This window comes from Limosilactobacillus sp. (assembly GCF_022651205.1).
GTDB lineage: Bacteria > Bacillota > Bacilli > Lactobacillales > Lactobacillaceae > Limosilactobacillus.
In genome coordinates, this window is sequence record NZ_JALCQI010000003.1 from 1 (window position 1) to 57,671 (window position 57,671).

The 57,671-nt window shown below is 41.5% G+C and carries 48 protein-coding genes, 6 tRNA genes and 1 riboswitch (1 of these 55 running past the window's edge); of the genes, 41 read left to right on the forward strand and 13 right to left on the reverse strand.

All coding sequences use genetic code 11. The annotated features are described in order from the left end of the window. Positions 1–186 precede the first annotated feature (186 nt). The gene (locus tag LKJ51_RS01425) at positions 187–981 is read right to left on the reverse strand and encodes a serine hydrolase (protein WP_291979376.1); all 795 of its coding nucleotides are present in this window, start codon (positions 979–981) and stop codon (positions 187–189) included. Positions 982–1,182: 201 nt separating this feature from the next. On the opposite strand from LKJ51_RS01425, the gene LKJ51_RS01430 reads away from it, so the two are divergent. Continuing rightward, the gene (locus tag LKJ51_RS01430; RefSeq protein ID WP_291979375.1) at positions 1,183–2,430 is read left to right on the forward strand and encodes a D-alanyl-D-alanine carboxypeptidase family protein; all 1,248 of its coding nucleotides are present in this window, start codon (positions 1,183–1,185) and stop codon (positions 2,428–2,430) included. Between the two features lie 313 nt (positions 2,431–2,743). On the opposite strand, the gene LKJ51_RS01435 is transcribed toward LKJ51_RS01430, so the two are convergent. Further along, positions 2,744–3,781, reverse strand: a complete 1,038-nt coding sequence (locus LKJ51_RS01435; RefSeq protein ID WP_291979374.1) for an aldose epimerase family protein — start codon at positions 3,779–3,781, stop codon at positions 2,744–2,746. Between the two features lie 88 nt (positions 3,782–3,869). Then, positions 3,870–5,273: a DUF2252 domain-containing protein gene (locus tag LKJ51_RS01440; RefSeq protein ID WP_291979372.1), complete on the reverse strand. Its 1,404-nt coding sequence runs from the start codon at positions 5,271–5,273 to the stop codon at positions 3,870–3,872. 162 nt (positions 5,274–5,435) lie between these two features. On the opposite strand from LKJ51_RS01440, the gene LKJ51_RS01445 reads away from it, so the two are divergent. The 10 genes from LKJ51_RS01445 (at position 5,436) to LKJ51_RS01490 (ending at position 18,806) form a co-directional block, all read left to right on the forward strand. After that, positions 5,436–6,980 (forward strand): plasmid pRiA4b ORF-3 family protein, encoded by a 1,545-nt coding sequence (locus LKJ51_RS01445; protein WP_291979370.1) that lies wholly within the window; start codon positions 5,436–5,438, stop codon positions 6,978–6,980. Positions 6,981–7,056: 76 nt separating this feature from the next. Next, positions 7,057–8,091, forward strand: a complete 1,035-nt coding sequence (locus LKJ51_RS01450; RefSeq protein WP_291979368.1) for a zinc-dependent alcohol dehydrogenase family protein — start codon at positions 7,057–7,059, stop codon at positions 8,089–8,091. 302 nt (positions 8,092–8,393) lie between these two features. Next, positions 8,394–8,987, forward strand: a complete 594-nt coding sequence (locus LKJ51_RS01455) for a peptidylprolyl isomerase (RefSeq protein ID WP_291979366.1) — start codon at positions 8,394–8,396, stop codon at positions 8,985–8,987. Between the two features lie 296 nt (positions 8,988–9,283). After that, entirely contained in the window at positions 9,284–10,672 is a 1,389-nt protein-coding gene (locus LKJ51_RS01460; RefSeq protein ID WP_291979365.1) for a class II fumarate hydratase, read from the forward strand. Between the two features lie 40 nt (positions 10,673–10,712). Further along, positions 10,713–12,101 (forward strand): flavocytochrome c, encoded by a 1,389-nt coding sequence (locus LKJ51_RS01465; protein WP_291979363.1) that lies wholly within the window; start codon positions 10,713–10,715, stop codon positions 12,099–12,101. A 69-nt stretch (positions 12,102–12,170) separates the two neighbouring features. Continuing rightward, positions 12,171–13,592 carry an anion permease gene (locus tag LKJ51_RS01470; protein ID WP_291979361.1) on the forward strand — a complete coding sequence of 474 codons (1,422 nt, stop codon included), beginning with the start codon at positions 12,171–12,173 and terminating at the stop codon, positions 13,590–13,592. Positions 13,593–14,048: 456 nt separating this feature from the next. After that, positions 14,049–14,936, forward strand: coding sequence for a LysR family transcriptional regulator (locus LKJ51_RS01475; protein WP_291979359.1), 888 nt, complete (start codon positions 14,049–14,051; stop codon positions 14,934–14,936). Between the two features lie 107 nt (positions 14,937–15,043). After that, a complete protein-coding gene (locus LKJ51_RS01480; RefSeq protein WP_291979382.1) occupies positions 15,044–16,384 on the forward strand; it encodes a threonine/serine ThrE exporter family protein in 1,341 nt (446 codons plus the stop codon). Positions 16,385–16,395: 11 nt separating this feature from the next. After that, positions 16,396–17,046, forward strand: coding sequence for a uracil-DNA glycosylase (locus LKJ51_RS01485; RefSeq protein WP_291979357.1), 651 nt, complete (start codon positions 16,396–16,398; stop codon positions 17,044–17,046). 281 nt (positions 17,047–17,327) lie between these two features. Continuing rightward, a complete protein-coding gene (locus tag LKJ51_RS01490) occupies positions 17,328–18,806 on the forward strand; it encodes an MFS transporter (protein ID WP_291980047.1) in 1,479 nt (492 codons plus the stop codon). 71 nt (positions 18,807–18,877) lie between these two features. Here LKJ51_RS01490 and LKJ51_RS01495 read toward each other — a convergent pair whose 3' ends face one another. Then, positions 18,878–20,203: a replication-associated recombination protein A gene (locus tag LKJ51_RS01495; RefSeq protein WP_291979824.1), complete on the reverse strand. Its 1,326-nt coding sequence runs from the start codon at positions 20,201–20,203 to the stop codon at positions 18,878–18,880. Positions 20,204–20,349: 146 nt separating this feature from the next. Here LKJ51_RS01495 and LKJ51_RS01500 point away from each other — a divergent pair, with 146 nt between their 5' ends. The 3 genes from LKJ51_RS01500 (at position 20,350) to LKJ51_RS01510 (ending at position 23,345) form a co-directional block, all read left to right on the forward strand. Continuing rightward, positions 20,350–21,336 (forward strand): alpha/beta hydrolase, encoded by a 987-nt coding sequence (locus tag LKJ51_RS01500; protein WP_291979822.1) that lies wholly within the window; start codon positions 20,350–20,352, stop codon positions 21,334–21,336. Positions 21,337–21,356: 20 nt separating this feature from the next. After that, the gene (locus tag LKJ51_RS01505) at positions 21,357–21,929 is read left to right on the forward strand and encodes a DJ-1 family glyoxalase III (RefSeq protein WP_291979821.1); all 573 of its coding nucleotides are present in this window, start codon (positions 21,357–21,359) and stop codon (positions 21,927–21,929) included. A gap of 105 nt (positions 21,930–22,034) precedes the next feature. After that, positions 22,035–23,345: an NCS2 family permease gene (locus tag LKJ51_RS01510; protein ID WP_291979820.1), complete on the forward strand. Its 1,311-nt coding sequence runs from the start codon at positions 22,035–22,037 to the stop codon at positions 23,343–23,345. A gap of 70 nt (positions 23,346–23,415) precedes the next feature. Here the strand turns inward: LKJ51_RS01510 and LKJ51_RS01515 are convergent, their stop codons facing one another. Both LKJ51_RS01515 and mprF read right to left on the reverse strand, forming a co-directional pair. Then, positions 23,416–24,378: a 2-hydroxyacid dehydrogenase family protein gene (locus LKJ51_RS01515; RefSeq protein ID WP_291979819.1), complete on the reverse strand. Its 963-nt coding sequence runs from the start codon at positions 24,376–24,378 to the stop codon at positions 23,416–23,418. A gap of 82 nt (positions 24,379–24,460) precedes the next feature. After that, complete coding sequence (gene mprF, locus LKJ51_RS01520) at positions 24,461–27,046, reverse strand: bifunctional lysylphosphatidylglycerol flippase/synthetase MprF (RefSeq protein ID WP_291979818.1); 2,586 nt, start codon at positions 27,044–27,046, stop codon at positions 24,461–24,463. A 129-nt stretch (positions 27,047–27,175) separates the two neighbouring features. On the opposite strand from mprF, the gene LKJ51_RS01525 reads away from it, so the two are divergent. Together LKJ51_RS01525 and LKJ51_RS01530 are read left to right on the forward strand one after the other, a co-directional pair. After that, a tRNA-Asp gene (locus tag LKJ51_RS01525) sits at positions 27,176–27,250 on the forward strand. Positions 27,251–27,321: 71 nt separating this feature from the next. Beyond that, entirely contained in the window at positions 27,322–28,188 is an 867-nt protein-coding gene (locus tag LKJ51_RS01530) for an RluA family pseudouridine synthase (RefSeq protein ID WP_291979817.1), read from the forward strand. A 55-nt stretch (positions 28,189–28,243) separates the two neighbouring features. Here the strand turns inward: LKJ51_RS01530 and LKJ51_RS01535 are convergent, their stop codons facing one another. Next, positions 28,244–28,939, reverse strand: a complete 696-nt coding sequence (locus LKJ51_RS01535) for a DUF4811 domain-containing protein (RefSeq protein WP_291979816.1) — start codon at positions 28,937–28,939, stop codon at positions 28,244–28,246. Continuing rightward, entirely contained in the window at positions 28,936–30,378 is a 1,443-nt protein-coding gene (locus tag LKJ51_RS01540) for an MDR family MFS transporter (RefSeq protein WP_434737667.1), read from the reverse strand. Before LKJ51_RS01540 ends, LKJ51_RS01535 begins: the two co-directional genes overlap by 4 nt. Before the next feature lie 187 nt (positions 30,379–30,565). Between LKJ51_RS01540 and LKJ51_RS01545 the strand changes: the two genes are divergently transcribed. The 4 genes from LKJ51_RS01545 to LKJ51_RS01560 all read left to right on the forward strand — a co-directional run bounded on the left by LKJ51_RS01545 (position 30,566) and on the right by LKJ51_RS01560 (position 34,900). After that, positions 30,566–31,006, forward strand: a complete 441-nt coding sequence (locus LKJ51_RS01545; RefSeq protein WP_291979407.1) for a MerR family transcriptional regulator — start codon at positions 30,566–30,568, stop codon at positions 31,004–31,006. 86 nt (positions 31,007–31,092) lie between these two features. Further along, positions 31,093–31,443 carry a DUF3368 domain-containing protein gene (locus LKJ51_RS01550; protein ID WP_291979406.1) on the forward strand — a complete coding sequence of 117 codons (351 nt, stop codon included), beginning with the start codon at positions 31,093–31,095 and terminating at the stop codon, positions 31,441–31,443. 277 nt (positions 31,444–31,720) lie between these two features. Continuing rightward, positions 31,721–33,589: a ribonuclease J1 gene (rnjA, locus tag LKJ51_RS01555; protein ID WP_291979405.1), complete on the forward strand. Its 1,869-nt coding sequence runs from the start codon at positions 31,721–31,723 to the stop codon at positions 33,587–33,589. A gap of 123 nt (positions 33,590–33,712) precedes the next feature. Continuing rightward, positions 33,713–34,900, forward strand: a complete 1,188-nt coding sequence (locus LKJ51_RS01560) for a CPBP family intramembrane glutamic endopeptidase (protein WP_291979404.1) — start codon at positions 33,713–33,715, stop codon at positions 34,898–34,900. Positions 34,901–34,981: 81 nt separating this feature from the next. Here LKJ51_RS01560 and LKJ51_RS01565 read toward each other — a convergent pair whose 3' ends face one another. The 4 genes from LKJ51_RS01565 to LKJ51_RS01580 are packed head-to-tail and all read right to left on the reverse strand — an operon-like array spanning position 34,982 to position 37,870. Further along, a complete protein-coding gene (locus tag LKJ51_RS01565) occupies positions 34,982–35,635 on the reverse strand; it encodes an amino acid ABC transporter permease (RefSeq protein WP_291979403.1) in 654 nt (217 codons plus the stop codon). A gap of 13 nt (positions 35,636–35,648) precedes the next feature. After that, positions 35,649–36,287, reverse strand: a complete 639-nt coding sequence (locus tag LKJ51_RS01570) for an amino acid ABC transporter permease (RefSeq protein ID WP_291979402.1) — start codon at positions 36,285–36,287, stop codon at positions 35,649–35,651. Beyond that, the gene (locus LKJ51_RS01575; RefSeq protein WP_291979401.1) at positions 36,287–37,114 is read right to left on the reverse strand and encodes a transporter substrate-binding domain-containing protein; all 828 of its coding nucleotides are present in this window, start codon (positions 37,112–37,114) and stop codon (positions 36,287–36,289) included. Before LKJ51_RS01575 ends, LKJ51_RS01570 begins: the two co-directional genes overlap by 1 nt. Positions 37,115–37,129: 15 nt before the next feature. Continuing rightward, complete coding sequence (locus tag LKJ51_RS01580; RefSeq protein WP_291979400.1) at positions 37,130–37,870, reverse strand: amino acid ABC transporter ATP-binding protein; 741 nt, start codon at positions 37,868–37,870, stop codon at positions 37,130–37,132. A 261-nt stretch (positions 37,871–38,131) separates the two neighbouring features. Here LKJ51_RS01580 and LKJ51_RS01585 point away from each other — a divergent pair, with 261 nt between their 5' ends. From LKJ51_RS01585 to LKJ51_RS01595, 3 genes are all read left to right on the forward strand, one after another. Beyond that, on the forward strand, positions 38,132–38,608 hold the full coding sequence (locus tag LKJ51_RS01585) for a universal stress protein (protein ID WP_291979399.1): 477 nt from the start codon (positions 38,132–38,134) through the stop codon (positions 38,606–38,608). A gap of 194 nt (positions 38,609–38,802) precedes the next feature. Continuing rightward, positions 38,803–39,486, forward strand: a complete 684-nt coding sequence (locus LKJ51_RS01590) for a VIT1/CCC1 transporter family protein (protein ID WP_291979398.1) — start codon at positions 38,803–38,805, stop codon at positions 39,484–39,486. A 16-nt stretch (positions 39,487–39,502) separates the two neighbouring features. Next, positions 39,503–40,192, forward strand: coding sequence for a VIT1/CCC1 transporter family protein (locus LKJ51_RS01595; protein ID WP_291979397.1), 690 nt, complete (start codon positions 39,503–39,505; stop codon positions 40,190–40,192). Between the two features lie 61 nt (positions 40,193–40,253). Here LKJ51_RS01595 and LKJ51_RS01600 read toward each other — a convergent pair whose 3' ends face one another. Continuing rightward, positions 40,254–41,156 carry a cation diffusion facilitator family transporter gene (locus LKJ51_RS01600; protein ID WP_291979396.1) on the reverse strand — a complete coding sequence of 301 codons (903 nt, stop codon included), beginning with the start codon at positions 41,154–41,156 and terminating at the stop codon, positions 40,254–40,256. A gap of 184 nt (positions 41,157–41,340) precedes the next feature. Between LKJ51_RS01600 and LKJ51_RS01605 the strand changes: the two genes are divergently transcribed. From LKJ51_RS01605 to rpoB, 18 genes are all read left to right on the forward strand, one after another. Next, complete coding sequence (locus LKJ51_RS01605; RefSeq protein ID WP_291979395.1) at positions 41,341–42,003, forward strand: metal-dependent transcriptional regulator; 663 nt, start codon at positions 41,341–41,343, stop codon at positions 42,001–42,003. A gap of 73 nt (positions 42,004–42,076) precedes the next feature. Further along, positions 42,077–42,832, forward strand: coding sequence for a threonine/serine exporter family protein (locus tag LKJ51_RS01610; protein ID WP_291979394.1), 756 nt, complete (start codon positions 42,077–42,079; stop codon positions 42,830–42,832). 9 nt (positions 42,833–42,841) lie between these two features. Then, on the forward strand, positions 42,842–43,315 hold the full coding sequence (locus LKJ51_RS01615) for a threonine/serine exporter family protein (protein ID WP_291979393.1): 474 nt from the start codon (positions 42,842–42,844) through the stop codon (positions 43,313–43,315). A gap of 51 nt (positions 43,316–43,366) precedes the next feature. Next, positions 43,367–44,041 (forward strand): phosphatase PAP2 family protein, encoded by a 675-nt coding sequence (locus tag LKJ51_RS01620; RefSeq protein WP_291979392.1) that lies wholly within the window; start codon positions 43,367–43,369, stop codon positions 44,039–44,041. A 78-nt stretch (positions 44,042–44,119) separates the two neighbouring features. Further along, positions 44,120–44,593, forward strand: a complete 474-nt coding sequence (locus LKJ51_RS01625; RefSeq protein WP_291979391.1) for a GNAT family N-acetyltransferase — start codon at positions 44,120–44,122, stop codon at positions 44,591–44,593. A 48-nt stretch (positions 44,594–44,641) separates the two neighbouring features. Beyond that, positions 44,642–44,815, forward strand: a riboswitch (Lysine riboswitch). An 88-nt stretch (positions 44,816–44,903) separates the two neighbouring features. After that, positions 44,904–46,382 (forward strand): amino acid permease, encoded by a 1,479-nt coding sequence (locus LKJ51_RS01630; RefSeq protein WP_291979390.1) that lies wholly within the window; start codon positions 44,904–44,906, stop codon positions 46,380–46,382. A 246-nt stretch (positions 46,383–46,628) separates the two neighbouring features. Beyond that, positions 46,629–47,270, forward strand: coding sequence for a deoxynucleoside kinase (locus LKJ51_RS01635; protein ID WP_291979389.1), 642 nt, complete (start codon positions 46,629–46,631; stop codon positions 47,268–47,270). A 64-nt stretch (positions 47,271–47,334) separates the two neighbouring features. Next, positions 47,335–47,407, forward strand: a tRNA-Val gene (locus LKJ51_RS01640). A gap of 3 nt (positions 47,408–47,410) precedes the next feature. Then, a tRNA-Leu gene (locus LKJ51_RS01645) sits at positions 47,411–47,493 on the forward strand. An 85-nt stretch (positions 47,494–47,578) separates the two neighbouring features. After that, positions 47,579–47,650 (forward strand) — tRNA-Gly (locus tag LKJ51_RS01650). A 6-nt stretch (positions 47,651–47,656) separates the two neighbouring features. Further along, positions 47,657–47,730, forward strand: a tRNA-Arg gene (locus tag LKJ51_RS01655). Between the two features lie 49 nt (positions 47,731–47,779). Continuing rightward, positions 47,780–47,853: transfer RNA gene (locus tag LKJ51_RS01660), tRNA-Pro, on the forward strand. A gap of 112 nt (positions 47,854–47,965) precedes the next feature. Next, positions 47,966–49,006 (forward strand): serine hydrolase domain-containing protein, encoded by a 1,041-nt coding sequence (locus LKJ51_RS01665; RefSeq protein ID WP_291979388.1) that lies wholly within the window; start codon positions 47,966–47,968, stop codon positions 49,004–49,006. Between the two features lie 197 nt (positions 49,007–49,203). Continuing rightward, positions 49,204–50,226 carry an alcohol dehydrogenase AdhP gene (gene adhP / locus LKJ51_RS01670; RefSeq protein WP_291980050.1) on the forward strand — a complete coding sequence of 341 codons (1,023 nt, stop codon included), beginning with the start codon at positions 49,204–49,206 and terminating at the stop codon, positions 50,224–50,226. Positions 50,227–50,409: 183 nt separating this feature from the next. After that, positions 50,410–50,877, forward strand: a complete 468-nt coding sequence (locus LKJ51_RS01675; protein WP_291979386.1) for a CtsR family transcriptional regulator — start codon at positions 50,410–50,412, stop codon at positions 50,875–50,877. A 13-nt stretch (positions 50,878–50,890) separates the two neighbouring features. Further along, complete coding sequence (locus LKJ51_RS01680; protein WP_291979384.1) at positions 50,891–53,368, forward strand: ATP-dependent Clp protease ATP-binding subunit; 2,478 nt, start codon at positions 50,891–50,893, stop codon at positions 53,366–53,368. A gap of 277 nt (positions 53,369–53,645) precedes the next feature. Continuing rightward, on the forward strand, positions 53,646–54,239 hold the full coding sequence (locus LKJ51_RS01685) for a TetR/AcrR family transcriptional regulator (protein WP_291979383.1): 594 nt from the start codon (positions 53,646–53,648) through the stop codon (positions 54,237–54,239). 223 nt (positions 54,240–54,462) lie between these two features. Next, positions 54,463–57,671, forward strand: partial view of a DNA-directed RNA polymerase subunit beta gene (gene rpoB, locus LKJ51_RS01690; RefSeq protein WP_291980051.1) — the 5' portion only. It continues 415 nt past the right edge of the window; the window shows 3,209 of its 3,624 coding nt (coding positions 1–3,209); the start codon lies at positions 54,463–54,465; the stop codon falls past the right edge of the window.

Sequence of the window (57,671 nt, forward strand, 5' to 3'; positions counted from 1 at the left end):
TAGCTTGCCTAGTTCGTTGTCCCACCTCCGCAAGGATGGCTACGACGCGAAGCTAGCCTACTAGGGGTTGGTCAAATGCTGATTTATCAGCGTTTGAACTGCCAGCCAGCTACTGCGTTATTGCATTATCATCTTTAAAATAGTAAAGAGACTGAGTTAATTTCCAGCCTCTTTTAGACTTGATTTTTAATTCAATATTGGCTTGGTAACACGGGCGAGTTGGTTGAGAACCTCTTCACCAGTTTGCATTGATTGGTTTTTATCACTGTACATTGCAATTGTGTAAGAAGTACCATTCTCGTTCTTAACGTAACCGATGCTGTTAATGATCCATTTTTCTTTACCATTTTCAAGCCAGCCGTTCTTTAACGCAAAGTTGTTGCTTGAGGCTGAAACACCCCAAATTTGGTCACTTTCAACATTGCTCATGAGGTTGCTAATATATTGCTGTGAATTTGTGGAAAGAAGATTAGACTTGTAAAAAATATTATTCAGCAGTTTGATTTGATCCTTGGGGGTGGTGGTACTTAACCCCCAGGAGGTGTCAGCTGTTGAATTGTTCATTCCAAACCGGTTAAAGGTTGATTGGAGCCCTGATTGACCGCCTAAATCATTGTATAACTCACTAGTTGAGTTATTGTCACTGGCTTCAATCATTTGCTTGGCTAATGAGCGTTGGTGAGTAGAGAGGGTGCCGTCTTGTTTAATCAAAAGGCCAGCGAGAATACTAACCTTGACAGTACTTGCCATATGAAATTTATGGTTGGGAACATTGGAAGAAGCATAGGTTCGGTGAGTCTTCGGTGAATAGACGGCAATAGCGACATTATTATTCGACGTAAAAATAATCTTATTCCAAGCAGATTTAAGTCGAGGACTAGTGGCGGTAAAGTGGTGAATCCCCCAGAAAGCGGCCAAAATTATAAAGATAAATAATAAAATTTTGCGACGATTAAATCGTGGACGACGCGATTCACGCATAATGAAAACTCTCCTTTAATTTGATAACATTAAATAATCATACCAGTAATTTTAGAAAAAAGAATGTTGCTGGGACTAATTATTAAGATAATTTAAACAATTGGGGGATGTTTCAAAAATGTTATTAAAAAGTTACCCCCTTAACATCTGAATACGCTATGATTGAGACTGATAATTTAGAGAGAGGGAAACGATAGTGTGATGAAAAAATTCAAAAAAATAATAATTATGTTTCTGATAGCTATTTTGACCGTAAATGTAGTTAGTATTGGGGAAATTAACTCGGTCAAAGCGGACGCAACGAAGTTAAATTTAAACGCGCGAGCTGCATATGCTATTGATGCTGAAACAGGACAGGTATTATACCAAAAGAATGCCAATAAGACTTATCCGGTAGCCTCTTTAACTAAGGTCCTTACGTTAGCAGTAATTGAACAAGACGTTAAGAACCATCATTTGCGCTGGCAACAAAAGGTTAAGATCACACCAGCAGTTGCTAAGGTCGCAAATGATTGGCACTTTTCTAATGTTCCGTTAAACGCGGGAGAAAGCTACACAATTCGCCAATTGGCTGAATCAATGATGATCGTTTCTGCGGATGGGAGCGCAGAGGCGTTGGCATTAGCAGATGCGGGAAGCACTGAAGCATTTAACAAGAAGATGCAGGCAGTTGCAAAAAAGGCCGGAGTTACCGACGCCAAGATCTACAACATGATCGGCCTCGCTAATGGTGATTTAGGAAAAAATAGGGTGAAGGCCGCTAAGAAGACCGCCGAAAACCAGTTTTCTGCTAAGGATATGGCCCTTATTTCAAAATACTTGATTGAAACTTATCCCGACTCGTTAAAGATTACCAAGACAAAATTTGCCAACTTTCGGGTTAGTGCCAATCAAGAGTACCGGATGATTAATATTAATTCCCTATTACCAGAAAATGGCTTTGCACCGAAAAATGGTACTATTGATGGTTTAAAGACTGGTAATACCGATACTGCCGGAAAATGTATTATTTCAACCGGGACATTTGCAGGACGCCGAATAATCGTCGTGGCTCTTCATACAAAAGGTGACTGGAATGCCCAATCAAAGGATGCCCAGCAGTTCTATGAAAAACTAACAGATGTTTATCAACCAACCCAAGTTAATTCCATTAAGCAACTCTCTCGGGGAGTTCAGGATGCTCATGTTGTTCACGCAAAAGATAAGCACAGTACTGGCTTAAAATTGGAGAAAACAACGACAATTTGGCTTCCTAAAGGTACAACCACAAATAGCGTGAAAGCCAATCTAAATATCTTACGAGCCGACCGCTCAATTACTCATCAACTAAAAGCTCCCGTTAAACGTGGCCAACACGTTGGTTACATCACCCTCAAACCAACCGGAATGTCCCCATTCACCATCCCCGTCAAAGCCACCGATAATGTGCAAAAAAATGGATGGTTCTAATAAGAGTGTCTTCGCCCCAAAGAGTTTCCGGAAGGCTAGCAATTTCTCCTGACGAAGGCGACTTGCGCCTAAAGAGTGAACCAGAAAACTTGTTTTCGTCTGTGAACCTTCACAAGGATAACTAGAGTTCTGGCTACCAACTAGTTGGTGACAGAACTCAGTTAGCTACTGGGGAAGGAGGTCGCTAGCTCGAGGAAACTTAGGCTGAACCGCTCTCAGCTACCGCGTTATCCTTAACCATATTATAACCACATACCCAAAAAGGTCGTGAAGACAATTTCTTCACGACCTTTTCTATTCTCAATATAAGTTTCTAGTATTCCACGTGCCACTTGATAGTGCAGTTCTTTTCTTCGTTTGGATGAAGAACAATGTCACCAAATTCAGGATGGTGGATAGCATCGGAAAGTGTCTGAGCTTCCATTGCAATTCCTAGGTGAGGATGAACTTCACCGTGGTTATAAACAGCCGGATCATCAGAGTTCATGGTGTACATAATTAGTGCGTTCCGGTCTGAATAAAGAGTCATCTTACGACCGCTTTCTGGATCTTCAAGGGTGGCAACTGGTTCAGTAAGACTTGGTTCAACTTCCCAAATGTCGTCAAAACCATTTTCCTTAGTAGAAGCCATTTCCTTCAGAGCATCACCTAACTTAGTTGGTGTACTAAAGTCGAAAGGTGTTCCTTCATTAGCAAGCTTTTCTCCGGTAGGGATCTTACCGTCGTCAACAGCCAAGTGGTTCTTGGAGTTAACATAGAGCTTCAGTTGATCAACCGTCTTTGCACTTGCCTTGGCCATGTTCCAATACGTGTGGTTAGTTGGGTTAAATAGGGTATCGGCATCAGAGTTAGCGCTAAACTTCAAAGTGAGGTTGTCGTCATTATCTAAAGTATAAGTTGCAGTAACGTGAATTGTTCCTGGGAACGTATCCATCTTTTCGGTTAGGGTTAGACTCAAAGTAATGGTAACTTCATTTGCTGTTTCCTTAGTTGAGTCAACATTCCAAATGTGACTATAGAATCCATTTGTTCCACCGTGAAGGGTATTCTTTCCTTCATTTTGTTCAAGATGGTATTCCTTACCGTTAATTTCAAATTGACCATCAGCTATCCGACCAGCGACACGTCCGATCAGCCTGTTGGTGCAGAAACCGTTGTTAGTAAATTCATCGAGATTTTCTGAGGTTAAGATCATATCAGCCTTCCCACCATCTTTTGTTGGGACCTTAAATGATTGTAACAGGCCAGCAAAGTCCAAAATTCCTGCTTGGACACCGTGATCGTTCGTCAAAACATACTTAGTAACTGGCTTTTCTTGATAAGTTCCAAATGGCACTTTAGTAATATTCATAATTATATTTGCCTCCTCATAGAAGTAAGCGCTTCAATACTTACAAAAACTATTTTACCACACTTAATTAATGGGTTAATACTTGATGTTAATTTGACAGTTTCTTGTTTGTCTGTAGACTAGTGCGGAAAGCCTCGTAATCATTAGCAACTTGTTGTGCATAGGAATTCGTCCATTCGACAAAACCTTCATCTAGTTTCTTTTGTCCCTTTAGGTAACCACGGATCATCGGCGCAGTAGGGCTTTGAAAATGAGCCATCGCTAGTAGTGAACTGCAGATTTGACAGTAAAGATTAAAACTTTCGTAGTCAAGCTTCTCCATCTTGATTGATTCTTTCATATCACGGAATTGGCGAATGTAATAACTTCGTCCACCAAAAGCAGTACTGCCGAGGAAAGGATCGGATGATGATTGGAGAGTTCTTTGAGCGGTAACAATTCTCCGTCCGGCCATAGTTCCGTTCTTGATTGCCTCAGCGATTGGCAAACGGAGGAGGTTATAGCGGAGTGGCATTGCTTCCTTGACCTGAAGAACTAAATGGCTACCCTCATTACCGATGAGGAGGATCAGGTAGCAACGGGTACCAAAGCTGCCGATACCGACGCTGTAACGAATAATGTCGGAAATACTGAAGTTGCCAAGAAAAATCCGAATATCTTGACGAACATTGTCCCGGTAATGAGAAAATCCTTCGAGAATTTCAGCGTATTTTTGTGCAGAAACATGCTTTGCTCGTGGGGCATTTTCGATGAACCTTAGATTACCGTTTTCGTCAGTTTCGGTCATCTTTTTGACAATTTGTTCTGAGTTGCTCCGGGCACTCTTCTTGGTGATTTTATGAAAAATTTCGTTCATTTGATTGGCACTACTCTTCATCGTGTCAATTGCTGCCATTAGATCGTGGATTTCGTACGAAGAGTATAAACGATCGAAGAGACTCAATTTACTATTGCGCTTAACGCTATGGCGATAGGTTTTAGTAATTAAGTAGAGGACATCATCTATTTGAGCGCTACTAAAGCCGTTTTCCTCACCAGCTAGTCTGGCACTAACCAGGAGCCGTTTGAGGTCACTTTCCCAGTTACCAATTCGTGATTCATCGAAGTCGTTTAAACCAAAGATTAATTGTCGTTCTGGTGAGGCGTAGAATCCATAGTTATTAACGTGAGAATCCCCACAGATAACTAACGGAATGTGACTTTGATATTGATTCTTAAGATCCTGCTCCATTAACTCTGCCGTTCCCCGGAAGAAGGCAAACTTGCTTGCAAGCATTCGTTCATGGCGGAGGGGAAGGAGTTCCTGGATCATTTTAGATTCTGTCTTTTGAATTGCCGCTACTGGATCCCGATGGACCGGAATAAAAGCCGCTAATTGAGCACTGCTAACTTTAGATTGACTTTCTTTTCCTGCATCTTCCAATTCTTTAGCAGTTCGGTTGATTTTAATTTTTTTCAGATCAAAAATGTCTAATTTACCTGAATCGATCATTTTTCGTTACTCCTTTATTATTTCGTGTTTTGTATTTATTTTAAGTTTTTCATGCTTAATGTCTAGAATATTTGTTTTCGGTTAATTACTCTGTCACAATAGAAAGGGGAAAAGATCCACAAAGCGTGAGTTTTAAGTTAAATACGTTTTAAAGAGGGAGTGATGATGGTGTTAATTGCTGTTGAAAACAATGTTGCCCAGCATTTACATGCCAATACAAGGCTAGTTGATGAGCAGCAACTGATGAGTACCGGTGCATGGTCCATCAGGGTAACGGGTGACTTTATGATCGTGATGAATAACCTTCTTTCATTACCAGTAATTGTTCGTCATCCCCAACAGTTCAGTGATCCGCGTTCATTTACAGCGGCATTCAAAAGAGAACTGATTAGGCTGCTAGAAGTTTTACCGGTTCCACGGGTCAAGATTCGAATGATTCGTGATGAGCAATTAAAACAGGTGAGTTTTGTTCGTCCCGTTACTCCAGCCCTTCAGCAGCGGCTGCAAATCTTTCAAAACTTATTGACACGTCCTGATATTATTCAATGGGACGATGATCCTAGCAACCCGGCAATTTCCTTAGCTTTAATGAAGAACCTTAAGTTGCAGAATATTGAAACAAATGAAATTCAAACAGCTACCGAATTATTTGAAAGCTACGTTATCAACAATTTTGCTTTAGCTGCGCACCCCAATCTTAACGAGCATAACCGGCGCTACCTTTATCATTCCAAGTCACTAAATGACGTTATGAACGAATCTGAAGTTAGTGAGGAGATTATTAAGGACTACCAATTATCACTGGAACAGCTGGGGAAGAGTGACCAAATTATTGATCGTGATACTGATTATGCAACCGACTACTTATCGTATCTTGCAGAACTCGGGAATACGATCCTCGATGATGTTTCAGCAATTTACTACTATGTTTTTAATTATGGCAAACGAAATAATGAACGTTTGACGACTTCAAAGTATCGGGGGATGGGAGCATCTTTCCGGGAATTTGGTCGTTTCCTTAAGCGTCAGCACCTATTTGCGAATGCTGACTTTGACCAGTTTAGTCAGGCTTTGAACCAGGCAATTGATGATGCTACTCCTGCTAAGGCCGGTTACCGGTTAGAAAGGATGCTCCACAGTGCTGAATCTGAACTAGCACGCCGTCGTTCTTCGTTAAGACATGCTTATAACTATCGAAAGCTTCAGTACCAGGTAAAGGTATCACTAGCCGATTACCAGCCAAGTATGTGGCGCCGATTTCGGTTTAATGGCGAAACTCGTCTTGATGACTTCTGTTACTTTATCATGGCTAGTTTTGGTGCAACTGGTTCACACCTGTATGACTTGCGCTTAAATAAGAAGAATTATCAGTTACCTTACCTTGATGGTGGTGAAAACATTACTCTTCATTGGTTAGGAGAAATCAAAGAGGGAGATCGGTTAACGCTTGAATATGATTTTGGCGATTCGTGGCAATTTAATATTCTTGTAGAAAAGGTTAGCTCAAGCAGCCGTTATCGCTTAATATCAACGGATCCTAAGGTATTATCTGGTAGTGGTAAAGGAATCGTTGATGATATTGGTGGAACCGCGGGATTAGAACTGGCGGCGCAGGATGATCCAACTATCAACGAAGGCTTTAACGTTAACCAATTACAAAAGAAGTGGGTTGAGCTAACAACAAGAATTGCCAAACGCTACCAGTAAAATTGTTTAATAATTCACAATTAGTAGAAAAGGATTACAATAAAGGATAGAAAGTTAATTAAAAGAGGTCCTAAAAATGAGTAATCAAGTTGAGATTCCAGAAACGATGCTTGCGTGGGAAGTAACGACTCCCGGACCAATTGACGGTGAAAAATCACCACTGAAACTAGTGACTAAACCGGTTCCTAAGCCTAAACGTGGTGAAGTCCTTGTCAAAGTCCTCACGTGTGGGGTATGCCATACCGATTTACACGTTGCGGAAGGTGATCTACCAGTTCATCATGAGCACGTTACGCCGGGACATGAAATCGTTGGTAAGGTTGTTGCCTTTGGACCAGAGACACAACGGTTTAAGTTAGGTGAACGGATTGGGATTCCGTGGTTCCGTCATGCTTGCGGCGTCTGCAAGTTCTGCCGTTCTGGTCACGAAAACCTTTGTCCTCATTCAGTCTATACCGGTTGGGATCACGATGGTGGTTATGCTGAATACGTAACCGTACCAGAGGGCTTTGCTTACCGGATCCCTGCTAAGTTCAATGATCTCGAAGCAGCACCATTACTTTGTGCTGGGATTATTGGTTATCGGGCATACGAACGGGCAAATGTTCCTGCAGGTGGTCGCCTTGGCCTATATGGCTTTGGCGGATCCGCTCACATCACAGCACAGATCGCCCTTGCTCAAGGGGTAGAGGTTCATGTCTTTACGCGAGGTGCCGATGCCCGCAAGTTTGCCCTTCAGCTTGGTTGTGTTTCAGCCAATGGAGCATATGATCTTTCCGATGTTCCGCTAGATTCATCAATCATTTTTGCCCCAGTAGGCGACATTGTATTGCCAGCACTTGAAAGCCTAATTCCAGGGGGAACCCTTGCAATGGCCGGAATCCACATGTCCGATGTTCCAAAATTGAACTACCAGAAACACCTCTTCCACGAAAAGACATTAACAAGTGTCGAAAGTAATACCCGTCGTGACGGTGAAGAATTCCTCACCCTTGCCGACCGCCTCGACATCCACCCCGAAGTCACCGAATACCCATTTGAAAATGTCCTCGATGCCCTTAAATACGTCAAACGCGGCGACATAAAGGGTGCGTGTGTGATTAGAGTGTGAGCCGTGACGGACTAGCAATCGAGTACTAAGGAATCCCGGACGATGATTGTTTACAATCAAGGACGGGATAGTTAGACGGAGATTGCGGTCACGGCGAACAGATCTCGACTATGTAGCCTAGAACGTTAGCTCGAGGAAGGTTAGGCTGAACACGTTTAAGCTATGTTGCCTAGGAAGGAGGTTGCTAGCTCTAGCAAGTTTCTGGCGAACAGATCTCAACCATGTTGCCTTAGAACCACCAGCTACTGCGCAGATCTCGATCATGTCACCTAGCCTCCTAAAAAACCTAAGGAGAAAACAAAATGCAATATCCACAGCTAAATCTTGCGGCTGCCAAGGGACCACAAGTAACGATTAAAACTAACCTTGGCGAGATAACAATTCAGTTATTTGAGAAACAAGCCCCAAAGACGGTTAATAATTTTATTCAGTTAGCCGAGAAGGGTTACTATGATGGCGTTATTTTCCATCGGGTTATTCCTGACTTCATGATTCAAGGTGGTGACCTGACTGGTACTGGCCGTGGTGGTAAAAGTATCTATGGAAAAGTATTTGAGGATGAATTTTCTGATGAACTTTTCAACTTTACCGGAGCGGTTTCAATGGCTAATGCTGGTCCAAATACAAATGGTAGTCAGTTCTTTATTGTGTCAAATGAACATGTTCCAGCTAACATGATTGAACAAATGAAGGTTGTCGGCTATCCAGAAGAAATTATCGATCACTACGCTGAAGTCGGTGGTACTCCATGGTTAGATCATCGTCACACGGTGTTTGGCCAGGTAATTGACGGAATGGACGTTGTGAAGAAAATTAGTCAAGCCAAGCGTGATAATATGGATAAGCCAAAAAAGGATATTATCATGGAGAAAGTGACGGTTAATAATAACGACTAATCAATAGATTGAATAATTATGTTCAATAACTTTGTGATTTTAATCTTAATCTCGGCAAAAATCCAGTTATTTTCGTGAGAAAATAGCTGGATTTTTTATTTGCCTTGATTTGTGAAAAATATTATATAAGAGCCTGAGAACGTTGATATAATACACAACTTAGAGAATGGTATAAGTGAAAATTATAACGTACTAAAAGTTTGACTATGAATAATAATCCGCGTTAGGATAGTAGTGTAATTAATGTGTAATATTTCACAAATAGATAGTTTATTTATACAATGGAGGCTTTTACAATGACAAAATACCGTACTGAAGAAGATACTCTTGGTCCAGTTCAAATCCCCGCGGATGCACTTTGGGGCCCACAAACAGAACGGAGTCGCAATAACTTCCCAACCGGTCAGTACATGCCATTAGCCATTATTCGTGCCTTATTGAACATTAAGAAGGCTGCTGCCCAAGCTAACATGGAAACCAAGGCAATTTCCGCAGAAAAGGGAAACTTGATTGTTCAAGCAATTGATGAACTTTTAGCTTTAAGTGATGAAGACTTACGTAAAGACTTCCCATTGAAGGTTTACCAAACTGGTTCTGGTACGCAGACCAACATGAACACAAACGAAGTAGTTGCTCACAAGGCACACCAAATCAACCCTGACATTGAAATCTTACCTAACGATGATGTTAACAAGGGTCAGAGTTCTAACGATACCTTCCCAACAGCAATGAACGTTGTTGCCTTGGAAGCTCTTGATAAGTTGAAGCCAGCTGTTCAACACTTGATTGATGAATTAAAGGCAAAGCAAGAGAAGTACATGCACACTGTTAAGGTTGGTCGGACTCACTTGCAAGATGCCGTTCCATTGACTTTTGGTCAAGAATTATCCGGCTACGTAGCTGCCCTCGAACACGATCTTGACTACATTAAGACCCTTGAACCAACATTGAACGAATTGGCAATTGGTGGAACTGCCGTTGGTACTGGTCTGAATGCCGCTGAAGGGATGCCAGAAAAGATTGCTGAAAAGCTCAGTGAAGTTTATGGCTTGAACCTAACCGCAGATTCAAACAAATTCTATGGCTTGGCTCATCACTCAGGCTTAGACGTTGTTCATGGCGCATTAAAGAGTCTTGCTGCTGATATGTTTAAGATTGCCCAAGATATTCGTTTCCTAGGTTCTGGTCCACGTGCTGGTTATGGTGAATTAAACATTCCAGCTAACGAACCTGGCTCTTCAATCATGCCTGGTAAGGTTAACCCAACCCAAGCCGAAGCCGTAACAATGGCTGCTTTACGGGTATTTGGTAATGATACTGTTGTAACAATGGCATCATCACAAGGTAACTTTGAAATGAACGTTTACAAGCCAGTATTGATTGATGCTTTCCTCGAATCTGCTGACTTGATGACTGGAACAATCATGGGCTTTGCTGACAAGATGATCCATGGCATGACTGTTAACGAAGAACGGATGGCAGAATTAGTTGATAACTCATTAATGACTGTTACTGCATTGTCACCACATATTGGTTACCATGACAGTGCTAAGATTGCTCAAGCAGCTGATAAGGCAGGAAGTACCTTAAAAGAAGCCGCATTGAAGTCAGGCAAGGTAACAGAAGAACAATACGATGAATGGATGGACATGTTAAAGATGACCAACGTTGACCGTAAAGACTAATATTAGCTTCTGAATTAATAGTGAAAGGAAGAACTGCGTAATGGCAAAATTTCAACCAACATCTGTTGGCAAGTTAGAAAATGACTATGACGTTGTAATTATTGGTTCTGGTGGAACAGGCCTTTCAGCCGCCATTCAAGCAAATGAATTGGGAATGAAGGTTGCTGTTTTAGAAAAGGAAGAGGAACTCGGTGGAAACACTAACCGGGCATCTTCCGGAATGAACGCTGCTGAAACCAATGTCCAACTTCACCACGGCGTAATTGATAACGTTGCGGACTTTTACCACGAAACTTATAAAGATGGTGGTCGCTTAAACGATAAGGATATGCTGGGATACTTTGTTTACCACACAGCACCGGCAATTGATTGGTTAGCCGATCACGACATTAAGTTGGATGACATTACTATCACTGGTGGAATGTCCAAAAAACGGACTCACCGTCCAGCAAGCATGGCTCCAATTGGTGGATTCCTAGTAAAGAGTCTCTTGGAAGTTGTTGCTAAGGAAAATATTCCGGTCTTCAACAAGACTAAGGTTACCCAATTACGCCAAGCTAATGATGGTCGGGTTAACGGTGTTGAAGTTAACGCTGACGGACTTACTAAGACGATTAATGCTAAGGCTGTTATCTTGGCTACTGGTGGATTTGGAGCTTCAAAGGAATACATCAAACGGTTCCGTCCAGATCTCGAAAGCTACAAGACTACGAACCAACCAGGTGCTACCGGTGACGGGTTAAAGCTAGCTGAAAGTGTTGGTGCTGAGTTAATGCAAATGAATCTTGTCCAGGTTCACCCAACTGTTCAACAGGACAATCCTCACGTTTACTTAATCGGTGAAGCCGTTCGTGGTGAAGGGGCAATCTTGGTTAATGGAGAAGGAAAACGTTTTGTTAACGAGTTGAATACTCGAAAGATTGTTTCTAATGCTATTACTGCCTTGCCAGAACATAGTGCTTACTTAATCTTTGACCAAGGAATTCGTGATCATGTCAAGGCCATCGAATTTTACGATAAGGTTGGTCTTGTTGTTCACGGTGATACCATTGAAGATTTGGCTAAGAACATTAACGTGGATCCAAGCAACCTAGCTCAAACAGTGAAGACTTGGAATGATGCGGCTGAAAACCATAATGATGCAGAATTTAACCGGACGACGGGGATGGATCGGGGAATTACTAAACCTGGATTCTTCGCCATCCACATTGCTCCAGCAATCCACTACACAATGGGTGGAATTCACGTAACACCAAAGACACAAGTGCTTGATGGTAATGGTGACATTATTAAGGGCCTCTTCGCAGCCGGTGAAGTTGCTGGGGGTCTCCACGGAAATAACCGTGTTGGTGGTAACTCAATTGCTGAAACGATCGTCTTTGGTCGTCAGGCAGGACAACAAGTTACACTTTACGCACGGGGATTATAAAAATACAGCAAAACTGGTGGTGTAGTACCGCCAAATGCAATTATTACTATTTAATTAAGGGACGGAAAGATGAAAAAATTAGAAAGCGTAAATTATAAGGGGTTCATTTGGCCAATTATTGTTGGCTTAATCTTATGGTTTATGACCCCAATAAAGCCAGCTGCGGTTCCAGTCGCTGGTTGGCATATGTTTGCCTTATTCGTAGCAACGATTATTGCATGTATTACTCGACCACTGCCAATTGGTGGTGTATCAATCGTTGCGTTTGCTTTAACGGTTCTCACTAAGACCGTGCCAATGGAAAAGGCAATTGTCGGTTTCGGTAATGCTTCCATTTGGATGATTGCGATGGCCTTCTTCATTGCTCGAGGCTTTATCAAAACCGGTCTCGGTCGGCGAATTGCCTTGAACTTCGTAAAAGCCTTTGGTAAGCGGACCCTTGGGTTGGCCTACTCATTAATTGGGGTTGACCTGATCTTAGCACCGGCAACACCAAGTAATACTGCTCGTGCTGGTGGTGTTTTGTACCCAATTATTAAGTCATTATCAGAATCATTTGGCTCTGATCCAAAGAAGGGGACATCGCGGAAAATCGGTTCATTCTTAATCTTTGCGGAATACCATGGTGACATGATCACCGCCGCAATGTTTATGACCGCGATGGCTGCTAACCCACTGGTTCAAACCCTTGCGAAGGGAAACGGGGTTAACATTACTTGGGTTGGCTGGTTCTTGGCTGCCTTGGTACCAGGAATTATTTCATTAGTTGTTGTACCATGGTTAATTTACAAGATGTACCCACCTGAAATTAAGGAAACCCCAAACGCTAAGCAATGGGCAGAAGACCAACTTTCTGAAATGGGTCCAATGACTCTTCCAGAAAAGTTGATGGCCGTAATCTTTGTCTTAGCATTAGTTCTTTGGATTGTCGGGAGTTTCATTGGTATTGACGCAACACTTGCTGCGTTCATTGCTTTAGGATTATTACTACTATGTGGTGTTCTTAGCTGGCAAGATGTCCTTCACGAAACTGGTGCTTGGAACACTTTGACATGGTTCTCTGTCCTAGTTATGATGGCCGGTTCATTAACTAGCCTAGGATTTATTCCTTGGTTAAGTAAGGCCGTTGGTAGTTCACTTCACGGAATGAACTGGGTACTAGTGTTAATTATCTTAATCGTCGTTTACTTCTACTCACACTACCTTTTTGCTAGTTCAACTGCTCACGTTACCGCAATGTACAGTGCCTTCTTGGCAGTTGCCATCTCAGCTAACGTTCCACCAATGCTAGCAGCCTTGATGCTTGGCTTCTTCGGTAACTTAATGGCATCAACCACCCACTATGCTTCCGGTCCAGCACCAGTCCTCTTCGGTTCAGGATACGTTCCTCAATCCAAGTGGTGGTCCCTTAACCTTGTCCTTGGGATCTTCTATCTCGTCGTTTGGATCGGCATCGGAAGCCTTTTGATGAAAGTATTGGGAATGTGGTAATGAAAGAGTGTCTTTGCCCCAAAGAGTTTCCGGAAGGCTAGCAATTTCTCCTGACGAAGGCGACTTGCGCCTAAAGAGTGAACTAGAAAACTTGTTTTCGTCTGTGAACCTTCACAAGGATAACTAGAGTTCTGGCTACCAACTAGTTGGTGACAGAACTCAGTTAGCTACTGGGGAAGGAGGTTGCTAGCTCTAGGAAACTCGGGCGAAGCACGTTTCGACAATGTTGCAGTAGAATCTTATCTTGAGTGAATTTATGCTGAACACGTTTCGGCTCGGTCGCGGCAAGCAGTTCTCAACTATGCCGCAGTACAACCTCGAACAAACCCCAAAAAAAGGCTGACGAACACAACCCTCGTCAGTCTTTTTTAGATCCCCGCCACTATTCTCCGCTTGCCGTTCCAATCTATTATGGCGTAAGATATGGTATGTATCAGAAAAAAGGAATGAGCAAAGATGAATACCCGCGATTTACAGTATTTTGTTGCGCTAGTTAAATATAAAAATTATACACGGGTTGCTAAGGAATTTAAGGTATCCCAGCCAAGCATTACGCAGGCAATTCAACGGTTAGAGAAAGAGTTTAATACTCAATTAATTCGTAAGGATCGTTTTCACCGTGATGAAATGATTACGCGAAGTGGGCTTCTTCTCTATGAAAATGCGGTGTTGATTAACGATAAACTTGATCTAACCAGGAAAGAAATTGATCGGGCAAATCAGAAACAGATTCGTTTTGGCTTGCCACTGATTATCGGGAAACTATACATTTCTAAAATAGTTGAAGAATTTTCTGGTGATCTCCTTTCCCGGCTTCGGATAACTTCAGTAGGTTCTCACGATTTACTTGACCAATTGCAGAAGGGGAAAATTGACATTGCCATTTTGGGTTCAACATCATCGATTAACGAGGAAGGTGTCTTTGCAGAATTAGTAACGACCCGCCCATTCGGTGTGATAGTTAGTGAAGAAAACCCGCTTGCAAAAAAAGATGCTGTTCACTTTAATGAGCTTGGTGATCAGAATTTTATTAATTACGATCAGCAATATGTTCACCAATCAGCTTTTCATGCCTATTGTGCTTATGCTCAGATAAAACCACGGGTTGTAGTTTATCGTCTGCCAAACATTTCCTGGATTAAGGAACTTGTTCGTCAGGATAAGGGAATCAGTTTAATGGTTAAGGATGCCGCTACCAATGAGCCGGGAATCAAAGCGCTAGATATCCTTGACCCAATTCCGGAGAAATTTTATATATCGATCGTAATCCGCGAGGGGTACGTTCTTAGCGACGATGAAAAGGACTTCATTGAACGAGTAAAGCAAATTCACTTAAATAATTAAGAGTTGACAGGGTCAGTATAATAGTTTATGTGAACTTAAAATTAAATGGAATTGACGGAGGAAGAGCAGTCATGAAGAAAAGTGACGCAGAAGATACGGAAGGAATAATGGGCTTCGAACCAGCAGCACACATTTCATCGCACCACCATATGGCAATCCCCTGGCAGGATTTCTTTACTAATGACAACTTTACGCCAGCAGGTGAGGCCAACTTAGTAGAACGGGCAGCGATTGCTGGACGAATTGGATTGATGATGCTTTCCTATGGGACAGGGGCCTGGCGAGTACGGGACTCAATGAACATTGTCGCCCGGGAATTAAAGATGACTTGTTCGGCAGATATTGGCCTGGTTTCGCTAGAATATACCTGTATGGATGCTCACCATAGTTATACTCAAGCACTATCTCTGCCAAGTACTGGAATCAATACCACTAAGCTATCTAAGATGGAGCGGTTCATTGATGAATTCCGCAAGCGTGGTAGTGAGATGACAATTGGTGAGATCCATAATCGTCTTGAGCAAATTGCCCATAGTCGGGGGAACTACACACCGATTCAAGTTGGTTTAGCAGCAGCTTTAGCATGTAGCTGCTTCGTTTTTCTACTTGGCGGTGGTCCGGTAGAAATGGCCTGTTGTTTTCTTGGAGCGGGATTAGGAAACTATGTCCGACGGAAGCTTATTGATCGTCACATCACATTGTTAGCTTGCGTTTCTGTTGGCGTTGCGGTTGCCTGCCTTTTCTACCTGTTTGCCTTTGTTGGTATGCAGTGGATGTTCCACGTTAGTCCACGGCACGAAACGGGATATATCGGTGCAATGCTCTTTATTATTCCCGGATTTCCGTTCATTACCAGCGGCCTTGACATTTCAAAATTGGATATGCGCTCTGGCCTTGAACGACTTGCCTACGCAGTTACGATTATTGTGGTGGCAACTCTGGTTGGATGGATCGTTGCGATGGCGGTGAAGTTACGTCCGGGAACATTAGCCGCATGGCCATTGTCACCACTTGCGCTAATGCTATTACGGATTGCAACGAGTTTCGGTGGTGTCTTTGGCTTCTCAATTATGTTTAACAGTACACCGAAAATGGCGGCAATTGCCGGACTAATCGGTGCGGTTGCCAATACGACACGGCTCGAATTAGTTGATTATAGTGGGATCCCCGCTGGAGCATGCGCATTCATTGGAGCCTTAATTGCGGGACTCCTTGCCTCAATTGTTAAGCGGAAGATCCACTACCCACAAATTTCGATTACTGTTCCTTCAATTGTAATTATGGTTCCTGGGCTGTATATGTACCAGGCAATGTATAATATGGGGCTAACGTCAATCAGTGTTGGTGCATTGTGGATCACTAAGGCCTTGTTAATTGTTGTTTTCTTGCCACTTGGCTTAATTGCTGCCCGGATTATTACCGATCCAAAGTGGCGTCATAATGGTTAGGGAGTGATTGGATGATCATTCAATACCCACAAGATCTCTTAGCTGAGGTTCACCAACGGGTTACTGGACATAACTTGGCGGGTTTTACTCCCGGTCAGGGAAAGTTGAAGCCAGATATAATGCTTGTTGGTGAAGCTCCTGGTCGGCACGAGGAAGTTCATAATATTCCGTTTTCTGGTGCCTCCGGGAAAGAACTAATGAAGATGCTCGCAACGATTGGCTATAATCGCGAGAATGTTTATATTACTAGTGTTGTCCGCCAACGCCCATATTCAATTAAGCGGGTGACCGACAAAAAGACCGGGAAAGTTATCGTTAAGAAACCTAATCGCACGCCAACGAAGAAAGAAGTGCTCGCTTTTGCTAACCTCTTTGATTGGGAGCTTGAGCAGGTTCAACCGAAGATAATTGTTCCGTTAGGGAATACCGCATTGCAGCGGCTCCTTGGAGCAAAAGCTAATATTGGTCAGCTTCATGGTCAACTTTTAGAGCAACCCATTCAACATGCTAAAAAAGATGGGAGCGGCTATGAACTAGCAACGATTAATTCCAAGTTAGTTCCGATGTATCATCCAGCTGCAGTTTTGTATAGTCGGAAACTTGAACCGACTATACGCGACGATTGGCAGCAATTGGGGAAATATCTCCATAAAATTAATTAACCGGGTTTTACAAATAGTGAATCCCCTTGTATAATACATGACTAGTTATCGATAAGAATTAAATTGATTAAGAAGATGAGAGTGGGACAGAACTAGCTTGCCTAGTTCGTTGTCCCACCTCCGTCGACGCGAAGCTAGCCTACTAGGGGTTGGTCAAATGCTGATTTATCAGCGTTTGAACTGCCAGCCAGCTACTGCGCTGTTGTATTATCATGTTTAAAATAGTTAAGAGACTAGGTTAATTCCCGGCCTCTATCTTTATTTTAGAGGGAGATGAGAGCTTGGAGTTAGAGAGACGACGAACAATTGTTACGGGAGCCTTATTGCTGTCTAACATTATGGCAGGAATGGACGGAACAATTGTCAATACTGCATTGCCGGCGATTACGAGTGATTTGCATGCACTTCAATATATGGGATGGATTGTTGCTATCTTTCTGTTTGGAATGGCGGTTGCGACCCCGTTGTGGAGTAAGTTTGGTGAACATAAGGGGAATAAGGTTGCCTACATTAGTGCAACATCGCTCTTTGCGGTCGGCGCAATTTTTCAAGGACTCGCTCCTAATATTACTTGGTTCATTATTGCCCGGGCAATAATGGGGGTCGGTGCCGGTGGAATGAATACAATTCCCTTTATTGTCTTTGCTGAAATATACACTAACCTCAAGAAACGGGCGACTGTCTTGGGATTATCTAGTGCTTGCTTTGGGACGGCTTCAATTATTGGCCCGTTACTTGGTGGGTGGATTGTTGACGCTCTTAGCTGGCATTGGGTGTTCTACGTTAATGTGCCAATTGCGTTAGTTGCGATTACCATCATTGCAATTTTTTACAAGAACGTAAATAAACGAGCAGCCGGAAAGCCAATTGATTATTTAGGGGCAACGCTGTTAGTTAGCAGCTTAATGGCAATCCTAGTTGCTGTTCAACTGATTGGGGTAGGTTCACTCCCGGTTGTCATTGGTCTTTTTACTATTGGCTTGGCCCTTTTGTGGTGGATGGTGAAAGTCGACCGTAATGCAGCCGATCCGATTGTACCTAACCGCCTTTTTACAAATCGTGAATTAGTAATTGACTTTATGCTCTTCGTGATTATTTGGGGCTCATTCATTGCTTTCGTGATCTATATTCCAATGTGGGCGCAGGGACTTCTTGGGCTATCAGCACTGCTTGGTGGAATGACCCAGATTCCCGGAGCCGTAACTGACTTTCTTGGTTCAGAACTAGTTCCCTTTATTCAATATCGGTGGTCAAAATATGCAATTGTTGGGCTAGGGGCCTTGACTATCTTTATCTCCTTCTTGGGACTGTTGCTTGGTGGTCAATCATCACCGTTCTGGTTAATTATGTTCCTTGGAGCTTTCGAAGGCTTTGGTGTTGGCTTAGTCTTTAATATCTTGCAAATTAACGTTCAAACCGATGCGGAATTACGGGATGTCCCAATTGCAACTTCAATGGGGTACCTGATGCGGATCCTTAGCCAAACTTTCATGTCCGCTATCTACGGGGTAATTCTTAATAATGCGTTGTTACAGGGGATTAAACATCACCATGGAATTACGATGGGGATGTTGAATAAATTATCAAACGCGAAGACAGCTACTAGTCTACCTACTTCACTTTTACCGGAGATGCGTCATATTCTTTACATCGGTTACCGAAACATCGTGATTACTGCGCTTACCTTAATTATCATTTCGCTGGTAATGGTTGCGATCATGTGGCTTCGGAACAGAGGACGAAACGTAAAAACAATTTAAAACCGCCCTTGACATTAAAACCGGAACAACCTAAGATTAGTCCAATTTAAGAGCTAGTCTTAGGTTGCTTTTTATTTATGATCATTTTCCCGATGCCACTCGTTAATTTGTTCCATCCGGGCCTTAAATCGTCCTTCGCGTCCCTGAGTAGTTGGCTTATAGAAGTGGTGACCAGCTAATTCGGGTGGCATTGTTTTCATCGAAGTTAGTTTATCCTTTGTATCATGTGCATACTGATAATGATCCCCGTAATGAAGCTCCTTCATTAACTTTGTGGGGGCATTTCGAATCTGAAGTGGGACAGGTAAATTGCCAGTTTTCTTGATACTCTTTTTTGCCGCTAACCGTGCCTCGTAAACGGCATTGGACTTTGGTGCTAGTGAAAGGTAAATAACACACTCCGTCAGGTGGACATCACATTCAGGCATCCCAAGAAATTGACATGCTTGAAAGGTATTAATGGACACATTTAATGCGTTGGTATCAGCTAATCCAATATCCTCACTTGCAAAGCGAACAAGACGGCGGGCAATGTATAACGGATCCTCACCGCCATCAATCATTCGTGAGCACCAGTAGATTGCCGCGTCAACATCACTGTTACGCATTGACTTGTGAAGGGCTGAGATGACATTGTAGTGTTCTTCGCCGTTTTGATCATAGCGGAGTGACTTGATATTAATAAGTTGCTTGAGGCTGTCAGTTGTTAATTGAACCTGGTGATCATGGTGGTTAGCGTTTAGCACCGCCATTTCAAGTGTGTTTAGGGCAACCCTGGCATCACCATTTGCAAACTCAGCAATCATCGTTAATGCATCGTCGTCATAATCGATCTTAAGCCCGGGAAAACCAGCAGGGTGTTTGATTGCCCGCTTAAGAATGTTAGTAATATCATCAATCGTTAATGATTTAAGGACGAAGACTTTACAACGGCTTAGAAGTGCTGAATTGATTTCAAAGGAAGGATTCTCGGTAGTAGCACCGATTAAGATGATGCTTCCGCGTTCCACGAAGGGAAGAAAAGCATCCTGTTGAGCTTTGTTGAAGCGGTGAATTTCGTCAATAAAACAAATAGTGCGTTCACCAAATTCCCGATTTTTCTCCGCTTCCTCCATAATTTTCCGGATATCGCGAATGCTGCTTGTAACCGCACTAAACGTAATGAAGTGGGACTTAGTTTGTTGAGCGATAATTTCAGCTAAGGTGGTTTTTCCGACACCGGGTGGTCCCCAGAAGATTAGTGAGGAAACTTGGTCGTGTTCGATTAAATCACGTAAAACCTTCCCGTTCCCGATTAATTGTTGTTGACCCATGAATTCATCAAGGGTGGTTGGTCGGACCCGGTTGGCCAATGGAGTGTTTTGATTTGATTGTGCAAATAGTGATTCCTGGTGCATTTAATTACTTCCTTTTAGTCAATTTTAAGCCAAAACTTAGTAAATTTGAATGGAGTTATCTGTAGTAATCGTGTTACGATGAAGGTAACTATTTAGATTGAAGCCGACGAAGAAACGGCTAGTTTATCAAAGGAGCTCGACAGCTCATGAAAAGATTACCAAGATTTCAACATCATGTTGCTTCTGAAATTGCAAATAATTTTGGCCAAAGTGTTTGTGATTTAGTCCGCTGTGGACAGCACCGTTCACAACGAGCAACGTTTGTTGAATTACAAATTCAGGTGAGTGGCTTTAAACGGCGGATGGCGGATGAACAGGGCTTTCGGCAAATGCTCGCTGAGTCACAAGAGGTTAGCGGAGAGGACTTCGTTATGCCGGCGGTACCATTTACCGTTAATTTACGCCAATTATCAAATGCTCCAATGCGGACTTATGTCTTAAACGAACAATCGGGGCAGCAAAAAGCAATCATCTACTTGCCGGGTGGAGCATATGTTGAACCACCGGTAAAGGAACAATGGTTATTCGCTGATCGATTGGCACAGCAAACGGGAGCCCGGGTTTACGTTGTCCTTTACCCACAACTTCCTGATCATACTTTTAAGACAGCCTACGAGCAACTGACTCGACTATACCAGCAACTGTATGAGCAAATACCAGTAAGTGATATTACACTTTTGGGCGATTCTGCAGGTGGTGGATTGGCTGCGGGCTTTTGTGAATACTGTACGGAAAGAAAGTTACCACAACCAGGGCACCTAGTATTATTATCACCGTGGCTAGATCTTGACCTAAATAACCCAACAATTGCAAAGTATGAGTCTCATGATGTGACTTTATCGGTCAAGGGCTTACGGCGAGCAGCCGATTTATGGGCTGATGATACAAAGCATGATGATTATCGGTTGAGACCGCTTAATGGTGATATTTCTGGGTTAAGGGATGTCTTTGTATGTGTTGGGACACGTGAAATCATGTATCCGGATAGTGCCCAGCTTGTTCAGAAATTACGTGATCAGCACGTTCCGGTTAAATTCGTTGTCGGGCGAGATCTACCACATATTTTTCCAGTGTACCAAATGCCGGAAGCAGATCGGGTCATGGTAGAGATAAGCAAGTTAATTAACGGTTAAAGAAAGGAATGTTTGTAATAATGAAAAAAGTTGCGGTTGTTTTTGCTCCAGGTTGTGAAGAAGTTGAAGGGCTAACGGTAGTTGATGTTCTTCGACGGCTCGGTGTTGAAACCAAAATGGTCGGATTAGAAAATCAGGAAGTTCTTGGTGCTCACAATATTAAGCTGACCTGTGATGAAGTTCTTGGTGATCAATTATTGGATTATGACCTTGTTGCTTTTCCAGGAGGAATGGGCGGTTCTGAACGACTTCGTGATAATGAACAATTAAAGCAATTAATGGTTCAACGTAATAAAGAAGGTAAGTGGGATGCGGCAATGTGTGCTGCCCCAATCGCCCTTGCTCGTTACGGATTACTCGATAACCATGACTACACTTGTTATCCCGGGATGAATGAGGTGATTCAAAAGGAAGCTCCAACCGCTCGATTCCACGAAGAGATTACTGTTGTTGATGAGCAAGCTAAGATCCTTACGAGTCGGGGTCCAGCAACAGCCCTCGCATACGCATTTAAGATTGCGGAATTGATGGGTGTTGATACAAAACAGATTAAGAAGGACATGCTTTACGATTATCTTGCCCAGAATATCTAACTGCTAATTCATGATTTATAAAAAAATCCTCTTTACAGATTAATACGAATGTTATAAGATGTCATTTGTTGTTTTATTCGTAATTACTGTTTGGAGGATTTTTTCTTGAATGCAATTAGCAAGTATTTTCGCCTTGATGAATTAAATACGAACATTCGCACGGAAATTTTAGCGGGATTTACCACTTTTATTTCAATGTCATATATTTTGTTCGTTAACCCTAATGTTTTAGGGGCAGCGGGGATGAGCCAGGGGGCCGTTTTCACTGCAACTGCACTTTCAGCAGCATTCGGAACATTGATGATGGGGCTTTATGCTAAGTACCCGATTGCGACTGCTCCGGCGCTTGGAATTAACGCATTCTTTGCGTACTCGGTTGTTATCGGGATGGGAGTTAACTGGCAGACGGCCCTTGCTGCCGTTTTTGTAGCTTCTTTGATTTTTATTCTGATTACGATTTTTAAATTACGGGAAGTAATTATTGACGCAATTCCAAGCGATTTGAAGTTCGCTATTTCAAGTGGAATTGGATTATTTATTGCATTCTTAGGCCTCCATCAGGGAGGATTAATTGTTGCCAATAAGTCGACTGTAGTCGGGTTGGGCTCATTTACTACGCCAACTACCTGGCTAACGGTGATTGGTTTAATTGTGACCGCAATTTTAATGGTTAAGCGAGTTCCGGGAGCAATCTTTATCGGGATGGCAGTGACAGCAATCGTTGGGCTGGTTACGGGCTTGATTCCAATGCCACACCATGTTATTTCAGCGGCTCCAAGCTTAAAGCCAACTTTTGGTGTTGGGGTAGAGTATTTCTCCCACATTAACACTATCCAATTATGGGTTGTTGTCTTAACCTTCTTGTTGGTTACCTTCTTTGACACTGCCGGAACCCTAGTTGGTCTTGCTCAACAGGCAGGTTTCATGAAGAATAATAAAATGCCACGTGTTGGGAAAGCCTTAATGTCTGATTCTAGTGCGATGCTAGTCGGTTCTATTCTGGGAACCTCGCCTGTTGGGGCCTACGTTGAATCATCAGCCGGGATTGCCGTTGGTGGACGTTCTGGATTAACTTCAGTTGTAACCGCAATTTGCTTTATCTTAGGAATGTTCTTCTCACCATTATTGCCAGTGGTTACTAATCAGGTAACTGCTCCGGCTTTGATTATTGTTGGTGTATTGATGGCTCAATCAATGAAGCGAGTTCACTGGGAGAAGCTTGAGATTGCAATTCCATCCTTCTTAATCGTTATTGGAATGCCGCTAACGTACAGTATTTCCGATGGGATGGCTCTTGGGTTGATCATGTACCCAATTACCATGATTGCTGCAAAGCGGGGTAAAGAAGTTCACCCGATCATGTACGCACTCTTCTTTATCTTCATCGTGTTTATTTGGATTTTAAACGTTAAATAATTATCAAACAACCTCAAGCATTCAGATTATTCCGAATGTTTGAGGTTGTTTTTAGCTTATAGTTGATGAATTACTTATTAATAATATACTTTGCAGATTCACCATCTAGAACGTTGACAGCGTTAGTAGCAACGATCTTAGCCATTGCATCACGAGCTTCAAATGAGGCGTTCCCAATGTGTGGGGTTAGGATAACATTATCAAGCTTCTTGAAACCGTCAGCAACGTTTGGCTCAGCTTCATAAACATCAAGGGCAGCACCAGCAAGTTTGTTGGCTTGAAGAGCCTTAAGCAAGGATGATTCATTAATAACCGGTCCCCGAGCGCAGTTGATTAATACTGCAGAATCCTTCATCATTTCAAATTGTGGAGTATCAATCATGTGGTGCGTTTCAGGGGTTAATGGACAGTGAAGGGTAACAACGTCAGACCGCTTTAGTAATTCGTCAAGGGTAACGTATTCAGCAGAATATTGTGCTTCTGTTGCCGGATCAGCCTGGTGACGTTGAGTGTAAATGATCTTCATGTTAAAGGCATGGAGACGTTGAGCAACACCGCGACCGATGCTTCCTAAGCCGACAATTCCAAGAGTCTTACCGGCTAATTCGTGGCCAAGGAAGAAGAGTGGTGCCCAGCCATCAAAGCCAACCGAGTGCATTACCCGGTCACCTTCAACGATTCGCCGCATTAATGCAATCACTAGTCCACTAGCAACTTCAGCAGTCGCGGTTGAGGAAACGAATGGTGTATTGGTAACGTCGATCCCCTTACTCCGTGCATACTTAACATCAATGTTGTTAAAACCGGCACCAAAGTTAGCGATTAACTTTAGTTTTGGTGCGGCATCAATTACTTCTCGATCAACTTGAGTGGATAGTGGAGTGATTAAAACTTCACAGTCCTGAACGTGTTTAAGAAGTTCATCCTTTGAGATTAACCCCTTTCCATCATAAACATCATAATGGATCCCAGCTTGATCAAGGATCTTAGTAGCAATCTTAGGTAACTTTGCTGATAGGTAAACAGTAGTCATAATATTCGCCTTCCTAAATAAAAATAATGACCGTGTAAACGATTACACGATCATTATAGTTCAATGTTAAAATTGCGGCAAATTAGTGGTTAATCCAAAGGAAAAAGATGCGTTTCTCCTGTTTGTCCGCCCGCTGGTTAATTACGCTGACAAGGGAAAGCATTGAGTTGATGATTGAACTCCATTTCCGGAAAGCGGTATAACGGGATTCCCAAATATCGGCATACTTATTCTTATAACGACGCAAGCCCTGGAAACCATATAGGTGGTAACCATATTCGTAAATAAAGTGGGCAACCTTCTCGCCAAGAAAACTAAACTGTGATTCACCAACGTTTGATAATGGTGCCATTCCCAAGTCAAAGTATTCATACCCATGTTCCTGACCATACAGAAACATGCTGATAAAGATCTTGTCCATGATTCCAGATGGTGCATCGTGAGAATGACGCATTAAATCAATGGTAAGGTACTTCTTTCCACCAGTTGGCATAAAGGTAGCGAATGCAACGATTTTACCGTCTTTATCGGCAACGGTTGCCACAGGAGCCTGTTGGATATAGTCAGGAGAGAAGAAGCCTAATGAAAAGCCCTTTTCTACTTGTTTTCCTAACCAGTTATCGGAAACAGCCTTTATTTCATCCATGAACTGATCATTAAATGGTGGCTGAACAACGTTAAATTGGTATCCCTCGCGGTCGAATTTATGCATTAAGGCCCGTTGAGAGCGTTGGCGTTTTCCTGCTAGGGTAAAGTCGGCTAACTTTACCAACCCGGTTTCTCCAGTTTTAATGAAGTCAAAGCCAAATTCATGAAGGAGCATTGTAAACGTTCCAGAAACTTCGTAAAAGACTAGTTGGTAATTATAAAGATCGGCTTCTTTTAGGAACTGACGAAGGGCTGGACGAGTTTCAGCAGAATTACCAACCGGATCTCCCATAATAATCAGTCGATCGTAGTTTCGTCGGTACATAAAGTACAGCTGGTCTTGACCGTCCTTTTGGTAAAAGTAAAGGTTCTTGTCTTTGAGAAAGGCCAGATGACTGGTTCGACTACCACCGAATTGGTCAATAACCTTGTGAACTCTCTCAGTGCTAAATCCCTGTACCTTAGCGAACGGATCGGCACCAGAACAGAAGTAACGAAGAATAAGGACGAGGAGGACTAGCCCAAGCAAAAGGCCGATTAGGCCCGAGAACCAGACTTTTTCACCAGGAAAGAGGAAGAATTCTGGGATACGGTGCGACTTGGTATATTGTGGTGCGTTTATGACACCGACAATAACATAGAGGATGCAGCTCCCCGCGAAGATCAAGAGATCGACCGCAAATTTACTAATGGAATATTGAAGTTTTGCCCGATATAATTCTCGCTTTGAAAGGAGAATTAAAACCAGAACAATTGCCAGGTAAATGGTTAAACTCATCGTTCGCAGGTTCCACCAGGTACTGATAACCCCGATAAGCAACAAGGCAAGGGTAGGCCAGTACGCCTTTTGAACTTTTGATGCTAATCCCCGAGCACAAGCCAGCATGGCAATCGCAAAGAGAACAGTGGATAGCTGGTGAATAAAGAAAAAGGTGAACGGGTACAATCGGGCAAATAATTTGTTGTCTGCGGTAATATCTGGGATTGCGGCCGCAAGAAGCATTAGGATTCCTGAAATATACATAAAGGCCGTAATCAGGAAATGAGCCGTGTTCTGAATGATAACCAGGGGTAAACCATCGAAGAATTCGTTTACCTGACGGGCAAGATCATGAAGAAAGAGAATACCAGCGAGGATTAGCGGCACGATGTAGTAAAAAATCCGGAAGAGTAGAAGCCAGATAATAATTGTTGGCTTAGAAACGCCCATCAGGGAAAGTTCAAACATCATCATGACATCAAACGAACCAAGAGCACCTGGAATCATGGAGATAACCCCGAGAAGTTGGGCAACAACGTATAGTGGTAGGACTGAGGCAAGGTTATTCCGAACGCCTAAACACCAACCAACCAGTAAGAAGAAGAGGGCAACAAAGAGCCATTCACATGTTGAGCTACCAACTAATAGTCCCTCAATCTTAGGAGTAACATCCTTAAATAATCGGTTATTGTTAATTAATGTGAAGTAGAAGACGATTGGAAAGTAGAGGCCACCAGCAACAAGCCAAATAGCGTACTGGTTAAAGTGTCCTCCTTGGTGAAAGACAAACATAAAAGCCAGGGCAACCCAACAGAGAACTGAAAGCCCAGATAAAAGGAAAACTGCAATTTTAGAGATTGCTAGTAAAATATCTTTCTTATTGGCGTGTTTTCGGTAGAAATATGCACGCATTGTTGCTCCAAGGATGCCACCAAAGCCAGCGATATTCGTTAAGGTATTAGTAATCCAACCACAACGAATAATGTAGGAGCGTTTGAATTTGCCTGGAAGGAACTTAACGATTGCAAAGTCATAACCTAACATTGGAACAACGGCGATGCAGCCGAAGATCAACAAGATTAAGATATTTGACCAGGTTAAGTTGCTTAGGCCAATTCCAACTCGGTGCCAGTCAACGGTTTTAAAAAAGCTAGTTAACGCATGAACAACAAAGATAACAACCGAGATGACGAAAATAATCTTGATCGGTCGTGAATATTTATCCCACCACGACGATAAACGTTTATATAGGGATCTCATAGTTTCCTCCTCAATGTAATACTAATAATCATTATATCGAATTTGCCCTTTTGAAAGAAGCAAAAGGAGAATTTAAAAAGTTGTTGACAGTGGAAGAGAAGTTTCGTATACTTTTATTTGTTGTTAATTGGTCCGTTGGTCTAGTTGGTTTAGGACGCATCCCTGTCACGGATGAGATCACGAGTTCGAGTCTCGTACGGACCGTCATAGTTGAATAAGAGACTGGGAATATTTTCCCAGTCTCTTTGCGTCTAGAGATAATTTTGGAGGGTACAATGGAAAATACTTGGCAATATCAGGGTAGTGAACCGATTAAAATTAAGAAGTTTCTCCAGTCATTGGGGATGGGACACCGTTTATTTAATGATCTGAAAAATGGTCAGGGTGAATTTCTAGTCGATCACCGAAAAGTTCGTCCAACAACGAAGATATTACCTAACCAGCCTTTAACGATTATTGCTCAACCAGAAACACGCGACTTATCGGTAAAGGAGAGTGATGAGCCTCTCAATATTGTCTATGAAGATGACAATTGGCTTGTTATTAATAAACCAGCAGGAGTGACGTCAATTCCTGGTCCTTCAGTAGATAATGAAACCGTACTTAACAGGGCTGTTCATTATTTAATTGAGAAGAATTCAGCTGATCAACGTCCACACTTAATTACCCGTCTTGACCGTTATACCGGTGGTTTACTGTTGATTGCCAAACACCACGTTGCGTCTAGTATGATCAGTCAGCAAGTGCAGCAACACCAAATGTTAAAAGAATATACGGCATTTGTTTCGGGAACGTTTGCTGAAAAGCATGGCGTAATTAATAAGCCAATTGCCCGTCGTGAGGGCCAAGCACAGCGGGTAATTGCTGATGATGGACAACGGGCAGTGACTGAATACTGGGTAGAAGGAGAGCAAGCTGGTTGGACTAGGTTACGGGTGCAGTTACATACGGGACGAACTCACCAAATCCGCGTTCACTTGGCTTCAATTGGTCATCCATTAATTGGTGATCACCTTTATGGTGGTGATACCTCCGATCGCGAACACCAGGCACTCTGGGCTACTAAGCTTTCGTTTAAGGATCCGTTTACCTTAAAACAATTAACGTTTTCCCGGGAAATAAATGAACTGCCAGAGAAATAAAAAAGTGGAGAGTGGAAAATTTTATTTTTCCACTCTCCACTTTTTTATTATTAAGTTAATTCTGTCTAATCATTTTTGCCATAAATTCTTGTTCGGCTTGTTGAGAAACCTGTTGGATTTGTTGGGCACTCATATTTGGTTGGTTAGCCATTGCTGATTGGACCCTAGAGGTGACAAAGCTTTTAGCTTGGCTTTGTAATTGTGGACCAGCGTTGCCGATTTTCTTTTGAAGTTGGTGTGCTTGGGAAGGGGTAAGTTTAACAAAGGTACGAGGGTATTCAATTACATTTGTTCTTTTAATTAGTGTACCGTTCATTCCTGACCACATGAAAAGAACCTTATAGAAATCGTTCTTAAATTGCCACCGGGTTTCTGTTGACTTTAACAGTGGGGTGGTCCGATTGGTGAACTGCATTTTACTAGTTGTATATTCATTTGCTTGCGTATGGTCAGGCTTCTTTTGGCCTTGTTTAGTCTTGTAGATCAGGACGTTATCCTGACCACTAGTACCTATGGGCTGGTAAAGTGCCACTGGTAATTTTCCAGCTGCAGAGTAGACCGTTTGACTATTCGTCGTTGTTACTTTTTTCATTCCAAAATGTTGACTATAATTTAAGCCCATTAAGGCAGTCGAACCAATAAAAAGAAGACTGAAAAGAAGAGCGCCGATAATTCTTGTCAATCGGTGGTTGATAAACATTACGGATGCAAATAATGCGAGTGCGGAACCAAACATTAAGATGATGATCATTTGTTAGCCCCCTTTTCCTGAATACTGTCTGAGTCAAGTTTTACATGTATTCCGTTACCCTTTGTGACAAAGAAAGTTAAGCAAAGGCCAATCAAGGCGAAGATAATTGCAAACCAGAATGCCGCATGGTACCCCATTAAAGTAGCGTCAAACATTTGTGACTTATATTGGAGTGGGGCAGCATTAAGTAATGAGTGGCCGGGCTTATTATTATTTGTAACGTTTGTTAGAACCGAAATCATGATTGCTGTTCCGACAGAGGTTGCTACTTGACGAAGAGTGTTGTTAACCGCTGTTCCGTGTGAAATTAAGTGGTATGGAAGAGAGTTCATTCCGGCGGTAGTTACTGGCATCATTACCATTGAGATTCCAAACATCCGAACGGCATACAGGAAGACAATGTAGATAATTGGAGTGTCGCGGGTAATAAAAGCAAACGGAATGGTACCAACGGAAAGAATAAACATCCCTGTAATGGCAAGCCGTCTAGCACCATGACGGTCGAAGAGGTTCCCGGTAATCGGACTCATGAATCCCATGAAAAGGGCACCAAATAGTAATGTTAGTCCTGAGTGAAAGGCTGACATTCCGTGGATAATTTGGAGATATAGCGGAATAACTAATTCCACACCCACCATTGCCATCATTACAATTGAACTAAGGACAGTTGCTAGGGTAAATTCCTTACTCTTGAAAACTCTGAATTCCAAGAAAGGCTCGTCCAACTTGTTTTGCCGGAAAATTAAGAAAGCAACCAAAATTACACCAACGATAATTGTTGTTAGGACAACCGGATCAGTCCAGCCATCGTTACCAACGCTAGAAAAGCCGTAAAGCATGCTTCCAAATCCAGCGGTAGAAATAACAACTGACCACCAGTCAAGGTGAGGCTTTTTGTTAGGAATAACGTTTTTAACGAAAAATAGACTAGCGATGATCACCACTGCTGCAATTGGGACAATCATTCCAAAAAGCCAGCGCCAACTAAAATTATCAATTACCCATCCGGAAAGGGTAGGACCAATAGCAGGAGCTAAGCCGATAACTAAACCGTTAATTCCCATCGCAGCCCCACGCTTTTCCGGTGGGTAGATGGTTAACATAATGTTCTGCATTAATGGCATGTTGATTCCAACACCAATTGCCTGAATCAATCGTCCACCTAAAAGAACGGCAAATGATGGTGCTAACCAAGACATGACGGTACCGATTTCAAAGATTGACATTGCAATTACAAATAATCCTTTAGTGTTAAAGCGGCTACTTAAATAAGCACTAATTGGGATCATGATCCCGTTAACCATTAAGAAACCGGTGGTTAACCACTGGACCGTTGATGTACTAATATTAAAGGCATCCATCAAAGCCGGAAAGGCAGTTGAGAGGATGGTTTGGTTTAAAATAGTACAAAAGGCACCAATTAATAGGATGAGAACCATCAGGCTTCTGTTATATGGATGATTATTAATATCTACTGAAATAGATTGTTGATCCACACAAAAAACCTCTTTTCTTTTTAGTCAATGCCAACTAATATAAGACTATCTGATATCTTTGTCAAATAATTTGACAATTACAACTAATTTTAAGATAATCCTTGGTAGATAAAATGGTCTGAGGGAGTTGATGGATATTTTATTAGCAGAACGTTTTCGTAAAATGATGAAGCAGAGTAGCCTAAAAGTTACAATGACCCAGTTGGCTGAAACAACAGGAGTCTCACCAAGTCAGATTCGTTATTGGGAAAAGAAGGGTTACATTAGTTCTGAACAGGGAGAGAAGAACCAAAACCACCTGTACCCAATTAGTATGCTTTACCGAGTTTGCACGATTAAGTTTTTCCTTGATCAGGGATATACACTTGCTGTAGCGGTAAAGAAAGAACAAGAACACCGGGAATTAGTTAAATTATTCCGTGAATTTATTTTTAGCCAGAAGTTAAATGTTAAACAAACCGGTACCGATAAGGGAGAAATCGAATTAGGAAAAATTGCCGAAAAACCAAATACGGCGGTTTATGCGACGATCGAAGGTGGAAAAACGGAATTGCACCTTCGTCAGGAGTAATGATTAACGAACACTAGAGGTTTGTGGTATGGTGTAAATAAGCGATTGTATATTCTATGACAAATTAAAATAGGGGAGCGATCAGATTGTCAGAATTAGGATTACGCTATGATGAATTAGATAATCAAGCCGCTAAGGAAGCTGCTTTGAAGACATTTATTACTTTTTACATTCATCAGTATCGACTACAAAGTCTCGAAGTCATGGGAGCAAAAGCCTCAAATGAAGTCATGGGGACGATTAACCATGTTTTGAAAGAAAATGCTTACCGTGGGGACAAAAAGTTAGTTGAACTTAGTGAACGACTTTGTAAGGGTGCTTACGAGGAAATCCTGAGTGAATTAACCGATCTAAAGTTTAATAATGAAGGACAACCAATTGTTCCACTAGAAAAACTTTGGCAAAATGAAGAAGAAAGCTTACCAACAGAAGATTAATATGTCTAAAGTAAACCTTCGCATATTATAGTAAGAATATTTAAGGGATCGGATTAATGTTCGGTCTCTTTTATTTTTAAATTCTTGACTAATAGCGTAAAAGAATAATATATGGTAAAATATTATTAGTTTTTAGTACGGATATAAAAAATTAAAACTGAATTGCCACGAGATAAAACCGTTCTCAAACCGGGGAAGCGGGTCTTTTGGTCTACAATTTTCCGTTAATAATTATTTAAATAAAATTCAAAAAATAGAAAGGTACAAGAAAGGTATTATGTCAAAGCTAGATATTAAGAACAATGAAGTCGCCTTTTATGCCATGGGAGGCTTGGGCGAAATTGGTAAAAATATGTACTGTGTTCAATTCCAAGACGAAATCATTATTATTGATTGTGGTGTCCTCTTTCCTGAAGATGAACTTCTTGGTGTTGACTACGTAATCCAAAATTATGATTACCTAATCGAAAATAAGGATAAAATTAAAGGGATCTTTATCACCCACGGTCACGAAGATCACATTGGTGGTTTGCCATTCTTCTTGCAAAAAGTAAATGCACCAATTTATGCTGGACCATTTGCAATGTCCTTAATCAAGGGAAAACTTGAAGAAAAGCACCTTTTACGGAATGCGGAACTTCACGAAATTAATGAATTTGACGAGGTTCATTTTAAGAAGCTTTGGGTTAGTTTCTTCCGGACAACCCACTCAATTCCTGATACTTTAGGGGTCGCTGTCCATACTCCTCAAGGAACAATTATTCAAACTGGTGACTTTAAGTTCGACTTGACGCCAGTCGGTCATTTGCCAGGGCCAAATCTCCAGCAAATGGCTAAGCTTGGTGATGATGGGGTTCTCCTGTTAACTTCGGATAGTACAAACGCTGAACGACCACAATTTACTAAATCAGAGCGCTGGGTTGATATTCACATTCGGCGGATTTTTGAACGAATTAAGGGGCGGATCATTTTTGCATCATTTGCTTCAAACGTTTATCGGTTACGGGAAGCTTCTGACGCTGCGATTGCTCAAGGACGGAAGATCGCTGTCTTTGGTCGAAGCATGGAAAATGCAATTAGTGCCGGTCAAGAATTAGGCTATCTGAATATTCCTAAGGATTCACTAATTGACCAAAACGAAATTAATAATTATCCACCCGAGAAGGTTTTGATCATGTGTACGGGTTCTCAGGGTGAACCAATGGCAGCATTGAGCCGGATCGCAAACGGTACTCACCGCCAAATTACGATTCAACCCGGTGATACGGTTGTCTTCTCAAGTAATCCAATTCCGGGGAACACAACTAGTGTTAACGCCTTAATCAATAAACTTGAAGAAGACGGCGCCAACGTTATTCATGGTTATGTTAACAACATCCACACCTCTGGGCACGGTGGCCAGATCGATGAAGAATTTATGCTTCGCTTAATGAAGCCAAAGTTCTTTGCTCCAGTTCACGGTGAATACCGGATGCAAAAGATTCATACCAAGTTAGCTGAAATGACCGGTGTGCCAAGAAAGAACAGTTTCATTTTAGCTAATGGTGATGTTTTAGCCTTGACTAAGGATTCTGCGCGGATCGCCGATCATATTGATAGTGCTGCCGATGTTTACATTGACGGTCGTGATGCAGGCGATACAGTTGGTAATCCTGAAATTCATGAACGACGCCTTCTTTCAGAAGAAGGGGTTGTCACTGCGGTTGCGGTTGTTGATCTAAAAGATTACCAAATTGTTGCCGGACCTGATATTGTTTCACGTGGCTTTGTTTACATGCACGAGTCCCAAGAACTAATTAAGGCTGCTAACCACGAAGTCTTCTGGGCAATCTTAAATACCTTTAAGAATCATAAGCACGTGGATCGGCGGGCACTTAACCGGACTATTATTAGTCGTTTGCAAAAGTTGCTTTACGCACGGACTGGTCGTCGTCCTGTGATTATCCCAATGGTGACAATCTTGAATGGTGATCAACACTATGAGAATCATCACTATCGTCAACCAACCAATAAGAAGAGGACTGTTCACGAGAAGAACGGGAATAACAACCATAAAGGCGGTCATAACCGTCAGCGAAAGCACGGTGCTCAAAGTAAAAAGCAGACCGTAAAAAAAGAACCAGTTGCCGCTGGAAAAAATGAATAATTAAGAAAGACGAAAAAGTCCATCACGGGCGATTTCGTCTTTTTTTAATTAAATGCTTAAACTAGGTTATTTAATTTGGTATGATCAAAAGGTATAAGCAATTATTTATTTGGAGGAATCTCGATGACTGGAAGAGATTATTTAAAAATCTGGTATCGAGTTCAAATTGGTGCGACTTTAATTATTTTAATGATGATGATGATTCGTAACTTTGAACTTGGCCGTAATATTTGGCTACAATTGTTATGGATGGTAATCGTTTTAGGAATAGGCCTCAGTGAAGAACTATGGGAGGATGTTCCGCCGATTATCAGTAAGATTAATTGCTGGCTTCAGGGATTGGCCCAGCCGGTGATTTTGACCTTTGCTTGGGGAGTTATTACCCGGGAAATTATCACGGTACTTCACATGCCATCGCGTGGTGTGATATCCATCATGATCTTGTATTACTTTGTGATGTATGCGCCCTTTGCTAGTGTTATTGGTGGGCAAATGGACCTGAGTATTGAACGATTTATTTTTATTCTCTGGATGTTCCAGATTGTGATCGTTCCCTTTACTTCGTTGCCGTTTGACTTGATCGAAAATCAAAAATTAACGTTCCTATTGTCAACTGGTGCGGTAGGGGCTGTTGCTTACTTTGTCTTTGCTACAACTGTTATGCGTGCTTGGCACTTATCGTGGCCTGGTCTAAAGCCGAATTGGAGTAGTGACTTCAATTGGTGGATTTTCTTATTGATAATTGCACTTTTTGTTATCCCGCTAAGTGGAAACATGATGTCAATTGATCGGTTACCTAAGGGAGGATTCTTCAAGTTAACGTGCCAGGCATTTGAGGCCGGAGTTGCTGAGGAAAGCCTCTTTCGGTTTGCGATCCTTGGTGTTCTGTTCTATGCATGGCGAAGCATTAAACAACGGCTACCGTTAGTAATTATTACCAGCTCTGCATTGTTTGCGGCTGCACACTTAATCAATTTGCGTTGGCAGAGATTAGATTTGACTCTTTATCAACTTGGGATTGCTTTTCTTCTCGGCCTATTCTTGGCAGTTGTGTATGTTTACACTGGTCAGTTATGGTTAACGATGTTCATGCATTTTAGTCTTGATTGGTTTAGCTTCTTGGCAACCGGGACAGCCATGTTAACTGGTAAGTTAGTTCCTGGTGACTGGTGGGCATTATTAGTTATGCTTGTTCTTTTTGGTGGCTTTACTGTTTGGATGATGTTTGGTACTCGCAGACGGGTAATGGAACGCCATGTTAAGCGATTGACTGGAGAACACCAGCGCTTTGGTTATTCGATTAGGTATTAATTTTTAAAATAAAAACAGAACCGAGTATTCGAAATTTCGAATACTCGATTCTATTTTTTCTAAACTAAATTGGTATTTTCACTAAGCCAGGTGCCGATCTAAGTATCTGGCAAGAAGGGAAAGTGAATAACAAACAATAAAGTAAAGCACCGCTAAAGCGACAAACATTGGAATAATATAGTTGGTATTTTGACCATAAATGATTTGAGCATGGTACATCAATTCAGGAAGAACAATGATAGTGGCTAGTGAAGTATCCTTAACAAGAGAAATAAACTGACTAACGAGCGCTGGCAGCATATTCTTAATGGCCTGAGGAAGAACGATTAGTCGCAATGCCTGCCATTTTGTTAGACCATTTGCAAGTGCTCCTTCTGTCTGTCCATAGTCAATTGAATTGATCCCAGAACGAACAATTTCGGCAACCATTGATGATTCAAAGACCGTTAATGCCATGATAGCAGCGGGAATAATTTCCGGCTTGATCCCAATATTTGGTAACCCAAAGTAGGTAAAGAAGATAATCAGCAGTAGTGGTAGGTTTCGAATTAAATCGATAATAAAGCCGACGATTGCTGAAAGGTATTTGATTTTAGCGTAACGGATAATTCCGAGAAAGGTTCCGATTATAAAACTACAAATGATTGAAGCAACTGAAATTTCAATCGTAACCCACAAGCCTTGAAGAAGGAAGCGGATATTAATCCATGAATAAGCATTGATAAAGTTTTGCATTTCCTATCCCTCCTTAGGCCAGTTTCTTTTCTAGGTACCGCATGTAGTAGCTAAGGGGTAGGGTAATGATTAGGTAAAGAATACCGACAATAAAGTATGTTGGCATCGTTTGAAGGGTATCATTAGCAATCAAATTTCCCTCATACATTAGGTCAAACCCAGCTACAAAGGCAAGAACGGAAGAATTCTTTACCAAGTTAATGAATTGATTCCCTAGCGGCGGGATAACCACTCTGAATGCTTGGGGCAAAATAATGTAACGCATTGCCTGAGCATGTGTTAAACCATTAGCAAGCGCCCCTTCAAGTTGACCACCTTCAACAGAGTTAATCCCCGCACGAACGGTTTCGGCGATAAATGCTGAAGTATAGAGAGTTAGTCCAATAGTCCCTGCAGCAAAACCACTGATTTTAGCGATATACATTGGAACAATAAGGAAAAATCCCATTGCAATTACTAGTAGAGGAATGTTTCGAAATACTTCAACATAAATGCTACCAATCAAACGGACAATCCGGTATTTAGAAATCTCTAGCAAAGCAAAAAATGTTCCGATAACTAAGCTACCAACAAGGGCAATTAAACTACAAAGAATTGTATTCCAAAGACCGTTGAGTAGGGGATGCCACTGGGTTGTAATAATATCTAACATTATCGTTTCATCTCCTGATAGTTAAATCCTTTAACATTACCAAACCACTTTAGAAGAAGTCGGTTATAGGTACCATTCTTTTCCAGCCGTTCAAGAGCCCAGTTTAGCTTATTCCTAAAGGGTTCTTGATTTTTATTTACGGCAATCCCATATGGCTCCTTGGTAAAGTTACCACCAACAACTTCATATCCTGGGTTCTCACTTGCCATCCCGTAAAGGATCCCGTTATCAGTTGTTAATGCGTTTCCTTGCTTAGACTTTAATGCGGTCATAGCTTGTGCATAATCGGAAAGCTGAAGGACCTTTGCTTTTGGTGCATACTTGGCAACATTTTTAACTGAATTAGATCCAGACACACCGAGAATCACCTCACCGGCTTTATTTAGATCTTGAATGTTCTTAACGGGGCTCCCTTTCTTTACGAGGAGTGATTGAACAGCATCAAAGTATGACTTGGTGAAGTCAACCTGCTTTTCCCGTTCAGGGGTAATCGTCATCGTTGCCATAATGGCATCAATGTTCCCATTCTTGAGGAGTGGCACCCGAGTACTGCTCGTAACAGGAACGAAGGTGGCTTTTCCCTTAGGACCGAGAATTTCTTTAGTCATTGCCTTAGCAAGGTCAATTTCAAACCCTTCTAGTTTTCCTGTACGAATGTTTTCTAGACCAAAGAGACGAGTATCAGCTTTAACACCCCAGGTAATGCGATTGCTTTCCTGATCAGCCTTTAAGACATCCTTCTTCGCCACGGAGCTACAACCAGAAAGGGTTCCTAGACTGACCAAGACAATTCCAAGGATCGTTAGTAAGTGCCAAATTTTTTTCATTGTTTTGGCCTCCTCCTAGTGTCCGCTAATTTTACTCATAAAGTCGCGGGCACGTTGAGTAGTTGGTTGATCACCAAAGAATTTTTCGGTGGAATCGTCTTCAATAATCCGCCCATCGGCCATGAAAATAACCCGGTCCGCAACGTCGCGAGCAAATCCCATTTCGTGGGTAACCACAAGCATAGTCATGTTTGAGTTTTCTGCGATGTCTTTCATTACATTTAGAACGTCATCGATCATTTCCGGATCAAGGGCACTGGTTGGTTCATCAAATAGAAGACACTTAGGCTTCATTGCTAGGCTACGGGCAATTGCGATCCGTTGCTTTTGCCCACCAGATAATTGAGCAGGCATATTATTAGCCTTATCAGCTAAGCCAACCTTTTCCAGAAGCTTCATTGCCAGGTCACGGTTTTCCTTCTCAGGTCGCTTTAAAACGATCCGTGGAGCGAGCATGATGTTTTCAAGAACATTTTTGTTGTTATATAAGTTGAAATGCTGAAAAACCATTCCAACATCCTTACGAATTAAATTAACGTTGGTTTTTTTATCGGCTAAATCAAACCCATTAACAATTAATTTCCCGTCACGAATTGGATCCAAACCATTAACCGTTCGGATGAGACTACTCTTTCCAGAGCCTGAAGGACCGATCAAAACGACGGTCTCACCAGCATCAATTGTTAAATTAATGTCCTTTAATGCATGAAATTTACCATAGTATTTCTGGACATCATGAAATTCTATCATTGACATGACGCTTATCTCCCTATATACAATCTTAATTTTGGTTATTAGAACTAAAACATTTAAATTATAGAACTTGTTGGATCAACAGGCAAGAAGCCTTAGACAAGCATAAGTGATTAAAGTTATTCAGTATTTAACACTGATTTATTTTAGGGTTACCAAAATAAATATTTACAAATATTTGATAAGTAGTAACATAGTAATTGAAACTTACTGCGATTGAGATAATCTATTGATCGTCAGGACCACAGAGAGGGGAATAGTTTAATGTTTGAAATTAAACCAAAGAAGTTTAAGAAGATCCTTGTTGGTGTCGATGACGCACCTGATGCTCGGGCCGCTTTTTCATATGCGGTTGATAAGGCTAAGCGTGACGGCTCTGAATTAGGAATTGTTTCTATTTTGGAAACCGGAAACGTTAATGTTTACCAAATTCTTGACAAGGATTACGTTCATAGTTCTGCTGATGAATTGAAGAAACGGGTTAACGAATACGTTAAGGCTGCTGTTGATTACGGAGTATCACCCGACAAGATTACCGGAATTGTTGACCAGGGTGAACGTCCTGCTGAACGGATCTGCAACCACGTTATTCCAGCATTCCAACCAGACCTATTAGTTGTTGGTTCTATTGGTAAGTGGGGTAACCGGAAGGCTGTTGGTTCACAGGCTTCCTACATGACTAAGCATGCTGGAACCTCCGTATTTGTTATTCGGACAACCGCAGTTGAAAGATATGAATAGTTATTTCTAATTGGCATTTAAAGCTAAACCGATTAAAGATAAAGGGACTGTCGACTAACTAGTCGCAGTCCCTTTATCCTTTGAATATTAAATAAGAATGTTTTTAAACTAGGGTAACAATCGTTAACTTAAATGTTAATCTATTTTAAATGTATGTTATAATGATTCTAATTTAAAAAAGAGGAGTTTTTGAAATGACCAAGAAGAAAATGTCACTGGCTCAAAAAGTAAATGTATTACGGGCCAGCGTAATGGGGGCAAACGATGGTATCATTTCAATTGCCGGGATTGTTATTGGTGTTGCCGCCGCAACGAATAATGCCTATTCAATCTTAATTTCAGGATTATCTGGAACGCTAGCTGGAATGATTTCAATGTGTATGGGAGAATACGTTTCCGTTTCTACTCAAAAGGATTCGCAGAAAATGGCGTTAATTAGTGAACGTCAACGCCTTGATGATCAATATCAAGAAGAATTTGATTATGTCCAGAGAAAGTATGAGGATCAAGATATCGATCCAAAGCTGGCAAAGCAGGCGACTAAAGAGTTAATGGATAAGGATGCTTTGTCAACCGTTGTTCAGGAACGGTATGGATTTAATCCCAAGGAATTTACTAGCCCGTACGCTGCTGCGATTGCTTCATTTATTTCGTTCCCAACAGGTTCAATTTTACCGATGCTCGCGGTGACGCTTGCTCCGGCAGAAAAGAGAATCATTGCCACTGCCATTGCCGTTTTAATTGCCCTGTTAATTACGGGATATTGTGCAGCGATCTTAAGTAATTCCAATCGGCTGAAGTCAAGTATTCGGAATGCCGTTGCCGGATTATTGACCATGGGAGTTACCTACATTATTGGGCAGCTATTAGCTCACTAAGGAGGGATTGAGAATAATGGAAAAAGTTAAAAGACAAAAGAAACAAACCATGGAAGAAAAGCTCAACACCCTCCGTGCTGGGGTTCTGGGATCAAATGATGGTATTTTAACTGTTGTCGGGGTCCTGGTTTCCGTTGCCGCCGCTACTTCCGATCGGTTTACTATCTTCATTGCTGGTTTATCAGATTTGTTAGCATGTGCCTTTTCGATGGCATCCGGTGAATATGCTTCTGTTTCTACCCAAAAGGATACGGAAGAGTCTGCAGTTAATAAGGAACAACGATTACTAAAGACGGATTTTGAAAGTGAAATTGCCGCGGTAAGAGATTACTACGTCAGCAAGGGAGTTACCCCTGAAACGTCACTAGCGATTGCCAAGGATTTGCTTAACAAGAAACCCTTAGCAACCGTTGTCCGGGTAAAATATGATATTGAATTAGGACACTACCTAAACCCGTGGGACGCGGCATTCTCTTCACTTTTCTCAGCTGCTGCTGGGGGAATTTTCCCGCTTTGTGCAATGACCTTTTCACCAGCTGCATATAAATGGTACGCCGTTATTTTAGCCGTTGTTTTGACTAGTGCTTTAACTGGTTATATTAGTTCAAAGCTAGGAAATGGTTTGGTAAAGATTGCCGTGATTCGAAATATTATCATTGCGTTGATTACCGTTACAATCCACTATGGAGTAGGTAAGTTATTCTAATAAAGAAAAAATAATGGAGACCAGAAAAATGCTTTTTCGGTCTCCATTATTTTTAACAAAACTATTTAATCAGATGCTCCTCATCAACAACGGTATCAAAGAAGTCCTCATCTTTACCACGGTGGTATTCAGCTTGAATTGTGGCATGGCAGATCCCGTATTTTTCTCGTAAAATTTTGTCAACTTGACTATAAATCTTTTCGACTTCACTAAGTCGCATGTCGTGGCAATTTAAGTGAGCGGAGAAAATAATTCGCTTTTCATCAATCATCCAGGCGTGGACGTGATGAACCGCCGTGACTCCATCAATTTGAACAAGATCGTGCTCAATTCCTTGATAATCAAGTTTAGGTGCGGATTCCATTAGGATAGTAATCGTTTGCTTAATTACCGGCCATGCCTCGTAAGAAATGTAAATTGCAACCGCGATCGTTAGAACTGGATCAAGCCAAGGAACATTAACGAAGGTTAGGATTACCCCACCGATAATTACCGCAAATGATGATAAGGCATCACTTAGAACGTGAAGGTAGGTTGCCTTAACGTTTAAGTTGCTATGGCTTCCCGAGTGGAGGAGGATTGCCGAAAGAAGGTTGGCTACTAAACCAATAACCGCGACAATCAACATTATTTCACCATTAATGTGGGCCGGTTGTTGGAGACGTTTGACTGCTTCGATGATTAAAAAGACTGCGACGATTACTAAGAATGAGGCGTTAACCATTGCAGCAAGAATTTCTGCTCGTCGGTACCCGTATGTCCTTTTGCTTGTTTCTGGCTTATTAGCGATTGATTGGGCAAAGTAACCGAGAACAATCGAGAATGAATCTCCTAAATTGTGAAAAGCATCGGATAGCAACGCAAGGCTTCCTGAAACTAGTCCCCCAATAATTTCGACAACAGTAATTAGAACGTTTAGTACGGTTACTGCTAAAAAGCGTTTTCCCGTGATTTGTTCATCCATTGTAATACTCCTTATTTCTCTAGCTTTTATAGGTTTAGTTTAGCATATTAAAACATTAGTTAACAAAAAAATTAGGCTATCCAAAGAAAGTATCTACTGGGTATGTTATAATCAAGTATGTTATTATGAATTAATTAGTAGACCGTTCGTAGGCCGAGAAACAATGTAGAGGAGGATGCCACTCTTGACACCAATGAAAGAAGATTATCTTAAGATTATCTTTGAGCTCGGTGGTAGTCACAAGAAGGTTTCAAATAAGGATATTTCTTTAGGATTGGGCATTGCGGCCGGTTCTGTTACAGAAATGGTCTCAAAATTATCAGATGAAGGATTAGTAATTCATGAACCATATGCCGGAATTTCGTTAACCGAGAAGGGACAAAAATACGCGGCAGAATTAGTTCGTAAGCACCGTCTGTGGGAAACATTCCTTGTTGATAAACTTCACTATAATTTTGCTGATGTCCATTCTGAGGCAGAGGTCTTGGAACACCAGACAAGTGATCGACTAGCAACCGCGCTTGATAATTTCTTGCAACACCCACAAGCATGCCCGCACGGTGGAGTTATTCCGTCAGCTAGTGGACAATTTCCTGAGGTTTCCCATCGCTTACTGGCGGATGCTAAAGATGGTGAAACTGTTAAACTTGAGCGTTTCTTGGATAATCATGAGCTATTGACCTATCTTGAGGAACTAAAACTCCGGCCAAATGATACCGTTAAGATCATTCGGCATGAACCGTTCGAGGGACCATTAGTAATTGAGAAGGCTGGCGAAGATGTACCACTAAATGTTTCATATAAGGCATCGCATAATATCTTCGTTAATGACGGAAAAAGCAAATAAGCAAATAATTTACATTAAGGGATGACAGGGTTTTTGTCGTCCCTTTTTGCACATTAGTCAGGGGGGAGATCTAATGTTAACGGAACAGCGACGAATCCTTGCGCTACGGACTTGTGTCTTAGCAGGAAGATTACTGATTGAAAATGGTTCAAATATGGAGCGGGTAAATGATACTCTAGATCGAATGGCCAGAAATGTCGGTTTAAGGAATTTTCAGGCATTTACAACACTAACCGGGATCGTTGCCAGTAGTGATGATCTTCCTAACTCGCAAGTCGCAGATATTCGGCGGCGAAAGAATGACCTTAGTAAAGTAGTTGCTGTAAATGAAGTTTCCCGAGAATTAGCCGCCGGAATTATTGAACTCCCAGAGGCACATGCCCAGTTAAAGTCAATTGAACGTCAAGTAACAATAAGATGGCAAAACTTATTAGAAGCTTTAGCAGCAGCTATTTTAAGTGCTGCCTTGATGATTGTCTTTACGAGGGATGTCACTGAATGGTGGGCAGCGTTGATTATTGGCGGAGTGGGCTATGCAGTTTTTTCTTTTGTTATCCGTAAATTTAAAATTCAGTACCTTGGTGAATTCTGCGCATCACTAGTAATCGGGCTGCTATCAGTCTTAACCGTTGATTTGGGCTGGGCACATAATGCAAACTCGCTCATCATTGGTGGCGTTATGCCATTAGTTCCCGGAATCCCTTTGACAAACGCGGCAAGGGATATTGTTTCGGGGAATCTAATTAGTGGTCCGACCCGGGGAATTGAAGCGATTTTAACTGCCGTCTCAATTGGTAGTGCAATTGTGATTGTGATGCGTTTCTTTTAGGAGGAAGAAATGAACTGGCAAAATTTATTAGTACAATTTGTTCTTTCGTATGTTTCAACGATATGCTTTGGGATCCTGCTTCATATTCCATTACGGGCTTATAATTCTGCCGGAATTATTGGCGGCGGTGTCTGGGTGGTTTATTGGATAATGTATTATCACCAGCATGTTGGCCTAGCAATTAGCAACCTGATCGCGGCAATACTGATTTCGCTACTTAGTATGGTTGCCGCTCGTCACTTGAAAATGCCAATGATTGTTTTTAATGTTCCTGCACTAGTTACATTCGTGCCAGGTGGACAGGCGTATAAGCTTGTCCGTAATTTTGTAATTGGCGACTACCACTTAGCGATGATCTATTTTTACCAGGTGGTTGTAATTGCCGGAGCGATTACGCTCGGCTTTGGGCTTGGTGAATTGATGATTCGGGCAGTCAATTACTTACATAATGTTTTATTAAAATCTTCAAAATCAAAAGCTTGACGGTATGGTATACTCTTAACTAATGTTTATTTGATGTAAGGAGAAAATTTAATGTTAATTGTTCCAGATAATCAACGATGGAAACGGTTCACAATTAGTGGAGTTGTCTTTATTATCTTAATGTTGATGATTAAGTTTAATGCAACGATTGGAACCACCATGGATGCAATTTTTCAATCACTGTTTACAAGTCAACGGTTAGAAAACATCGGCTGGTTTCATGCTCTAATGACCCTGATTTCATTTTTGGCTAGTCCTAAACTAGATTTATTGTGGGTCTTGATTATTGCAATTGCTTTGTGGATGAGAAATTATCGGATTCCTGCTGTATGGGCGATCTGTACGATTATTGGTGGGGATGTCCTCGGAACCATTATTAAACACTTTGTTAAGCGGGCACGACCTGCACAACACTTAGCTGCGGATGATGGTTACAGTTTTCCGAGTGGTCATACACTCGGCTTGTTCTTGGTTGCGGGAATCCTTTTCCTTGTAGTGATTCCGATTATCCAAAAGGCAGCCGTGCGGACTATTTGCCAATTATTATTAATCTTTGCGATCTTTTTCTTAGCGGTTTCTCGGGTATACCTTTATGCTCACTGGCCAGTTGATACGATCGCGGCAATGCTATTAGCATATACATGGCTTCAGGTCGCTGAATGGTTATACGTTGCTTGGGCGCCAAAAATGCATGAAATAAGAATGTTTGATAATTCAATCTATTAGGGACTAAGAACGCTGGGGATTTGTTGGTAATCCGCTCAGCGTTCTTTTAATTATTTCCCGGGAAATGAGTGAAATAAAATGGCAATAGAGACACCTCGTCTTCTTATTAAACGAATCCAACCACGTGATGTAGTTCAGTTAACTCCCTTGTTAGAATATCAGTCATTATTTCGAAGAGGAGGTTTAGTTACCAATGGGCAAATTGATCTAAATACGTTACAATTTCTAGCCCAATCAGATTGCCTATTACAAATAGAAAAGAAAAGCCATAAATTAATTGGATTGATTTTTCTCTTACATGTTTACGGAAACACCGGAGAGGTTCTGCTGAAACATTACGAACTCGGTTACCTTCTTATTCCCCAGGCACAACATTATGGATACATGACAGAAGCATTGAGTAGCGTATGTCGTAAATTACAGCAGAATCATATAGGATTGGTAGCCGAAGTAAGGAAAGATAACAAGTCATCTAAACGGGTTTTGCAACGGTGTGGATTTACTCGAACTGGTAGCGATTCATCAGAATTAATTGAACGTTGGCAACTTTAAACCATCAAGACAAGCCTTGCGTTATTTAATGATGAGAGTATAATATTATCAAAATGAAGAGGTTGCATTCTTTATTAGTACGATCTGTTAGGAAAATAAGTTCCGGAGCAGTTCCGAAAGGGAAGAGTGCCGAAACGGTTCTTAGCTTATTCTGAGAAACGTTGGGACATGATTGAATAAGTCATGGACTGTCGCGTTAGATCGCGGGGCGCTTCGCTGAACGATTCAATGATAAGATTTGGGTCTTCTAATGGGGTCGCGCCTTGTTGGAAGACCTTTTTAGTGCTTAAATACACGGGAGGAATTAAAAATGGCAGAAGATACGAGTAACGGGCAGGGACAGATAAAAAGAACCCTGAAGACCCGTCACTTGGCAATGATCGCTTTAGGTGGAACAATTGGAACCGGTCTGTTTATCACGAGTGGCTCGGCAATTTCGACCGCTGGACCAGGTGGTGCTTTAGTTGCCTACGGAATTATGGGGATCATGGTCTACTTTTTGATGACCAGTTTAGGTGAAATGTCGACCTATATGCCACTTACGGGTTCATTTTCTGCATTTTCATCAAAATTTGTTGATCCAGCATTAGGCTTTGCAATGGGCTGGAACTACTGGTTTAACTGGGCAATTACGATTCCGGTTGACGTTACTAGTGCCGGAATTGTGATGAACTTCTGGCTTCCACACGTTCCAAGTTGGGTATTTAGTACAATCGTATTAGTACTCGTGTTCCTGATTAATTACCTATCAGTGCGATCATATGGTGAAACAGAATACTGGCTTGCCTTAATTAAGGTCATTACGGTTGTTGTTTTCTTAATCGTTGGTGTCGCTATTATTCTCGGAATCATGGGTGGTCAGCCCGTTGGCTTTAGCAACTTCCACTATAAAAAGGCACCATTTGTTGGTGGAATACCAGCAATTATTAGTGTGTTCTTAGTTGCCGGTTTCTCTTTCCAGGGGACGGAACTAGTTGGAATCACGGCTGGGGAAGCAGCTACGCCAGAAAAGTCAATTTCAAAGGCAATCCATTCAACATTCTGGCGGATCCTGCTCTTTTACATTTTTGCGATCTTCGTAATTGCCTGTGTCTTACCATATACGGATAAGAACCTATTGAACTCAGATGTTACTAACATTACGATGAGTCCATTCACGATTATCTTTAAGCGGGCAGGACTTGCAGTTGCTGCTAGTATCATGAATGCGGTTATTTTAACTGCGGTTGTTTCTGCTGCTAATTCCGGTTTATATGCCTCGACACGGATGCTCTATTCGCAAGCACGTGAGGGTTACGCATGGCGGTTCTTTGGCTATGTTAATCGACGGGGAATTCCAATTTATGCTTTGATTGGGACAATGGTTGTTTCAACATTAGCTTTTGCAACTCAATTTATAGTTCCACAGGCTTACCTATACTTAACAGATGCTTCTGGGCTTTGTGGCTTTATCGCATGGCTAGGAATTGCAATTTCGCACTATCGGTTTAGAAGGGCTTATATTGCTCAAGGGCATTCGGTGAGTGAACTTAAGTACCATGCCACTCTTTACCCGTTTGGTCCAATCTTTGCCTTTGTCCTTTGTACAATTGTTATTTGTGGACAAAATGTATCAGCTTTTGCTAAGCTCGATTGGTCAAACATTTTGATCACTTACATGAGTGTTCCATTATTCTTAATTCTATTTTTCTACTACAAGATTCGTTACCGGACCCATATCATTCCGCTGAAAAAAGTTGATCTTTCACGGCGGACTAAGGGTGAAAAGTATGAGCCGGAGGATGAATAGGTGGGGAGCGTGACAGAAGCCATTTATGGCTTCGTTTTCACGCCCTCGTCAACGCGTAGCTAGTCTTTAAGGGCTTCAGCGTTTGGATTTCCCGAGCACTGAAGCCCATTTGTGTACTGCGTCATTTGTATTAATCTAGGTAATATGATTTCTGTCACGCTCTCTGTCAGGCTCCCTTCTTTTTTTACCGATTCAATGTTAGAATAGTAAGGTTGTTTTTTATCAATAAAGGAGGATAAGCATCCAATGATTGCACTTGCGGGGACAATTGGTGCCGGAAAGACGAGTTTAACCGGACTACTTGCGGATCACTTAAATAGTCAGGCATTTTATGAATCGGTTGACGATAATAAAATCTTGCCACTCTTTTATAAGGATCCAAAGAAATATGGCTTTTTATTACAAATTTACTTTTTGAATCGACGATTGGATGAGATCAAAGATTCCTTTGGCAATGATTTGAACGTCCTGGATCGTTCAATCTTTGAAGATGCACTATTATTCAGACTTAATGCAGATATGGGACGGGCAACTGAAACTGAATCAGATATTTATTCGTCATTATTGCACAATATGATGGAAGAATTGCCTGAACAGCCTCATCAAAAAGCTCCTAACCTTTTGATTACAATTCAAGTTTCGTTTGAAACGATGCTTGAACGGATCAAAAAGCGTGGTCGTTCTTATGAGCAGCTTTCCAATGATCCGTCATTATATAACTACTACAAGAATTTAAACGAACGTTATAAAGATTGGTATCGTCAATATGATGCTAGTCCCAAGATGCTGATTGACGGTGATAAGTACGACTTTGTTGAGGATCCTGAAGCGGCAAAGCAAGTATTGAAGATGATTGACCAGAAGTTAGTTGAACTTGGCTTAAAATAATTGTTGACAACATTTTTAGATGATGATATATTAATAAAGTTCCATTATGAATATATCATTTTTTGGAGGATTAGCTCAGTTGGGAGAGCATCTGCCTTACAAGCAGGAGGTCACAGGTTCGAGCCCTGTATCCTCCATATGCGGATGTGGCGGAATTGGCAGACGCGCAAGATTTAGGATCTTGTATCTTTTAGATGTAAGGGTTCAAGTCCCTTCATCCGCATTTGGAATAATCAGTTTATTTCAAAAAACATATTGACATCGGTCTGTGACACGTGATATATTAAATATCGTTGCAGAGCATTTATGCGGAAGTAGTTCAGTGGTAGAACATCACCTTGCCATGGTGGGGGTCGCGGGTTCGAATCCCGTCTTCCGCTCTTTATGCACCCATAGCGCAATTGGATAGAGTGTCTGACTACGAATCAGAAGGTTGAAGGTTCGACTCCTTCTGGGTGCACTACTAAAAAGCGTGGCACACTGAGAAGTGTTGCTACGCTTTTCTTTTTCGGAATTTAGCTCAGCTTGGTAGAGCGCTGCGTTCGGGACGCAGAGGTCGCAAGTTCAAATCTTGTAATTCCGATTATTATACAGTTAGGACTGTTATTCAGTGATGATGAATCATTGGAGTGATGGTCCTTTTGTTTTGGCTTTGTTCGCTCTCGTGATTATAATTCAATGTTTGGGAACGGTTGATGATGAATAAGAGATTATGTCTATTATTAATTTTAGTTGTTACCTTTTTGGCTGCTATTTTTTATTTTCCGAAGAGGGCTGATGCTAAGGCAGTTGACAGGAAGACACAGACAGAACTAAAAAACTATCTTCGGAATAATCAGATTAATGGAATTATTTTGGTAAATGGCAAGGGAAGTAGGCCTTTAGTTTTACAAAATAGTGTAACGACTAAAAGGGAACAGGTAGTAAAACCTACTCGTCTATTTCCAATTGGTTCGTTGCAAAAGTTAATAACTGGGGTAGCAATATACCACCTTGTTAAGAGAAATGATTTAGATTGGAATACGCCACTTAGTAAATACTATCCACAAATTAATGGAAGCAATCAGATAACAATTCAACAATTAATGACCCATACTAGTGGCCTTCAAAATGATGGTACGTTGCCGAAGAAAATTCTTCGAAAAGAACGTGACCAAGAGAAGTTTTTCTTGGATCACTTTACGGTAACTAATAATCATGACTGGAATTATCAAGATATAGATTTTGAAATGCTGGCAGCTATGATTAGGAGGCAAACTCATAGCAGCTATTACCACTATGTAAGGAATAATATTTTTCGGCCGCTTAAGCTTCACCAATTACGCATAATTTACCAGGTAAAACGTAGTCAGGTTGTTAGTACAATGCAACCAGGAGTTACATGGCAAATGCTAACGCAAACTGCTTCTGCCGAAATGGGCGCTGGCGACTTGCTTATTTCACCATTAGATTATTGGGATTTTATTTATAAAGAAGTTTTAGGAAACCAAAAGCTTATGCAAAACTTCGCAAGTCAACCGACAAGTCAGCGAGAAGCTTATTTTGGCGGTGTTTATTTCCAGGGGGATGTTATTCACGCTAATGGAAATGAACCTGGTTACAATAGCTGCCTGTTTGCTGATTACCGGAACAAGAGAGTATTGTTGTTCTTTGCCAATAATATTGATTATCATACTCTTCGTCGGGTTGGGGAAGAACTTTATGAAATTTATTATGGCGGTCAACTTCAATATTAGTATTTAACTGTCTTGATAATTAAATCACAATTGGTACTAACTAGGGATTGTAACATTCAGTAAATTAGCCTTTTAGTAATGGATTATTGGTCTACTTCATTGCTGTTTATTTATTCACAAAAGCGCTTTAAAAAATAATAAAAATTTGTTATTATAGTTTGTGTAATAAATAACAAGTTCAAAGGAGATTTTAGATTATGAAAGCTGCTGTTATTAACGATCCAGTAGATGGCTTTGTTACTGTTAAGGATGTTAAACTTCGTGATCTTAAGCCAGGTGAAGCTTTAGTTGACATGGAATACTGTGGACTTTGTCACACTGACTTACACGTTGCTGCTGGGGACTTTGGTAAGAAGCCAGGTCGGATTATCGGTCACGAAGGTGTTGGTCGTGTATCTAAAGTTGCTCCTGGTGTTACTTCCTTAAAGGTTGGGGACCGTGTATCAATTGCTTGGTTCTTCAAGGGCTGTGGTCACTGTGAATACTGCTTGACCGGTCGTGAAACACTTTGCCGTAACGTATTAAACGCTGGTTACACTGCTGATGGTGCTATGGCACAACAATGTATCGTTCCAGCCGACTACGCTGTTAAGGTTCCAGAAGGTCTTGACCCAGTTGAAGCTACTTCATTAACTTGTGCCGGTGTTACTATGTACAAGGCTTTGAAGGTTGCTGACATTAAGCCAGGTCAATGGGTATCAATTGTTGGTGCTGGTGGTCTTGGTAACTTGGGTATTCAATTTGCTCACAATGTATTTGGTGCTCACGTTATTGCCGTTGATGGTAATCCAGATAAGCTTGAAGCTGCTAAGGAAAACGGTGCTGAAATTGTTATCAATCGTCATGATGGTGATGTTGATAAGCAAATTCAAGAAAAGGTCGGCGGTGTTCATGCTGCTGTTGTAACTGCAGTTTCAGCTTCAGCATTTGACCAAGCTGTTGATTCCCTTCGTCCAGATGGTAAGTTAGTTGCTGTTGCCCTTCCACAAGGTGACATGAAGCTTAACATTGCTAAGACTGTTCTTGATGGAATCATCGTTGCTGGTTCATTAGTTGGTACTCGTCAAGACTTAGCTGAATGTTTCCAATTTGGTGCTGAAGGTAAGGTTCAACCAATTGTTAATACTCGGAAGCTAAGTGAAATCAACAACATGATCCAAGAATTGAAGGATAACAAGGTTGTTGGACGGAACGTTGTTGACTTCAGCTTAGAAGATTAATCTAAAATATCCTATTTTGAAATTTAGAGGTTGGAATTTATTCTAGCCTCTTTTTGTGTTTTTGGACTAAAAGAGGGCAAAGACACTTACTTACTTTTTATTAAGACAGAATTCTGGTTCCTAATTTAATATTGTGGTAAAATTTGGTCAAGATTAGTCAAGAATAATTTGGAGGTGATGTAATTGGAAGAAAAGAGTATTTCAGATATTATTGAGGAATATTTAAAACAAATTCTCGGTGAATCATCTCAGATCGAAATTCGTCGCTCAGAGATAGCCAACCATTTTGATGTTGTCCCGTCACAGATTAATTACGTGATTAAGACCCGCTTTACTATTCAGCATGGTTACTTAGTGCAAAGCAAGCGTGGTGGTGGTGGCTATATTCGGATTGAGCGGGTTAATTTACTTGACAATGTTGATGTGTTAAACTCGTTGATCCAAGTAATTGGTGACTCGATCCGTGAGCGCGATGCTTACGATATTGTTCGAACACTATATGATGAAAAAGTAGTGACGAGGCGCGAAGGTGATTTGATGCTCGTCGCCTTGTCAAAGCAGACATTAAATGTGAATGATTGTAATGTTGAAGCTCAGCTAAGAGCAAGAATTTTAATTTCAATGCTAAATCGTTTACGGTATGAGAGCTAGGGGGAAGCAGTTAATGGATAATATGTTTACACCAAGCGCTAAGCATGTCTTGGCACTCGCCCATGAACAAGCAAAGTACTTTAAGCACCAAGCCGTGGGAACTGAACATATATTACTTGCACTGGCAATTGAAAAGGAAGGGATTGCTAGTAAAATCTTCGACCAATTTTCAATCACTAGTGACGATATTCAAGAAGAAATTGAACGGATGATTGGCTATGGCACGATGGATGACATGGGGCCAGCAGATTATCTTCCATATTCACCAAAGGCTCGACAAGTTTTGGCACTTGCTGGTCAAGAAGCACAACAATTAAATGCCCTAAAGATTGGTACTGAGCACTTGTTGTTGGCATTGATTTCGGATGAAGGAATTCTTTCTTCGCGGATCTTAATGAGTCTTGATGTGCTACCAAGACAGATTCGTAAAGTAACTTTACGTCGTTTGGGAGTTTCTGATAACCCTGCTCGCCAACGTTTCAGAACACAACAGGGCCAACGGGGACGCTCTGCAGGAACACCAACTCTGGATAAGCTTGCTCGGGATATGACCCAAATGGCAAGGGACTCTAAGTTGGATCCCGTTATTGGCCGTGATAAGGAGCTCCGTCGGGTAGAACAGATTCTTAGTCGACGGACAAAGAATAATCCAGTTTTAATTGGTGAACCTGGAGTAGGGAAAACCGCAATTGCGGAAGAGCTAGCTCGCCGGATTGCCAATAATGAGGTTCCTGAAGATTTAGCCCAGAAACGATTAATGATGCTTGATATGGGTTCTCTAGTAGCCGGAACTAAGTATCGTGGTGAATTTGAAGACCGACTAAAAAAAGTTATTGATGAAATTCAAAAAGATGGTCACGTAATTCTATTCATTGATGAATTGCATACTTTGATTGGTGCGGGTGGTGCTGAGGGAGCAATTGATGCTTCTAATATTTTGAAGCCAGCCCTTGCTCGTGGTGATCTGCAAACGATTGGGGCAACGACTCTTGATGAATACCAAAAGTATATTGAATCAGATGCCGCTTTGGAGCGTCGTTTTGCTACCGTTCAAGTAGAAGAACCATCTAAAAATACAGCTCTCCAAATATTGAAAGGGTTGCGACCAAAGTATGAAGAACACCATCATGTCAAGATTGATGACGATGCATTAGCACAAGCCGTAAAGTTGTCTAGCCGCTACATTACAGATCGCTATTTACCGGATAAGGCAATTGATCTGATTGATGAGGCATCCTCAATGGTTCGGATTGATGCTGAAGAACAAAATAATCATCAGCCGTCGTTGACTTCAAAGCTAGCAGAGCTTCGTCAAAAGAAAGAAGCCGCAATTGAGAACCAAAACTTTGATCAGGCGGCAGAACTTCGTCAAGAAGAACTAACGCTAAAAGCAAAGGTTGAAGAGCAGCAAAAGAAAGCCCAAAAGCAATCGGAAAAGTACGAATTGCATACTACCGGAGAGGACATTGCTAAGATCGTGGCTGAATGGACCGGAGTTCCGCTGACACAGTTGAAGAAGAGCGAAAGTGAACGGCTGGTTAATTTAGAGAAGGTCCTTCATAGCCGGGTTATCGGTCAAGATGAAGCTGTTTCAGTTGTTGCTAAGGCAATTCGTCGAGCAAGGAGCGGCTTAAAAGATCCACAACGACCAATTGGTTCATTTATGTTCCTTGGACCAACTGGTGTGGGGAAAACCGAACTAGCAAAGGCACTGGCAGCTGCGATATTTGGCTCGGAAGATAACATGATCCGAATTGATATGTCCGAATATATGGAAAAATACAGTACCAGTAGGTTAATTGGTGCTGCTCCAGGATATGTTGGTTATGATGAAGGAGGGCAACTGACCGAAAAAGTTCGCCAGCACCCTTATTCAGTAGTACTGTTGGATGAAGCAGAAAAGGCTCATCCTGATGTTTTCAACCTTTTACTCCAAGTCCTTGATGATGGTTACTTAACGGATGCTAAGGGTCGAAAAGTTGATTTCCGTAACACCATTATTATTATGACTTCTAACCTTGGTGCCACTCAGCTTCAGGATGAAAAGGAAGTTGGATTTGGTGCACGTGATGTTAGTCAAGACTATCAAGCGATGGCATCGGCAATCCGACAACAATTAAAGTTGCATTTCCGTCCCGAATTCCTCAACCGGATTGATGAGACAGTAATCTTCCATTCCTTACAAAAGAATGAGCTTCATCAAATAGTTAAGTTAATGGTTGCACAATTGAAGGCACGGATCGCTGAGCAAGGGATCGACTTGAAAGTTACCCCAGCGGCAATCGATCTTGTAGCAACCAAGGGTTATAATCCAGCATATGGTGCACGGCCACTTCGGCGCGCTATCCAAGATTTGATTGAGGATCCATTAAGTACAGCATTACTTAGTGGCGACGTTAAAACTGGTGATAACGTTGTTGTTGGTGCTCACCAGGGTAAGATTACACTCAAGGTAAAAGACGCCCACCAAACGCGAATGGTTAAAAATTAACTGAAGACTGGCTGGATTTTTACTGAACAAAGATAAAGTTCTAACAATCGGTATTTACCGAATGTTAGGGCTTTTTGTTTTTCAATCACTTCGTAAATGATTAAACTATTAAACGCTTCCGTTATCATCTGTTCAATTTGACTTGATAAAAATAAAAGTATTATTTTATCTATAAACACAAAATAATTGGGTAATTTCGCCAAGATGCTTGTCAAATCAAAGTTTTGGTGGCATTATATATTTATAATGTGATTAATATGTTAGGAGAGAATAAAGTATGAAGAGAGCTGAACAGCTTGAGAGAACACGACAGTCAATTATGAGGACAGCGACTAAGCTCTTCTTGCAAAAAGGCTTCGGTGAAACCTCTACTCGTGATATTGCTAAACAAGTTGGAATTACCCAGCCAGCTCTTTACCACCACTTTAGTGATAAGGAAGTCCTTTATCTTGATGTGATGACCAGTTTGAGCAGTAAGGTCCGGAAAGATATTAATAAGGTAATGAGGAAGCATAAGCTAACACCTAATGAGCAGTTGTGGCAAATTACTGTTGTACTCAAGAAACACCATCCGGTAAGTGTTTATGATCAGTATCACCAGGCAATTAGTTTACTTTCAAAGAGTTCTCAACAAAAGCTAAACATGATTTTAGCAATGAACTATCTACAACCAATTGCTGAATACTTTAAGCAACCGGAAGTGGAATTGCGACCGGATATCTTGCCACAAGAAGCGGCTGAATTATTCTTGGCGGAAATCTCACCAATCTTTGGAACTTACCAACCAATTGGTGGTCATAATATAAGCAGCGATCAACGAGACCAGCTGATCCTAGATTGCATTATTAGTGGTCTTTCAAAAACAAAATAATCATTTGAACACTTTGTTGACAATGGAAGAATACTACTGTATACTAATAAAGTATGTAATTGTGAGTTCTCATATGGGCTTGGTGATCTATTGTCCATCAGGTTCAGTAAATAAAACCAAAGGCAGTGTATAGCTGTTTTTGGATTTTTTTTGCTCAAAATTACTATTTTGGCTAATTTGTAATCAAAATGTAATATTTGAACTCACTGAATAAATTAGAGAGGTGAACAGTTTGGCCGGACATTTAGTTAAATACGGTAAGCACCGTACCCGTCGTAGCTACTCCCGAATTAAAGAAGTTCTTGAGTTGCCAAACCTGATTGAAATCCAAACGGACTCATATAACTGGTTCATGGATAAAGGTTTACGGGAAATGTTTGATGATATTATGCCAATTGATGATTTCCAAGGGAAGTTATCATTGGAGTTCGTTGACTATCAACTTTTGGAACCTAAGTATACTGTTGATGAAGCTCGTGAACATGATGCAAATTATTCCGCACCACTTCACGTCACTTTGCGTCTTACTAACCACGAAACTGGGGAGATTAAGTCGCAGGATGTTTTCTTTGGTGAATTCCCATTAATGACGGATCAAGGAACCTTCATTATTAATGGTGCTGAACGGGTTATTGTTTCTCAATTAGTTCGGTCACCAGGTGTTTACTATAGTGAAGAAGCCGGCAAGAATGGTCGACCAAGTTACAGTGCTACCTTTATTCCTAACCGTGGTGCTTGGCTTGAATATGAAACAGACGCTAAGAACATTTCTTACGTTCGGATTGACCGTACGCGGAAGTTACCAATGACTGAATTGATCCGTGCCCTTGGCTTTGGTTCAGATGATGAAATCATTGATATGTTCGGTGGTAACAGTGAGACCTTATCCCTTACCTTAGATAAGGATGTTCACAAGAACGCTGAAGACTCTCGGGTTGAAGAATCTCTTAAGGATATTTACGAACGTCTTCGTCCAGGTGAACCAAAGACCGCTGACTCAGCTCGTAACCTATTAACTGCACGGTTCTTTGATCCAAAACGTTACGACATGGCTCCTGTCGGTCGATACAAGACTAATAAGAAGTTAATGCTTAAGTACCGTCTTCTTGGTGAAACCTTGGCTGAAACCCTTGCAGATCCTGATACTGGAGAAGTACTTGCACAAAAGGGCGATAAGGTTACTAAAGAAGTATTGAAGAAGTTGGAACCATACTTAGATCGTGATGACTTTAAGATGATTACCTATACTCCTTCAGATGAAGCTGTTGTTACCGAACCCGTAAAGCTTCAAAAGGTCCTTGTATATTCTCATGAAGATCCAGAACGGGTTGTTCCAATTATTGGTAATGGCCACATTCCATTGGAATATAAGCACATTGAACCAGCTGATATTCTTGCTTCCTTGAACTACTTCTTCAACTTGCAGGAAGGAATCGGCTCAACCGATGATATTGACCACTTGGGTAATCGGCGGATTCGTTCTGTTGGTGAATTGTTGCAAAACCAATTCCGGATTGGTTTAGCCCGAATGGAACGGGTTGTTCGTGAACGGATGTCAATTCAAGATCCTGATACCGTTACTCCACAACAATTGATCAATATTCGTCCAGTTGTTGCTTCAATTCGTGAATTCTTCGGTTCTTCACAATTATCACAGTTCATGGATCAGACTAATCCACTTGGTGAACTGACCCATAAACGGCGTCTTTCTGCCCTTGGTCCTGGTGGTTTGACTCGTGACCGTGCCGGATATGAAGTTCGTGATGTGCACTATACCCACTATGGTCGGATGTGCCCAATCGAAACTCCTGAAGGTCCTAACATCGGTTTGATTAACAGCCTTTCATCATACGCACGTGTTAATAAGTACGGCTTTATTGAAACGCCATACCGTCGTGTTTCCTGGAAGACCCATAAAGTTACTGATAAGATCGACTACCTAACTGCCGATGAGGAAGATAACTACATCATTGCTCAGGCCAACACGCCATTGAATGATGATGGTTCATTTGTTGATGATCAGGTTATGTGTCGTGATAAGGATGATTACATTGAAACGAGTGTTGAGAACGTCGACTACATGGACGTTTCTCCTAAACAAGTTGTCTCCGTTGCTTCCGCATGTATCCCATTCCTTGAAAACGATGACTCTAACCGTGCCTTAATGGGTGCCAACATGCAGCGGCAAGCCGTTCCATTGTTAAATCCTCATGCACCACTAGTAAGTACTGGAATTGACTACAAAGCGGCTCATGACTCTGGGGTGGCCATGATTGCTAAGAAGTCAGGAACAGTTGAGTATGTTGATGCTCGTGAAGTTCGTGTTCGTGAAGAAGACGGTACTTTGGATACTTACAAGTTAATGAAGTTCCGTCGTTCTAACGGTGGTAAGAACTATAACCAACGGCCAATTGTTAAAGTTGGTGAACACGTTGATGCCGATGATGTTCTTGCTGATGGTCCATCAATGGAACAAGGTGAATTAGCCTTAGGTCAAAACCCATTGATTGCGTTCATGACTTGGCAAGGTTACAACTTCGAAGATGCCATCGCAATTAGCGAACGGTTGGTAAAAGATGATGTTTATACATCAATTCACATTGAATCTTACGAATCAGAAGCTCGGGAAACCAAGTTAGGACCCGAAGAAATGACCCGTGAAATTCCTAATGTTGGTGACGATGCTCTTAAGGATCTGGACGAAGATGGTATTGTTCGGATCGGTGCTGAAGTTCATGATGGTGACATTTTGGTAGGTAAGGTTACTCCTAAGGGAATGACAGAATTATCCGCTGAAGAACGGCTACTTCATGCGATCTTCGGTGAAAAGTCACGTGAAGTTCGTGATACTTCTCTCCGTGTTCCTCACGGTGGTGGCGGTATTATCCAAGACGTTAAGGTCTTTACTCGTGAAAACGGGGATGAACTTTCACCAGGTGTTAACACAATGGTTCGGGTTTACATTGCTCAAAAGCGGAAGATTCAAGTTGGGGATAAGATGTCAGGTCGTCACGGTAACAAAGGTACTGTTTCGATCGTTGTTCCTGAAGAAGATATGCCATACATGCCAGATGGTACCCCAATCGATATTATGTTAAGTCCAATGGGTGTGCCAAGTCGTATGAACATCGGTCAGCTTCTTGAATTGCACTTGGGGATGGCCGCAAAGCGTCTTGGTATTCACATGGCAACTCCAGTATTCGATGGGGCTACTGATAAGGATGTTTGGGATGCTGTTAAGGAATCTGGATTCCCTGAAGATGGGAAGACAATTCTTTACGATGGTCGAACAGGTGAACCATTTGAAAACCGAATTGCGGTTGGTTCAATGCACTATCTTAAGTTAGCCCACATGGTTGATGATAAGATTCACGCTCGTTCTACTGGTCCATACTCACTTGTTACTCAACAACCATTGGGTGGTAAAGCTCA

Bases quoted from the DNA above. Each gene is read 5' to 3' on its own strand.
- LKJ51_RS01425 (WP_291979376.1), bottom strand. From the start codon at position 981: ATGCGTGAATCGCGTCGTCCACGATTTAATCGTCGCAAAATTTTATTA.
- LKJ51_RS01430 (WP_291979375.1), top strand. From the start codon at position 1,183: ATGAAAAAATTCAAAAAAATAATAATTATGTTTCTGATAGCTATTTTG.
- LKJ51_RS01435 (WP_291979374.1), bottom strand. From the start codon at position 3,781: ATGAATATTACTAAAGTGCCATTTGGAACTTATCAAGAAAAGCCAGTT.
- LKJ51_RS01440 (WP_291979372.1), bottom strand. From the start codon at position 5,273: ATGATCGATTCAGGTAAATTAGACATTTTTGATCTGAAAAAAATTAAA.
- LKJ51_RS01445 (WP_291979370.1), top strand. From the start codon at position 5,436: ATGATGGTGTTAATTGCTGTTGAAAACAATGTTGCCCAGCATTTACAT.
- LKJ51_RS01450 (WP_291979368.1), top strand. From the start codon at position 7,057: ATGAGTAATCAAGTTGAGATTCCAGAAACGATGCTTGCGTGGGAAGTA.
- LKJ51_RS01455 (WP_291979366.1), top strand. From the start codon at position 8,394: ATGCAATATCCACAGCTAAATCTTGCGGCTGCCAAGGGACCACAAGTA.
- LKJ51_RS01460 (WP_291979365.1), top strand. From the start codon at position 9,284: ATGACAAAATACCGTACTGAAGAAGATACTCTTGGTCCAGTTCAAATC.
- LKJ51_RS01465 (WP_291979363.1), top strand. From the start codon at position 10,713: ATGGCAAAATTTCAACCAACATCTGTTGGCAAGTTAGAAAATGACTAT.
- LKJ51_RS01470 (WP_291979361.1), top strand. From the start codon at position 12,171: ATGAAAAAATTAGAAAGCGTAAATTATAAGGGGTTCATTTGGCCAATT.
- LKJ51_RS01475 (WP_291979359.1), top strand. From the start codon at position 14,049: ATGAATACCCGCGATTTACAGTATTTTGTTGCGCTAGTTAAATATAAA.
- LKJ51_RS01480 (WP_291979382.1), top strand. From the start codon at position 15,044: ATGGGCTTCGAACCAGCAGCACACATTTCATCGCACCACCATATGGCA.
- LKJ51_RS01485 (WP_291979357.1), top strand. From the start codon at position 16,396: ATGATCATTCAATACCCACAAGATCTCTTAGCTGAGGTTCACCAACGG.
- LKJ51_RS01495 (WP_291979824.1), bottom strand. From the start codon at position 20,203: ATGCACCAGGAATCACTATTTGCACAATCAAATCAAAACACTCCATTG.
- LKJ51_RS01500 (WP_291979822.1), top strand. From the start codon at position 20,350: ATGAAAAGATTACCAAGATTTCAACATCATGTTGCTTCTGAAATTGCA.
- LKJ51_RS01505 (WP_291979821.1), top strand. From the start codon at position 21,357: ATGAAAAAAGTTGCGGTTGTTTTTGCTCCAGGTTGTGAAGAAGTTGAA.
- LKJ51_RS01515 (WP_291979819.1), bottom strand. From the start codon at position 24,378: ATGACTACTGTTTACCTATCAGCAAAGTTACCTAAGATTGCTACTAAG.
- mprF (WP_291979818.1), bottom strand. From the start codon at position 27,046: ATGAGATCCCTATATAAACGTTTATCGTCGTGGTGGGATAAATATTCA.
- LKJ51_RS01530 (WP_291979817.1), top strand. From the start codon at position 27,322: ATGGAAAATACTTGGCAATATCAGGGTAGTGAACCGATTAAAATTAAG.
- LKJ51_RS01535 (WP_291979816.1), bottom strand. From the start codon at position 28,939: ATGATCATCATCTTAATGTTTGGTTCCGCACTCGCATTATTTGCATCC.
- LKJ51_RS01540 (WP_434737667.1), bottom strand. From the start codon at position 30,378: ATGGTTCTCATCCTATTAATTGGTGCCTTTTGTACTATTTTAAACCAA.
- LKJ51_RS01545 (WP_291979407.1), top strand. From the start codon at position 30,566: ATGGATATTTTATTAGCAGAACGTTTTCGTAAAATGATGAAGCAGAGT.
- rnjA (WP_291979405.1), top strand. From the start codon at position 31,721: ATGTCAAAGCTAGATATTAAGAACAATGAAGTCGCCTTTTATGCCATG.
- LKJ51_RS01560 (WP_291979404.1), top strand. From the start codon at position 33,713: ATGACTGGAAGAGATTATTTAAAAATCTGGTATCGAGTTCAAATTGGT.
- LKJ51_RS01565 (WP_291979403.1), bottom strand. From the start codon at position 35,635: ATGCAAAACTTTATCAATGCTTATTCATGGATTAATATCCGCTTCCTT.
- LKJ51_RS01570 (WP_291979402.1), bottom strand. From the start codon at position 36,287: ATGTTAGATATTATTACAACCCAGTGGCATCCCCTACTCAACGGTCTT.
- LKJ51_RS01575 (WP_291979401.1), bottom strand. From the start codon at position 37,114: ATGAAAAAAATTTGGCACTTACTAACGATCCTTGGAATTGTCTTGGTC.
- LKJ51_RS01580 (WP_291979400.1), bottom strand. From the start codon at position 37,870: ATGTCAATGATAGAATTTCATGATGTCCAGAAATACTATGGTAAATTT.
- LKJ51_RS01585 (WP_291979399.1), top strand. From the start codon at position 38,132: ATGTTTGAAATTAAACCAAAGAAGTTTAAGAAGATCCTTGTTGGTGTC.
- LKJ51_RS01590 (WP_291979398.1), top strand. From the start codon at position 38,803: ATGACCAAGAAGAAAATGTCACTGGCTCAAAAAGTAAATGTATTACGG.
- LKJ51_RS01595 (WP_291979397.1), top strand. From the start codon at position 39,503: ATGGAAAAAGTTAAAAGACAAAAGAAACAAACCATGGAAGAAAAGCTC.
- LKJ51_RS01600 (WP_291979396.1), bottom strand. From the start codon at position 41,156: ATGGATGAACAAATCACGGGAAAACGCTTTTTAGCAGTAACCGTACTA.
- LKJ51_RS01610 (WP_291979394.1), top strand. From the start codon at position 42,077: ATGTTAACGGAACAGCGACGAATCCTTGCGCTACGGACTTGTGTCTTA.
- LKJ51_RS01615 (WP_291979393.1), top strand. From the start codon at position 42,842: ATGAACTGGCAAAATTTATTAGTACAATTTGTTCTTTCGTATGTTTCA.
- LKJ51_RS01620 (WP_291979392.1), top strand. From the start codon at position 43,367: ATGTTAATTGTTCCAGATAATCAACGATGGAAACGGTTCACAATTAGT.
- LKJ51_RS01625 (WP_291979391.1), top strand. From the start codon at position 44,120: ATGGCAATAGAGACACCTCGTCTTCTTATTAAACGAATCCAACCACGT.
- LKJ51_RS01630 (WP_291979390.1), top strand. From the start codon at position 44,904: ATGGCAGAAGATACGAGTAACGGGCAGGGACAGATAAAAAGAACCCTG.
- LKJ51_RS01635 (WP_291979389.1), top strand. From the start codon at position 46,629: ATGATTGCACTTGCGGGGACAATTGGTGCCGGAAAGACGAGTTTAACC.
- LKJ51_RS01665 (WP_291979388.1), top strand. From the start codon at position 47,966: ATGATGAATAAGAGATTATGTCTATTATTAATTTTAGTTGTTACCTTT.
- adhP (WP_291980050.1), top strand. From the start codon at position 49,204: ATGAAAGCTGCTGTTATTAACGATCCAGTAGATGGCTTTGTTACTGTT.
- LKJ51_RS01680 (WP_291979384.1), top strand. From the start codon at position 50,891: ATGGATAATATGTTTACACCAAGCGCTAAGCATGTCTTGGCACTCGCC.
- LKJ51_RS01685 (WP_291979383.1), top strand. From the start codon at position 53,646: ATGAAGAGAGCTGAACAGCTTGAGAGAACACGACAGTCAATTATGAGG.